At 50.1% G+C, this 56200-nt stretch carries 60 protein-coding genes, 2 tRNA genes and 2 pseudogenes (1 of these 64 running past the window's edge); 22 read left to right on the forward strand and 42 right to left on the reverse strand.

Annotation, left to right across the window (positions count from 1 at the left end; genetic code table 11):
• Positions 1-703, forward strand: the 3' end of a protein-coding gene (locus tag IPN95_10430) for a DUF814 domain-containing protein (protein ID MBK9449797.1). 905 nt of this gene lie to the left of the window's left edge; the window shows 703 of its 1608 coding nt (coding positions 906-1608); its start codon lies off the left edge, out of view; its stop codon occupies positions 701-703.
• A gap of 84 nt (positions 704-787) precedes the next feature.
• On the opposite strand, the gene IPN95_10435 is transcribed toward IPN95_10430, so the two are convergent.
• The 3 genes and pseudogenes from IPN95_10435 to IPN95_10445 form a co-directional block, all read right to left on the reverse strand.
• Positions 788-1165, reverse strand: coding sequence for a hypothetical protein (locus tag IPN95_10435; GenBank protein ID MBK9449798.1), 378 nt, complete (start codon positions 1163-1165; stop codon positions 788-790).
• Positions 1166-1266: 101 nt separating this feature from the next.
• Positions 1267-1869 carry a TIGR02594 family protein gene (locus tag IPN95_10440; GenBank protein ID MBK9449799.1) on the reverse strand — a complete coding sequence of 201 codons (603 nt, stop codon included), beginning with the start codon at positions 1867-1869 and terminating at the stop codon, positions 1267-1269.
• Positions 1870-3027: 1158 nt separating this feature from the next.
• A pseudogene (locus IPN95_10445) lies at positions 3028-3501 on the reverse strand (DUF4157 domain-containing protein).
• A 408-nt stretch (positions 3502-3909) separates the two neighbouring features.
• Between IPN95_10445 and IPN95_10450 the strand changes: the two are divergent.
• Together IPN95_10450 and IPN95_10455 are read left to right on the forward strand one after the other, a co-directional pair.
• Entirely contained in the window at positions 3910-4059 is a 150-nt protein-coding gene (locus IPN95_10450; protein ID MBK9449800.1) for a hypothetical protein, read from the forward strand.
• Between the two features lie 52 nt (positions 4060-4111).
• Positions 4112-4498 (forward strand): hypothetical protein, encoded by a 387-nt coding sequence (locus IPN95_10455; protein ID MBK9449801.1) that lies wholly within the window; start codon positions 4112-4114, stop codon positions 4496-4498.
• 61 nt (positions 4499-4559) lie between these two features.
• Here IPN95_10455 and IPN95_10460 read toward each other — a convergent pair.
• Together IPN95_10460 and IPN95_10465 are read right to left on the reverse strand one after the other, a co-directional pair.
• A tRNA-Leu gene (locus IPN95_10460) sits at positions 4560-4643 on the reverse strand.
• A gap of 6 nt (positions 4644-4649) precedes the next feature.
• Positions 4650-4725: transfer RNA gene (locus IPN95_10465), tRNA-Lys, on the reverse strand.
• Positions 4726-4875: 150 nt separating this feature from the next.
• On the opposite strand from IPN95_10465, the gene IPN95_10470 reads away from it, so the two are divergent.
• From IPN95_10470 to IPN95_10480, 3 genes are all read left to right on the forward strand, one after another.
• Entirely contained in the window at positions 4876-5535 is a 660-nt protein-coding gene (locus IPN95_10470) for a hypothetical protein (GenBank protein ID MBK9449802.1), read from the forward strand.
• 205 nt (positions 5536-5740) lie between these two features.
• Entirely contained in the window at positions 5741-6853 is a 1113-nt protein-coding gene (locus IPN95_10475) for a T9SS type A sorting domain-containing protein (GenBank protein ID MBK9449803.1), read from the forward strand.
• Positions 6854-6873: 20 nt separating this feature from the next.
• Positions 6874-7215 carry a hypothetical protein gene (locus tag IPN95_10480; protein ID MBK9449804.1) on the forward strand — a complete coding sequence of 114 codons (342 nt, stop codon included), beginning with the start codon at positions 6874-6876 and terminating at the stop codon, positions 7213-7215.
• A gap of 74 nt (positions 7216-7289) precedes the next feature.
• Here the strand turns inward: IPN95_10480 and IPN95_10485 are convergent, their stop codons facing one another.
• The gene (locus IPN95_10485) at positions 7290-7925 is read right to left on the reverse strand and encodes a hypothetical protein (GenBank protein ID MBK9449805.1); all 636 of its coding nucleotides are present in this window, start codon (positions 7923-7925) and stop codon (positions 7290-7292) included.
• A gap of 284 nt (positions 7926-8209) precedes the next feature.
• Here IPN95_10485 and IPN95_10490 point away from each other — a divergent pair, with 284 nt between their 5' ends.
• The gene (locus IPN95_10490) at positions 8210-8902 is read left to right on the forward strand and encodes a DUF4919 domain-containing protein (GenBank protein MBK9449806.1); all 693 of its coding nucleotides are present in this window, start codon (positions 8210-8212) and stop codon (positions 8900-8902) included.
• On the opposite strand, the gene IPN95_10495 is transcribed toward IPN95_10490, so the two are convergent.
• The 3 genes from IPN95_10495 to IPN95_10505 form a co-directional block, all read right to left on the reverse strand.
• Positions 8899-10890 carry a PD40 domain-containing protein gene (locus IPN95_10495; protein MBK9449807.1) on the reverse strand — a complete coding sequence of 664 codons (1992 nt, stop codon included), beginning with the start codon at positions 10888-10890 and terminating at the stop codon, positions 8899-8901. The two genes, IPN95_10490 and IPN95_10495, sit on opposite strands and share 4 nt — an antisense overlap.
• Positions 10874-11455 (reverse strand): radical SAM protein, encoded by a 582-nt coding sequence (locus IPN95_10500; GenBank protein ID MBK9449808.1) that lies wholly within the window; start codon positions 11453-11455, stop codon positions 10874-10876. The genes IPN95_10495 and IPN95_10500 overlap by 17 nt, the downstream gene beginning before the upstream one ends.
• Before the next feature lie 230 nt (positions 11456-11685).
• Positions 11686-12210 carry a hypothetical protein gene (locus tag IPN95_10505; protein ID MBK9449809.1) on the reverse strand — a complete coding sequence of 175 codons (525 nt, stop codon included), beginning with the start codon at positions 12208-12210 and terminating at the stop codon, positions 11686-11688.
• Positions 12211-12287: 77 nt separating this feature from the next.
• Here IPN95_10505 and IPN95_10510 point away from each other — a divergent pair, with 77 nt between their 5' ends.
• On the forward strand, positions 12288-12824 hold the full coding sequence (locus tag IPN95_10510) for a DUF4166 domain-containing protein (protein MBK9449810.1): 537 nt from the start codon (positions 12288-12290) through the stop codon (positions 12822-12824).
• A complete protein-coding gene (locus IPN95_10515; protein MBK9449811.1) occupies positions 12821-13321 on the forward strand; it encodes a hypothetical protein in 501 nt (166 codons plus the stop codon). The genes IPN95_10510 and IPN95_10515 overlap by 4 nt, the downstream gene beginning before the upstream one ends.
• Positions 13322-13330: 9 nt before the next feature.
• On the opposite strand, the gene IPN95_10520 is transcribed toward IPN95_10515, so the two are convergent.
• From IPN95_10520 to IPN95_10555, 8 genes are all read right to left on the reverse strand, one after another.
• Complete coding sequence (locus tag IPN95_10520) at positions 13331-13807, reverse strand: macro domain-containing protein (GenBank protein MBK9449812.1); 477 nt, start codon at positions 13805-13807, stop codon at positions 13331-13333.
• A gap of 5 nt (positions 13808-13812) precedes the next feature.
• A complete protein-coding gene (locus IPN95_10525) occupies positions 13813-14289 on the reverse strand; it encodes a hypothetical protein (protein ID MBK9449813.1) in 477 nt (158 codons plus the stop codon).
• Positions 14290-14364: 75 nt separating this feature from the next.
• Positions 14365-14685, reverse strand: a complete 321-nt coding sequence (locus tag IPN95_10530) for a hypothetical protein (GenBank protein MBK9449814.1) — start codon at positions 14683-14685, stop codon at positions 14365-14367.
• A 93-nt stretch (positions 14686-14778) separates the two neighbouring features.
• Complete coding sequence (locus IPN95_10535) at positions 14779-15120, reverse strand: hypothetical protein (GenBank protein MBK9449815.1); 342 nt, start codon at positions 15118-15120, stop codon at positions 14779-14781.
• 41 nt (positions 15121-15161) lie between these two features.
• The gene (locus tag IPN95_10540) at positions 15162-15452 is read right to left on the reverse strand and encodes a hypothetical protein (GenBank protein MBK9449816.1); all 291 of its coding nucleotides are present in this window, start codon (positions 15450-15452) and stop codon (positions 15162-15164) included.
• A 175-nt stretch (positions 15453-15627) separates the two neighbouring features.
• On the reverse strand, positions 15628-16317 hold the full coding sequence (locus IPN95_10545) for a hypothetical protein (GenBank protein ID MBK9449817.1): 690 nt from the start codon (positions 16315-16317) through the stop codon (positions 15628-15630).
• A 34-nt stretch (positions 16318-16351) separates the two neighbouring features.
• A complete protein-coding gene (locus tag IPN95_10550; protein ID MBK9449818.1) occupies positions 16352-17122 on the reverse strand; it encodes a N(G),N(G)-dimethylarginine dimethylaminohydrolase in 771 nt (256 codons plus the stop codon).
• Positions 17123-17286: 164 nt separating this feature from the next.
• Complete coding sequence (locus IPN95_10555) at positions 17287-18879, reverse strand: T9SS type A sorting domain-containing protein (protein ID MBK9449819.1); 1593 nt, start codon at positions 18877-18879, stop codon at positions 17287-17289.
• A gap of 160 nt (positions 18880-19039) precedes the next feature.
• On the opposite strand from IPN95_10555, the gene IPN95_10560 reads away from it, so the two are divergent.
• Both IPN95_10560 and IPN95_10565 read left to right on the forward strand, forming a co-directional pair.
• Positions 19040-19495 carry a hypothetical protein gene (locus IPN95_10560; GenBank protein MBK9449820.1) on the forward strand — a complete coding sequence of 152 codons (456 nt, stop codon included), beginning with the start codon at positions 19040-19042 and terminating at the stop codon, positions 19493-19495.
• Positions 19407-20474: a T9SS type A sorting domain-containing protein gene (locus IPN95_10565; GenBank protein ID MBK9449821.1), complete on the forward strand. Its 1068-nt coding sequence runs from the start codon at positions 19407-19409 to the stop codon at positions 20472-20474. The genes IPN95_10560 and IPN95_10565 overlap by 89 nt, the downstream gene beginning before the upstream one ends.
• A gap of 59 nt (positions 20475-20533) precedes the next feature.
• Here IPN95_10565 and IPN95_10570 read toward each other — a convergent pair whose 3' ends face one another.
• The 3 genes from IPN95_10570 to IPN95_10580 all read right to left on the reverse strand — a co-directional run bounded on the left by IPN95_10570 (position 20534) and on the right by IPN95_10580 (position 22857).
• The gene (locus IPN95_10570; GenBank protein ID MBK9449822.1) at positions 20534-21682 is read right to left on the reverse strand and encodes a hypothetical protein; all 1149 of its coding nucleotides are present in this window, start codon (positions 21680-21682) and stop codon (positions 20534-20536) included.
• A gap of 66 nt (positions 21683-21748) precedes the next feature.
• Positions 21749-22387 carry a hypothetical protein gene (locus tag IPN95_10575; protein ID MBK9449823.1) on the reverse strand — a complete coding sequence of 213 codons (639 nt, stop codon included), beginning with the start codon at positions 22385-22387 and terminating at the stop codon, positions 21749-21751.
• Positions 22339-22857 carry a hypothetical protein gene (locus IPN95_10580; GenBank protein MBK9449824.1) on the reverse strand — a complete coding sequence of 173 codons (519 nt, stop codon included), beginning with the start codon at positions 22855-22857 and terminating at the stop codon, positions 22339-22341. The genes IPN95_10575 and IPN95_10580 overlap by 49 nt, the downstream gene beginning before the upstream one ends.
• Before the next feature lie 288 nt (positions 22858-23145).
• On the opposite strand from IPN95_10580, the gene IPN95_10585 reads away from it, so the two are divergent.
• On the forward strand, positions 23146-23319 hold the full coding sequence (locus IPN95_10585; protein ID MBK9449825.1) for a hypothetical protein: 174 nt from the start codon (positions 23146-23148) through the stop codon (positions 23317-23319).
• Between the two features lie 3 nt (positions 23320-23322).
• Here the strand turns inward: IPN95_10585 and IPN95_10590 are convergent, their stop codons facing one another.
• Both IPN95_10590 and IPN95_10595 read right to left on the reverse strand, forming a co-directional pair.
• Positions 23323-23571 carry a hypothetical protein gene (locus IPN95_10590; protein MBK9449826.1) on the reverse strand — a complete coding sequence of 83 codons (249 nt, stop codon included), beginning with the start codon at positions 23569-23571 and terminating at the stop codon, positions 23323-23325.
• A 32-nt stretch (positions 23572-23603) separates the two neighbouring features.
• The gene (locus tag IPN95_10595) at positions 23604-24152 is read right to left on the reverse strand and encodes a hypothetical protein (protein ID MBK9449827.1); all 549 of its coding nucleotides are present in this window, start codon (positions 24150-24152) and stop codon (positions 23604-23606) included.
• Between the two features lie 57 nt (positions 24153-24209).
• Here IPN95_10595 and IPN95_10600 point away from each other — a divergent pair, with 57 nt between their 5' ends.
• Positions 24210-24959 (forward strand): hypothetical protein, encoded by a 750-nt coding sequence (locus IPN95_10600; GenBank protein MBK9449828.1) that lies wholly within the window; start codon positions 24210-24212, stop codon positions 24957-24959.
• Between the two features lie 18 nt (positions 24960-24977).
• On the opposite strand, the gene IPN95_10605 is transcribed toward IPN95_10600, so the two are convergent.
• Entirely contained in the window at positions 24978-26285 is a 1308-nt protein-coding gene (locus IPN95_10605) for a peptidoglycan DD-metalloendopeptidase family protein (protein MBK9449829.1), read from the reverse strand.
• A gap of 527 nt (positions 26286-26812) precedes the next feature.
• Between IPN95_10605 and carB the strand changes: the two genes are divergently transcribed.
• Positions 26813-29629 carry a carbamoyl-phosphate synthase large subunit gene (gene carB, locus IPN95_10610; protein ID MBK9449830.1) on the forward strand — a complete coding sequence of 939 codons (2817 nt, stop codon included), beginning with the start codon at positions 26813-26815 and terminating at the stop codon, positions 29627-29629.
• Between the two features lie 70 nt (positions 29630-29699).
• Here the strand turns inward: carB and IPN95_10615 are convergent, their stop codons facing one another.
• On the reverse strand, positions 29700-31397 hold the full coding sequence (locus IPN95_10615) for an aryl-sulfate sulfotransferase (GenBank protein ID MBK9449831.1): 1698 nt from the start codon (positions 31395-31397) through the stop codon (positions 29700-29702).
• Positions 31398-31572: 175 nt separating this feature from the next.
• Between IPN95_10615 and IPN95_10620 the strand changes: the two genes are divergently transcribed.
• The 3 genes from IPN95_10620 to IPN95_10630 all read left to right on the forward strand — a co-directional run bounded on the left by IPN95_10620 (position 31573) and on the right by IPN95_10630 (position 35038).
• Entirely contained in the window at positions 31573-32571 is a 999-nt protein-coding gene (locus tag IPN95_10620; protein ID MBK9449832.1) for a hypothetical protein, read from the forward strand.
• Between the two features lie 33 nt (positions 32572-32604).
• A complete protein-coding gene (locus tag IPN95_10625) occupies positions 32605-33729 on the forward strand; it encodes a leucine-rich repeat domain-containing protein (GenBank protein MBK9449833.1) in 1125 nt (374 codons plus the stop codon).
• A 205-nt stretch (positions 33730-33934) separates the two neighbouring features.
• Positions 33935-35038 carry a T9SS type A sorting domain-containing protein gene (locus IPN95_10630; GenBank protein ID MBK9449834.1) on the forward strand — a complete coding sequence of 368 codons (1104 nt, stop codon included), beginning with the start codon at positions 33935-33937 and terminating at the stop codon, positions 35036-35038.
• 56 nt (positions 35039-35094) lie between these two features.
• Here IPN95_10630 and IPN95_10635 read toward each other — a convergent pair whose 3' ends face one another.
• The 3 genes from IPN95_10635 to IPN95_10645 all read right to left on the reverse strand — a co-directional run bounded on the left by IPN95_10635 (position 35095) and on the right by IPN95_10645 (position 38968).
• A complete protein-coding gene (locus IPN95_10635; GenBank protein ID MBK9449835.1) occupies positions 35095-36282 on the reverse strand; it encodes a hypothetical protein in 1188 nt (395 codons plus the stop codon).
• Positions 36283-36309: 27 nt separating this feature from the next.
• A complete protein-coding gene (locus IPN95_10640; protein MBK9449836.1) occupies positions 36310-37320 on the reverse strand; it encodes a metal-dependent hydrolase in 1011 nt (336 codons plus the stop codon).
• A gap of 148 nt (positions 37321-37468) precedes the next feature.
• Entirely contained in the window at positions 37469-38968 is a 1500-nt protein-coding gene (locus IPN95_10645; protein MBK9449837.1) for a DUF4173 domain-containing protein, read from the reverse strand.
• A gap of 259 nt (positions 38969-39227) precedes the next feature.
• Here IPN95_10645 and IPN95_10650 point away from each other — a divergent pair, with 259 nt between their 5' ends.
• Positions 39228-40370: a hypothetical protein gene (locus tag IPN95_10650; GenBank protein ID MBK9449838.1), complete on the forward strand. Its 1143-nt coding sequence runs from the start codon at positions 39228-39230 to the stop codon at positions 40368-40370.
• Between the two features lie 47 nt (positions 40371-40417).
• Here IPN95_10650 and IPN95_10655 read toward each other — a convergent pair whose 3' ends face one another.
• From IPN95_10655 to IPN95_10675, 5 genes are read right to left on the reverse strand one after another with little or no spacing between them, the layout of a single operon-like run.
• Entirely contained in the window at positions 40418-40858 is a 441-nt protein-coding gene (locus tag IPN95_10655) for a hypothetical protein (GenBank protein ID MBK9449839.1), read from the reverse strand.
• Positions 40859-40908: 50 nt separating this feature from the next.
• On the reverse strand, positions 40909-41076 hold the full coding sequence (locus IPN95_10660; protein MBK9449840.1) for a hypothetical protein: 168 nt from the start codon (positions 41074-41076) through the stop codon (positions 40909-40911).
• Between the two features lie 46 nt (positions 41077-41122).
• Entirely contained in the window at positions 41123-42163 is a 1041-nt protein-coding gene (locus IPN95_10665; protein MBK9449841.1) for a hypothetical protein, read from the reverse strand.
• An 18-nt stretch (positions 42164-42181) separates the two neighbouring features.
• A complete protein-coding gene (locus IPN95_10670) occupies positions 42182-42520 on the reverse strand; it encodes a n-acetylglutamate synthase (protein MBK9449842.1) in 339 nt (112 codons plus the stop codon).
• 43 nt (positions 42521-42563) lie between these two features.
• Positions 42564-43526: a hypothetical protein gene (locus IPN95_10675; protein ID MBK9449843.1), complete on the reverse strand. Its 963-nt coding sequence runs from the start codon at positions 43524-43526 to the stop codon at positions 42564-42566.
• A gap of 30 nt (positions 43527-43556) precedes the next feature.
• Between IPN95_10675 and IPN95_10680 the strand changes: the two genes are divergently transcribed.
• Positions 43557-43736, forward strand: a complete 180-nt coding sequence (locus IPN95_10680; protein MBK9449844.1) for a hypothetical protein — start codon at positions 43557-43559, stop codon at positions 43734-43736.
• Between the two features lie 88 nt (positions 43737-43824).
• Here the strand turns inward: IPN95_10680 and IPN95_10685 are convergent, their stop codons facing one another.
• Complete coding sequence (locus tag IPN95_10685; protein ID MBK9449845.1) at positions 43825-44283, reverse strand: nuclear transport factor 2 family protein; 459 nt, start codon at positions 44281-44283, stop codon at positions 43825-43827.
• Between the two features lie 193 nt (positions 44284-44476).
• Here IPN95_10685 and IPN95_10690 point away from each other — a divergent pair, with 193 nt between their 5' ends.
• Together IPN95_10690 and IPN95_10695 are read left to right on the forward strand one after the other, a co-directional pair.
• Positions 44477-46783 carry a sensor histidine kinase gene (locus IPN95_10690; GenBank protein ID MBK9449846.1) on the forward strand — a complete coding sequence of 769 codons (2307 nt, stop codon included), beginning with the start codon at positions 44477-44479 and terminating at the stop codon, positions 46781-46783.
• Between the two features lie 4 nt (positions 46784-46787).
• Positions 46788-47867, forward strand: a complete 1080-nt coding sequence (locus IPN95_10695; protein ID MBK9449847.1) for a hypothetical protein — start codon at positions 46788-46790, stop codon at positions 47865-47867.
• Positions 47868-47901: 34 nt separating this feature from the next.
• On the opposite strand, the gene IPN95_10700 is transcribed toward IPN95_10695, so the two are convergent.
• Positions 47902-48774, reverse strand: a complete 873-nt coding sequence (locus IPN95_10700) for a hypothetical protein (GenBank protein MBK9449848.1) — start codon at positions 48772-48774, stop codon at positions 47902-47904.
• Positions 48775-49283: 509 nt separating this feature from the next.
• Between IPN95_10700 and IPN95_10705 the strand changes: the two genes are divergently transcribed.
• Positions 49284-50261, forward strand: a complete 978-nt coding sequence (locus IPN95_10705; protein ID MBK9449849.1) for an NAD(P)-dependent alcohol dehydrogenase — start codon at positions 49284-49286, stop codon at positions 50259-50261.
• Positions 50262-50499: 238 nt separating this feature from the next.
• Here the strand turns inward: IPN95_10705 and IPN95_10710 are convergent.
• The 8 genes and pseudogenes from IPN95_10710 to IPN95_10745 form a co-directional block, all read right to left on the reverse strand.
• A pseudogene (locus IPN95_10710) lies at positions 50500-51078 on the reverse strand (Crp/Fnr family transcriptional regulator).
• Positions 51068-51391: an antibiotic biosynthesis monooxygenase gene (locus IPN95_10715; protein MBK9449850.1), complete on the reverse strand. Its 324-nt coding sequence runs from the start codon at positions 51389-51391 to the stop codon at positions 51068-51070. Before IPN95_10715 ends, IPN95_10710 begins: the two are co-directional and overlap by 11 nt.
• Before the next feature lie 14 nt (positions 51392-51405).
• Positions 51406-52149 carry a hypothetical protein gene (locus IPN95_10720; GenBank protein MBK9449851.1) on the reverse strand — a complete coding sequence of 248 codons (744 nt, stop codon included), beginning with the start codon at positions 52147-52149 and terminating at the stop codon, positions 51406-51408.
• A 144-nt stretch (positions 52150-52293) separates the two neighbouring features.
• Positions 52294-53205 carry an NmrA family NAD(P)-binding protein gene (locus IPN95_10725; GenBank protein MBK9449852.1) on the reverse strand — a complete coding sequence of 304 codons (912 nt, stop codon included), beginning with the start codon at positions 53203-53205 and terminating at the stop codon, positions 52294-52296.
• A 119-nt stretch (positions 53206-53324) separates the two neighbouring features.
• Positions 53325-53981, reverse strand: coding sequence for a hypothetical protein (locus tag IPN95_10730; protein MBK9449853.1), 657 nt, complete (start codon positions 53979-53981; stop codon positions 53325-53327).
• A gap of 147 nt (positions 53982-54128) precedes the next feature.
• Positions 54129-54437, reverse strand: coding sequence for a hypothetical protein (locus IPN95_10735; protein MBK9449854.1), 309 nt, complete (start codon positions 54435-54437; stop codon positions 54129-54131).
• 464 nt (positions 54438-54901) lie between these two features.
• Complete coding sequence (locus tag IPN95_10740) at positions 54902-55354, reverse strand: hypothetical protein (protein ID MBK9449855.1); 453 nt, start codon at positions 55352-55354, stop codon at positions 54902-54904.
• Between the two features lie 177 nt (positions 55355-55531).
• On the reverse strand, positions 55532-56125 hold the full coding sequence (locus tag IPN95_10745; GenBank protein MBK9449856.1) for a hypothetical protein: 594 nt from the start codon (positions 56123-56125) through the stop codon (positions 55532-55534).
• Positions 56126-56200 lie beyond the last annotated feature (75 nt).

The following is a 56200-nucleotide window of genomic DNA, read 5'->3' on the forward strand; positions in this document are numbered from 1 at the left end:
CACGCAAGGTGAAAAGGAGGTCGAATTGGTGGACTTCTACCACGATCAACCCATCAAGATCAAACTCAAACCCGAACTGAATCCGCAGCAAAACGCGGAGCAGTATTACCAAAAACAGAAGAAGCACCGTTCCCGCGCCAAACATTTGGAGGAGCAAATCACCCGTTTGGAGCAAGAATTGGCCGTTTTCAATGAAGCCCGTGAGGGTTTTGCAAAATTTCCAGACCCCAAGGATCTGCGTTTGGGTGCCGACGGGATGGATTTGGAGCTTTTACGGCGAATGAATGCATTCGGCACTGAATTTTTGCCCTTGGTGGAAAGCGGAAAAGCTGAAAATGCGGCGCAAAAGCATGGCTTCCACGAATTCAAGAAAGAAGGCTACACGATTTTAGTCGGAAAAAATGCCAAGCAGAATGATTCGCTGACATTCGCCTACAGCCGCAAAGACGACCTATGGCTTCATGCGCGCGACACGCCCGGCTCGCATGTGATTATCCGCAACCCGACCGCGGGCGCGATCCCCAACCAAGTATTGGAATTCGCTGCATCCTTGGCTGCCAAACACTCCAAACGCAAGCATGAAAAGCTCGTCCCCGTCCAATACACCGAACGAAAGTACGTGCGCAAGGTCAAAAATGGCGCAGCAGGCCAGGTTTTGGTGGAGCGCGAAAAGGTGATTATGATCGAACCGTTTGAAGTTTGAGTTCGAGAATGAAGTTCGAGGGTGTTCGCGTCGTTGGTGCTACCGAGAACGCGGTGTGAGCGCCAAAGACGCTGATCCAATCACTCAACCTGCAATTTCGGGCATCAAGGGGCCTGGCGCATGAAAGGAGCAAGCATCGGTGCCGTATTCACCAGTGGCAAAGACCCAAACAAGGCTAGCCGTATCTTCGAGTTCGAGGTAAATGGAGACGGTGCCTTTTTCGTCCTTATAGGTGTAAACATCTGTTGGATAAGCATCCCCATTGTCATCGTCTTGAATGGGCGTTTCACCAGGGACCAATTGGGCGATGCCTTGCACGGTCACATAACAATCCGTTTGGCTGTCTTTGGTGAGCAAACGGAAGGCAAGTGTTGACTCATTTTGGGTGAACCAGACTTTCCATTCGCGGGAGCCAAGGGTGCGCACGCGCTTTTGGGAATAGTTAAAGGCTTCAAAACTCATATCCTGCCAATTTCAGGGTTTGACGGGAAGGAAACAAGGAGAAAGAAAAACTCCAGCCTTTTGAGCTGGAGTTTTTGAATTTTTTCAATGATTTGGGCAAATCAACGCGTATTGGCAACGCCACCGACGTCTTCAATTTTGTCCATTTTACCCATCGTGTAATTGGCTTGCGGGACTTCCCAATCGGAAGGAACCACAAATGCCTTTACAGAGCCAACGCCAAATGAGCTGACCTTGACCATATTGCCTTGGTTACCACCGAGGACCTGGATTTTAGATCCGTCGACACCGACCACAAAACCTACGTGACCTTTACCACCGCCGTAATCGAATACCGCGATTGAGCCGTAGGCTGGCTTAGCGATCTTCTTGCCATACTTGGCCCAGCTCAAAGCTGCTGCACTTCCCGTGATGGGTTGCCCAGCCTGCTTCATGACCCAGTTTGCAAACGATGCACACCAAGGTGTTTCATCATCCTTGAATTTGCCAGTGGTGGAGTGGTACTCGATCACGCGTGGATTGTGCTTCGAGCCTTCGATTTCTTTCACACCGTTTTCGCCTTCTGCGACGGAGATCCAGCTAGGCTTGACCAAATTACCACCTTTGGCGCCGTCCTTGCCGCCAGCAACGGGAGCTTGCGGAGCAGGACCATTGCCCTTGGTAACATATTTGCCCGAAACCCAGCGATCAGGACCGATTTTCATCCAGCCATTGTCTTCTGAAAGAATGGTGACTTTCGCGCCTGATTTGAGCGTATCAACCACTTTGCCGTCTGTGCTAGGTGTACTGCGCACGTTCAGTTGACTTGCCGTGACTGTGCCCGTTGCGACAGGCTTGGCGGCTTCGGCCGGTTTGTTTGCGGGGGAGTTTTCCGTGGCCTTGCCATTGAGTTTCACGAAGTCGGCCGAAACCCATTGGCCGTTGCCGATGCGCAGCCAACCGTCTTTTTTCTCATAAACCTGCACCTTGGCGCCGGTAGCCAGCGGATTGCCCACTTTGCCAAAGCTTGCACCTGCACCGGAACGCACGTTCAGTGAACTTGCAGTAACGGTGCCGCTGTCGATGGCCGTCATGGAATTGTTTCCGTTTCCAGTCGAAGGCGACGTTGTTTCCTTCTTTGGCTCATCCTTGGCCGGCGGAGCCTGCGTAGGTGTCTGAGCTGGGGTCTTGCCCGCAACAGCAGCATCCATGAATGCCTTCCTGCGCTCAAAACGATCCTTTGGAACACCAAATTCAGTCATCCAACGCTTGTTGCCGATGGCTGCCGCAAAACCCTTGAGGTCGTTTTTGACTGCAAAAGGCTGAATCCACTCACGTGTCGATGGCTTGTAGTCGCCGCGATAACGCAAGTCGACCAAGATTTCCATGATGGCATTGTGGAGATTGTCAAAATCGACATCGCCAAATTTGTCCTTGGCGGCTTTCTTTTCGCTGATGTCAATGACACTTTTCTTCATCTCGGCATAGACAATCTCAAACAGCAATTTTTGCTGATCGTGATTGATGGCGCCGACTTTTGCCTTGTTGTTTTTGACCCAAGTTCCAGCTGCATCTCCCTGAAGGCCAGCGCCTGTGCTCAGAAGTGTAGCTTGCGCGCCAGTAATGCCGGCGGCATTCAGGTGTGCAAGTACACCTTTGGCGGTGCGGCTGCCAAGGTCATAACCACGGCCAATTGTGACGCCAGATGCGCCTCCAGGCCAGTGGCAAACTTTTGTATCGTATTTTCCAGAGTCTTGACCTTCAGAGTCAAAAGTCACTTGACCTTCTTTGACCTTGAGGGGATCTTCTTTTTTCTGGACAGGACCTGAAGCGCTCGCACTGCTGCTGCCGCTGCTGCCTGCTTCAAATCCAGCGGCAGGCTTCATCTGGGCAGCCATCGCGCCCATTGAATCGGCCTCTTTCTCTAATCCGGCGTCGTTGTTGACAGACATACCGCCGACAGATGCATTGGCTTGTACACGTCCTTCGCTCTGCTGCTTCACGTGGGCAAGTTCATGACCGATCAATTCCTGACCTTTTTGGGAACCTGGATCGTATTGACCAGGTGCAAAGTGCACGTCATTTCCTTGAGCATAAGCCAAAGCTCCTGCTTCGGAGGCTTTGTCTGAATTTGCGTGGATGTTGACGTTTGAGAAGTCGCTGCCCATGGCAGAACTCATCTGTGCATTCAATTCGGGTGAAAGTCCGCTCCCGGATCCGCCGTTGCCACCGCCACCGCCGTTGCCGGACGCATCCAGCTTGAACTGTGGGGGGGACATCGTGTTGTCCATCTTCATCTGGATCTGCTCTCCAGAATCATGCGTTTGCGCTTTCTTCTCCAAGGAAGTCTTTTCCATGGCAATTTTCTTTTTTTCAGTTCAACATAGTTTCAAACTCACAGCCGACAGGCTGCGTTGGATGTCTGTAACGGTCAGGTGTATAGCAGACGCCCTCCATGGGAAGGCGGTATCGTACAAAAGATGATCAAAAAGCATTGGGGAGGTAGAATTAGAGTTTCCCCAAATCTGACGGCGAAAGATAGAACGATTTGATAGGATTTGCAAGCAAATTCGGCAAGCCTTTTTGATTGAATTGATTTACAGCAGTTACGTTTTTTCCACAGGTTAAAAAGTGTGAAAGGAGACGCGAGAAATCCTCCTTTTGAAGAAATTAGCGCCATTATACCTGTCAATCCGGTGCTTTTGAAGATGAAACTGGAAAATTTGCTTGAGATTTTTGAATCTTTGTAGGGTAAGCAATGAAAAATGGATTTTCTGAAGGACTTGTTCGGATTTTTGTGGCAGCGTAAGGCATGGTGGATTACCCCGATCGTGCTGGTATTGCTGCTGATCGGCGCTTTGCTGATTTTTGGCGGCGGAAGCTCGGTCGCACCATTCATCTACACGCTATTTTGACCTTTTGTGCTTTTCAGGATTGCGGAAGGGCATTCGAAGTGGAATTCAACAGATGAAAACCAAGAAAGACGATTTAGGGGTTTGGGAGGCTGTGCGGGACGAGTTGCGAAAGTTGCGTGGAAAGAATCGATTTCGCGGAAATGAGGAGCATCTTTTGCTGCGGCGCGAAGTTCGAATTCACCGTGAAAGTCGTGGAAATCAGTTGGAAAGCGGCGTTGTGATCATTCACTTGACGCAACGGTTGGAAGATCTCTGGGCAGATGGGTTGCTGCAAGTGCCTGCACGCGTAGCCGAGATGAAGGATGGGTCGGCGGATGAGAATTGGCGTCAATGGCTGGGTTGGATTGTCGACGAATGCCGCGGAGCAGCCTATTTGCATACCAGCAGTGCAAGCGCAGCTTACCGGAAGTCGGATACCGGCAAGGAAACCAATAATTGAACAGGAAAATGGAACAGGATTGGAGGAGAATGGACAATAAAAAAGGGCTGAATAGCCCTTGTGCCCAGCGGGAGACTCGAACTCCCATGCCCTTTCGAGCACCACCCCCTCAAGATGGCGTGTCTACCAATTTCACCAGCTGGGCGGGGATTGGTGATTCGGCTGGGGCTCGAACCCAGGACCCTTTGATTAAAAGTCAAATGCTCTACCGACTGAGCTACCGAATCAAGTTGTTAATGAACGTCCCTAAATTTGGGAATGCAAAGATAAACACTTTTTCTGGAATGCAACATCAATTTACGACAATTTTTCTGCTGATGCTTTTGATTTTCGGCGGATGGTCAACAAAACTGAATGCCCAAGCGTCTTCGGATGGGGTGTTAAATAATTTAGAATCAGGAGACAAGGCGTTTGAGGCGGGGCAGTTTACCCAGGCATTAAAACTTTACGAAGACGTCTATTCTCAAGGAAAATTTTCTGAAAAAATGTTGTACCGCCTCGCCTACATGCACGAAAACCTGCGTGCCTACCCGCAAGCGATCTACTATTTGAAGAAGGCCGCGCAGGAATTTGGCGACAAAGGAACGGAAGGAAAGATCCGACAGCTCATGCAGCGACAAGGCAGCAACCGTTTCTTTACCGGGGACGGATGGAACGATTATTTGAGCTTCTACCGCAATTGGTCTTGGTTATTTTTTGGTGTTTTTGGAGCTTGTATTCTCGGACTTGGGGTTCATTATTGGATGCCCAACAACAACATGGCGGCTTGGCGGCAGCTCGCAGTAGTCGGTGTTTGGGCCATCCTGTTTCTTTCAGGGGCGGTGATTTTTCACCGGAGCTTCTTGATGCCGCAACGTGCTGTTTTGATGGAGAATACCGCTTTTTATGCGGAACCCGGCTTCAGTTCCAATCATCGGCTCAATGCCTTCAGCCTTGGCGAGACGCTGGATATCGATGATAGAAATGACGTTTGGTTGCAAGTTTCTGCGGCAGGGAGACAATGGTGGGTGCCCAAGTGGGTCGTCAGGGAGCTGTAATCGGCCATTCCTCGGCAAATGTAGCTCAATAGGGAGTCCCCAAAGACTTTTCCACGATGTTAGGAGGATATCTTTTTTGTATCTATCTTCCGTCATCAATTGTAGGTAGGTCTATTGTTTGTCAATCATGAATGTTCGTCGGATCGCGTCCTGCATCGCAGGGATTGTTTTTCCTTTGTTTAGTTCCTGGCTTGTTGCACAGAATTTGGTGCCTAATGCCAGTTTCGAAACAGGTGCCTGGGCGCAAGCCAATACAGGAAGTGCGGATTGGCTTACTACTTCCAACGTATTCGGAGTGCAAACACCGCATTCCGGGATTCGGTACATGGGTGAGGCCTTTGGAAATCAAGGAGGTAGCAACTTCAGGGAATATATCAAGTGTACCTTGACCTCCCCCATGACGATTGGTTCTGCCTATTACCTTGAGATGTGGGTTTCCCTTTCCGACAATTATGGGACTTATGCATGTAATCGACACGGGATGGCACTCACCACTACAAGCCCGTTTTATAATTTCAGCACTGGGCCAATTCCTTTGACCCCACAGGTGCAATCGCTCACGCCGCTCACAAGTCAAACAACATGGATGCTCGTTTCCGGAACCGTTACAGCAACGGCCGCATTTCAGTATTTGACCATTGGCAACTTTTTCAATGATGCCAACACCACCTATCAATTTGTCGGTGGCAACGGCTTTACCTATGGTTATTACTTCATGGACGACATTGTGGTGCAGCCGGCCGTGATTTTGGGCGAATGCTGCACGAGTTTTGATGTCGCAGCGGTTGAAAACAAAAATGTGAAGCTCAATTGGACAGTCGATCGGGATACCGAGGGAAAGATTTTCGAAGTTCAAAGGAGCCTCGATGGTGAAGTTTTTACTCAAGTATCCGCCATCCGTCTGGACCCGCAGCATTTGGAAACCGGGTTTGAATATGTGGATGTCACCGCACCGTTCAATGAAGACCTTCATTATCGCATTCTCCAAAACGATGCCAACGGCAATATTCGTTACAGCGAGGTGAAAAGCGTCCGTTTGGACAACGAGGGACATGGACAACTCAATGCCATATATCCAACTTTGCTTGCAGCGGACCAAGGCTTTCAAATCGACTTTTTGCGCCGTAGTGCCGAGGGGCTTCTCAATGTACAGGTCACCGACGCCGTTGGAAGGGTTGTTTATGACCGCGACCATGCGACGGTCGGTGGACTCAACAACCTCTGGGTCCTTCCTGGCAATCTCCATTCCGGGACCTATGTCGTCACCATTACAGGCGACGGAACCCGTGAAAGCGGAAAAATTCAAGTGATTCAATAAATTGATTACGATACGATTCGATGAAAAAGATAGCCTTTCTCCTTCTCTTTGGTTTCCTCGCAACGACCGGCTTTGCACAACTCGAAGTTGCAGTTTCACATGACGGCCAAAACATGGATGTCCAATTTCCTGCGGGCAATCTCGTGGAATACAAGGTCGCACTTGTGGATCCCATCAACCCGGGCTCCGTGGAATTGCAGTCAGGTCGATTGGATGCCAACTCCGCAGAATTGAGTGTCAAATGGGCCGCCGACCTGCGCTACATCTATGAAGTGTCCTACCGCTACCAATTGGCCACAGGTGAAATCAGTGAATGGTACACGATTGATCCAAAAGCGCTTCTGAATTCCGAAGGAAAGTAAAGCATTGTTTTTGCGCCTGTTCAGCGGACCAATGCCGCACCACCGCTTCCAACAATCCTGCTGGATGTTGCCATTTATTTAAACACGAGCGAGATGCCTCCGTGCAACGTGGGGACGAATGAAAAATGGGCATTCGGGAAGGTGAGATCGGGGTTAAAACCTGATGTATTCACGCAGTTGTCATATTCCAAGACCCCATGTCGCAATTTTTTCACTTGGCTGATTCCCGCGCGGAATCCTGCACCGCCAAATAGTTCGAGTCCGAATCGCTTGCCCAGTGCAAAATATTGACCGAATTCTGCCCGAGGGCCAAAATTGATGCGAATGACATCAAAAATGCCGCAGGCGGAGCCTGTGCTTCCACCACCCCAGTAATACTCGCCCGTGCGGAAGGCTTTGCCACCCAATTGCAGACTGATGCGTCCGCCAGACTCGCCCCAGCCCTTTTTCATCCGCGTCAGACCACCATAGAATGTACCAGCGAATCCAAGCGAACTTTGCGAGATATGCGTGGAGCCAATCGTCCAGTGGTCCGTCGAAGTTATTCGGGCCCAAGGCAGTTGAACGGCCAATTGAAAATCGGGCTTCCAAACACCGGAAGAATTGATTCTGATTCCCAAATTGGGGGTAAATAGTCCCAATGCAAGCGGATTGACACGCCATTCGAGCCTCGGCTCAGGACGCTGTGCAAATCCGACAGTTTGGATCAACAAAAGAAAAAGGGCAAAAGCAATGATTTTACTTGGTCTCGGGAGGATCATCATTGGGGAAACTTGACACGATCCAATATCGCAAATTCAAAACACCCCGACAAATCGACGTAAGCTACGCGCGGTTTTGGTTGCCAAATCTGCATATCAATGGCGCCGAAAGCGGGAAAAAATCACGGCTGCGAATGCAATTTTTTCCATCGCCGTTCGTATCTTGAGTAAGAATTCTCGGGGTACTTGAACCCTCTCAGATGCCATTCGCAATTCAAATGTCTCCAAATTCAATGAAAAAGCTTGCCATCCTCTTGTTGCTTCAAGTCGGCCTTTTGACTTTCGCACAGTATCCCTTCGTGTCCGTGGACATGGCCGCTATCAGGGATTCCCTGACCAATCCCGCCCTTGGACCCGATTATCAGACGCTTTTCAAACGCTTCGAAGCGCTCGATACGACCCTCACCAACGCCGATTACCGCTTGATTTACTACGGATTCTCCTTGGACAAGGACTACAGCGGTTATACGCCCAACCGGTCCGGTGAAATCCGTGAATTCTGGGAAATGGGAAAGACCAAAAACTACAAAAAGGCGATGGCGATTTGCGACGAAGTGCTGAAAAAGGCGCCGGTGGACCTCGACGCGAACTTTAACAAGTTGATTACCATGAAGCATATTGACAAAGACGACCCGGAGATTGCCAAGTTCCGGTATCGTTACCGCCGGCTTGTCGATGCTGTGACGGGTTCCGGTGATGGACTGACCTGCGAAACGGGCTTCAAGGTAATGTACATCTCCGACGAATACCACATCATGTACAACTACTTGGAAATCGAGAAAATGTTGATGCAGTCCTTGGTTGGGGATTGTGACAAAATGACCACCAACCCTGGCGAGTACTTTCCCCAAAGCGAGATCTATTTTGACATCACGGTTCCCTTCGAAAGTCTCGGGAAGATGTTCAAATCCGAAACGGGCAATTAAATCCCGATGATCTTGCAAACCGTGCGGCGGTTCAATGCCCGTGCGGCATCGCTGTCCCCGGTCGCCATCGGCAGGCTTTCGCCATAACCCTTGGCTTCGATGCGCTCGGGTTTGATTCCCTTGGAAATCAAATACTTTCGCACTTCATTCGCGCGGTTTTCACTGAGAACCTGATTTTCCTTGTCGGTGCCGACGTTGTCCGTATGGCCGCCGATTTCTACCCGCAAGGTCTTGTTCAGCTGCAAAAACGACAGCAAATGCTCCAATTCGGGCTTCGAAATGTCGAGCAAGTCAAACTTGTTGGTTTCGTAGAAGATCGAACTCATCACCACTTCCAAGCCCACTGAAAGCGGCTCCAAGGCAATGTTCACATCGAAGTATGGCGTCGTTTTGGGATCGATGTTCTTCAGCGAAAAGAGATTGCTGCTGAACAAATAGCCCTTTTTGTCCACGAAGGCCGCATATTCTTGGTCCAAAGGCAGCGTCAACAAATACCGCCCGGTCGCCGCATTCGTTCCGACGGCGCGGATCGTATCACGGGTCGCCACATTGATAAAGGTGACTTTGGCATCCAGCACTTTGTTGGTCGCCTTGTCAGTCACAATGCCGCGCACATAAGTCGTGAAATTGGGGCGAATGCGCTCATCAAGCTTGAATTGGTAGATATCTGACTTGCCCAATCCGCCATCGCGTGACGAATTGATCAGCCCGATTTCGCCTTTGGTATCGACGAAAATGTTGCCTTCACTCGCCGAGGTATTCAGCGGGTAACCCAAGTTTTCGGGCTTCGTCCAGCCGTTTCCTGTGTTTTTGGCCATGAACAAATCCAACGCCCCGTAACCCGGATGCTCATCACTCGAAAAGTACAGCGTCTTGCCGTCGGCGTGAATGAACGGCGAAACTTCAATCCCTGCCGTGTTGATGGGTTCGCCAATGTTTTGGGGTGCTGTCCAAAATCCATTTACCAAGTTGGAAAACCAGATGTCTTCGCCACCTTTTCCTCCGGGCCTGCGGCTGCTGAAATACAGCGTTTTCCCGTCGTTGCTGATGCTCGGCTGCGAATCCCATTGCGGCGAATTGACGATCGGCCCGAGGTTTTGCGGCTTGCTCCAGGTCGTTCCAATGAGCTTGGAAACGTAGATGTCACAATCGCCGTAGCCGCCAGGGCGGCTGCAGGCAGCAAAAAATACATACTGCCCATCCGGCGAAAAGCTCGGCGCACCTTCGTTGAATTCAGTATTCACAGGCTCGCCCAGGTTTTTGCAGGGTTGCCATTTGCCGTCGACCATTTCGCTGTAATAGAAATCCTCGGTGAAGTCCCTGTATTCGGCTTGGAATCCACCGGTACAACCCGGTCTGCGGCTCGTGAAAAAGATCGTTTGGCCGTCTGCAGTAAGGTTGGGCAGGTATTCTTCGCCGATGCTGTTGACGTTTTCGCCCATGTTGATCGGCTCAAACTGAATCTTTTTGTTGGAATTGGCCGCGCCAAAATGCGCTGCTTTCCGATTGTGGTCCCACATGCGGTAGCTTGGGCCATTGACCGGCGGATTGAAGGAGAAAAATTTGTCGTAATGCTCTGCTGCGACCTTAAAGTCGTCTTTTTTGAAGGCGGCTTCGGCCATGTACAAATAAAGCAGGGGATTGGGGTCCTTGAGCAATTCGACAGCTTTTGCAGCGTAGGTGGAGGCTTGATCAAGGTTTCTGCCCGCATAGGCACTCGCAGCAGCTTGAAAATAGGCGTCACCAAACCCGGGTTCCAAGGAAATTGCAGCGTTATAGGCTTCGACCGCCTTGGTATAGTCGCGGTGGTGAGCTGCTTCAAGGCCGTCAAAATAGAGGTCGAGCGCCTTTTTGCTCTTGATGCCGTAGTCTGCTGGTTTTGGTTTGTCGCCGCCTTGCGCAGTTGCGGTGCAGCTACTCAGCAATGTGAGGGCGATCGTAAGGGTGAAAACCGCGCCGTGGCGCAGCCAATTATGGAATCTCGACATACTTATGTGTTTGAAGACTCAGCTTCCAATGCGGATGTGCCTTGATGTATTCGATGATCGGGTGGATGCGCTCGCGGCGCGACCATTCCGGTTGCAGGTAAAAGAGCGTCTTGGCCGGGTCGCATTTCGCAGCTTCAGCCTCAGCCCATTGCAAATCATGGGCATTGTACACGATCACTTTCAATTCCTGTGCCAACGCATAAAACTCCGGCAAAGCCGGCTTGAATTTCTTGGGGGAAAATGTGATCCAGTCAAATTCTCCCGAATAGGGATGAACGCCCGCCGTTTCAATATGGCAAAGCAAGCCCGCATCATGCATTGCCCGGGTCAATGGACCCAAGTCGTACATCGTCGGTTCGCCGCCGGTGATCACCACACGCTGCGTTCCTGACGCCTTCACGAGGGCAACCATGTCTGCAATAGGAACCCATTGCTCATCCGCCACCGTCCAGCTTTCCTTGACATCGCACCATACGCAGCCGACATCGCAGCCCGCCAAACGAATGAAATACGCCGGCGTTCCGGACCATTGGCCTTCCCCTTGCAGCGTGTAAAAATGTTCCATTACCGGGATCATGCCCAAAGCTAGAATATTGGAATTAGAAATGCGGAAAATTAGAAATGAGGAATTAGAAATTAGAAATGAGATTTGCGAAGTAACTGCGAAGCAAATCACGAATACCTTTGAAACAAGACCCCGATGAGTATTCGCGTCAGCAAACGAAAAATGGCAAATGAGCCGTTAAACTTGCCAACCGTTTACGGTAACGACAGCGATCCGCAACTTTTCACTTTTCACTTTTCACTTATCACTTCCCTGACCCATTGTGCGGAATTGGCAACCTCGTCGATTTTGGCTTCCAGGGCTTTCAGGCTCGAAGGTGCACCGGCGTAATCGTAAACCTGCTTCCTTTTGCCGTCAATACTGATGGATGTGATCGTCGTCGGCATATCGCTGATCGGCTCGGTAAACGTATCCTGCAACGCGAAATAATCGATCTTGAAAAATTCGTCGACGAGTGCTTGAACGGCTTTGGGTTCAATTTGGGAGGTTTGTGGGCCTCTGACCTGCACATAGGCACCTCCATTGTAGCTGACTTTTCCGTTCCCTTCGATTTGCAAAGTGTAGGCCGGACATTTTCCAAAACATACCGTCCGTTCCAAAGTGATCAGGGCCGAGGCATAGTCGTGCGCGGGTTTGACCGAATCCACCTTTGTTGAGTCCGTTCCTGCGATCGGTCCAGGCTTTGTGGGTGGGCAACCTGCAAGGAAGATCAAGGCAAAAGCCAAAATGGGGAAGAGCAAAATTGTCTTTTTCATGTGGAGCGAATTGATTTTCTATAAATTTAAGCGGCTTTGTTGACATCTCGCGTCAATCCCAGCCAATTCTTGTGTTGATGCCACCTTCGCCCTCGATCTATCAGCAATTGTTGGGTTCCGAATTTGAAAAATTGGGACCTATCCTGCGTTTGGTGCATGGATCGGACTCACTGGTAAAGGCCCGCGGACAAGTCAGCGTCGTCTATGGCAAGGGTGCAATCGTACGGTTGCTCAACCGGATCATGAAAGTCCCGCCTGCGAATCCATCTGTTCACTTGCGGCTTGAAATTCAGCGAAATGCGGACAAGGAGACTTGGATACGGGACTTTGGCGGCAAGCCGCTTGTCACACAACAATGGGCAGAAGGCGGACTCTTCATCGAAGCCGTCGGCGGTGTGAAAATGGCCATGCGGTTGCGTGTTGCGGATGGCTTTTTGCATTTTGATCCGGTGCACACCAAGGCAATGGGCATCCGGGTCCCCAAATGGATGCAAATTTCCGTGATCGCCCACGTCCGCGAACGGGAACATGGCTGGGAAATTTTCGTCGAAACAAGGTCCGCCATTTTGGGGTTGTTGTTTCGTTACAGTGGTTTGATCGAATTGGACGCATGATTACAGTTCTTGCAATCGCATTGGTGCAGGCGGCGATGGGCGCCTTTGACACCTTGTATTACCACGAATACAAACTGCAGCTTCCCAAATCACCCTTGGCCGGCCTGGAATTGAAGCTACATGCTGCCCGCGATTTTGCCTATGCGGTCATCTTTTTCAGCTTTGGATGGATCGAATGGCGTGGCGCTTTTGCGGCCGTTTTTGCTGCGATCATCGTTGCCGAAATTTTCATCACCCTCTGGGATTTTTTCGAGGAGGATCGCACGCGCAAGCTCCCCCGTGGCGAACGCGCGATGCACGCGCTCATGGGAATTGTGTACGGTGTGATGCTCGCCTTTTTTGCGCCGATTCTCTGGGAATGGTGGTTACAACCCTCCGGCTTCGCCCGTGCCGACTATGGCTGGATGTCCTGGCTAATGGCCGCCATGGCCTTGGGCGTTTTTGGTTCGGGATTGCGCGACTTGTGGGCGAGTCTGCGGCCGCGTCCGACGAATTGAACTGAAAAATCAGCCAAAATCATAAACATAGACCTTCACGCCCTCCGCGATCAGTTTTTCTTGGATCAACGGTTCGATGAGCTCCCATTTTCCGCCTGCGAGGCCCGTTCCAATGCGCGGCATGTGCACGCTCGCCCCCAATTCCTTGGCTGCGACAGCGAGTTTTTGCAGGCATTCACCGACAGCTTCATACCGAATGGGTGGGCCCTGCGAACCTGATGCCATCCCATGCTGCCCGATCATATTGGCCACGTGCACGAAGGATGCGACTTGAATGACCTGAATTGCGCCCAAGGCAAAATCGTTGCGCGCACGGTTGCGATGCCAAGCACGGTATTCCGATTCGGGCGAAGTCCAGCGTTTGGAAACGGCAAGGACAAAGCCCTTTCCCCAGCCGCCTTGGTCGTTGCAGATGTGGGCCACGATTTTGGGACCGGATGTTTGGGGCACGGTCGCATCCCCTTTGAGGTAATGGATTTCTGACATGGGATTTAAATCGATGTGTTCTGTATTTCGGATTTTTTGGCGGTCAATTGCTGACGCAAGTTGGCAAATGCTTGGGTATGGGCTTGGCGGAATACCTTGAGAAACATGCCCGTAATCAAGGGAATTCGGGAAACACGAACGGTTTCAAGCAATTCAAAACGGCCATTTTCGTCTGGATTTGTATAGCTGATGGCGATTTCGAGTTGCATAATGCCCATCACCCGTGCCTGGTAGTCGATGCGTTGTTGCAGAATGGGTTCGTGGACATGCACGGTATAGCGGGGTTTCATTTTCAACCATCCGCCGACTTTAGCCTCTTCCCGCACGTCGTAGGTTTTGACACCGGGTTGGGATTCCCCAACGAGGGTAACAGCCACCATCAGCGGATGCACCTGGCCAAAAAGCCTGAAATCCAGCATCGTTGCATGAATTTCAGGCTGATCTTTTGCTTCGAAGGGATGGCGGAGTGTGAGGGTTTTCATGGCTTTGTGCGATGGAAACACAAAGCTAGGAAATTTCAGGATGCGGAATTTGAATTCGTCTAAGGACAGCTTTCCCTAGCGAACCGATCCTTGGACAAACGGATCTTCGGCCGCGACGGATTGATCCACAGGTCTTGAGGTGGCAACGATGTAGACATGATAAACCGCAAGGAAAAACGCTCCGCCAAAGAAGTGGATCAAAGCGAGCGGATCTTCCGGCGTCATTCCGGCAACGGCGCCCATCACCCAAAGGATTAAGAAATAGAGAATTACACCTGCGCCATAAAACCCGAAATGTTTGAAGGTTTCAGGATTGCGGGTTGCGATGGCGTGGATAATGGCCCAAAGGACTTGAACGATGCCAAGGAAAAACATGAAAAGGAGGAGGAGTACCATGATTTTGAGATTTAAGGGTGGGTTGGTTCGAACGAGCCAACTTTGATGATTTAAACGTGTGTGAAAGAACAAGGTTTCAGAAAGTATTGAAAGTTATTCGGCGACTGTTTTTGGGTCGGGCGCCAATTCCTCGGGATCCTTGAAACCCAACCAAACGCTCATTCCAACGATGAAAGCATGATAAATGGCCAAGCCAAAGGCGCTTCCAAAAAAGTGGATTTCCACGAGGATGTGACTTTTGGGTGCCATTGGCAACAGAATTTCAAGCAGGATGAGCAAGATAAAGTAGGCACCCACACCGAGGAAGTAGTAAGCGAAGTGCCTTCTTACAATCGGCGATTTCGTGACGCCCATTTGAATCAAGGCCCAGATGACTTGAATCCATCCGAGGAGAAACATGAAGCTGCAGAGTTCCATTCGTGTTGTGTTCCACATAACGATATTGTTGAAGGGTGTAAAACGGGAAATCAAGGGAATCAAGGCATTTTGCGTCCGAAAATGCAAATGATGACATGGTAGGTGGCAAGCAATCCTGCGCCTCCGATATAGTACAATTGGTAGGTCGGAAAGTGGTAGATATCATGAAAGGGGCGGTTCATGATGCCTAATCCGATGAAGTAGGCGAGCACGCCACCGAGGTAGAAAAGCAGGTGTTTCCGGGTTTTGCGAAACTCCGTTCCGATCGCCCAAGTCAAGGCGACAAGCACTTGAATCGGGCCCAGAAACATCATCAAAAGCAAGCAGGATAAAACGTTGTCAGAATTCATAAGGCATTCGATTAAAAACTGAATCGTATGATGCCTCAAAGCTAGTAATCTTTTATTTCGAAGTTTCAAATAATAATGAAAGATAGGCTTGGAGATTGCCAATATCCTGAATGTCAATGATAAAAATTTCAATATATATTGAAAATATAATTTGTTGTGCTTGGAATTCCTCGAATCAGTCCGTTGCAGAGGCGCCAATCACGATGATCTCCTGCTTTTCTTCCAGCAGAATCGTCCAATAAAACGCGCCCCACCATTCCTTTCCAGCCTCAAAATAGTTGCTCCAATCGGTAGACCAAGCCATGACCAACGGAAGTGCCTCAAAGGATCCTGCGACGGCGTCGTAGCCCAACACCAGCTTCAAAAACCGATGCACGAGCTGCTTTTTCGCTGCCTCGTCTCCTCCATCCAACCGAATCCCGTAGGGCGGATCTAAAAGGGCATCCACCAAGGCATACGTGCAAGCGTCGCCCTCCTCAAGGCCGTTGCGCTCAAACCATCGCTCAACCGGTGCTGAAAAATCGGATTTCGCTCGGATTTCGCCCGTCTCAAGATCGAAAAATGGACCTAGGAAGTCTTCCCAGCTGATTCTTTTGCCCGTAGGTTCACCGGTCACTTCGATTTGAAAGCACTGCCTCGTCAAGTAATTGACTCCCAAAAATCGGTACCGTTCGAGTATCCTTTCTTGAAAAATGTCCATCCCTGCCTTTGCAGCCGCAGCTGAAAATTCAGCTGCAAGGAATTCGCGATTCGAAGGAGCTTCAAAAATGGCAATGTCCAACACCACGTGAATGGCATTCAATTCCGTCAAAAATGCAGCCCTTTCCGGAGACAGCACCTTTTCCTTCCAATTGCCGTTTTCCATATTCTTCGGATTCGTTGTTCTTTTTCGAATCACCTCAAAACCGCAACGACAAACAGCTCAAACCGCCATCGACTTTTTCAAATTCCGACATTTCCAGCACGATGGTCTTGTAGCCCAAGGCTTCAATTTTGGCCAAGGCCTTCGGGAATCCTGCCGGAACAAGCACGGTGTCGTTGATCCAAAGGCAATTGGCTGCGTAGGATTCGTCGGCATCCACTACAATGCGGTCAAATTTCGCGAACGTTGGATCGTCCACAAATTCGCCGCAGACGAGCAGCTGATTGTTTTCCAGGTAGGAAATCCCCGTTTTCAGGTGCAAAACATGCTGCAAGGGAACGGCCTGTCCCGACATTCCATGCTTTTCAAGTACCGCAATCAATTGCCTTGCACCCTCCGGATTTGTTCGCGCGCTCAAGCCGATGTAAAAATGGTCGCCGACCATCATGACATCTCCCGCATCGAGCGTCCCCGGCGTTACAATCTCCTCCAAATGCGGGTAAAATTGCCGCAAGGCCTCGCCAATGAGCGCGCGTTCCCCATTGCGCGAGGGCGCGCCCGGATTGGTCACAACTGCGCATTTACGCGTACACAAGGCGACATCCTCCACAAAGGTCGAGTCCGGAAACCCTTCGTCAGCGGGTAAAATCAGCACTTCCAAGCCGCAATTTTCCAAAGCCTTCACGTAGGCAGCATGTTGTCGAAGGGCGACAGCGTAGTCGGGCAAGCCCAAATTAGCCGTCGTGATGCCGTTGATCAGCGCGGCGCAGGGCGTGCGAACAATCGCCTTTGTAAAATGCGGTTTCATGGACGGAAGTTGCAACAAATGCGGGGTTTCTACAATCTTCAAATTCGTGGATTGGTCGCTGAATTCAAAGTTTCCAAGGACGCAGAGGGCCGCAAAGAAAAGGAATTGTCCTTCATTCTTTGCGGCCCGTAGCGACTTTGCAGTCGGAAATGGATTGAATGATCCTACTGCTTCACAAACGAAATCCGCTGCGAATTACCTGATCCCACTTGTAGAAAGTACATTCCGTTGGCGAGCTTGTCGACCTCGATCTTGGTTTCTGCGGCCAAAAGGGTCCCTCTAAGCATCAATTTGCCGGCAACATTGAAGACACGGTATTCCTTGTCCTCGATCAATGCATCCACCTGAACCATCAAGAATGGCCCGGCAGGGTTGGGATAAGCATGGATTTCGCCAGTGGCGACTTGGCCCGAGAGGCCAACGATGGTCACTTGCGTGCATTCCGACGTGTCGGTGCATCCGTTTTCAGTCACCACCAAGGCAAAAAGTCCCGAATTTGCCGGCGTAAAGCTCTGATTGGTCGCTCCGCTGATCGCGGCGTAAGCATTGTTGCAATCGACCCATTGGTAGGCGAGTCCATTTGCTACCGCTGTAAGCGTGTTGCCCACAAGGCTTACCGTCGGATCGGGAGTGCTGATCGTCAGGACGATCGTAATCACGCTATCGCAACCATTCGCATTGGGAATCACGTCGGTATAGGTGCCGGATGTGGTCAATACCGCGCCGCTTGGGGCAATATAGCTGTCACAATCGGTCACGGTGATGGTGCTGCTGCTGCTTTGGAGAACGACAATATTGGCCAAGATGATGCTGTCGCAGCCCGCCGAATTTGGAATGGTGTCGTAATAAACGCCCGGCATGGTCCAAACATGGTTCCCGCTCGGCGAAAGCAACGAATCACAATAAGTGCCGATCAAACTGCCGCCCGTCGAATTGTTGATGGTCAAGTTTACGGTGATGATGCTGTCACATCCCAAAGTATTGGGAATGGTGTCGTGATAGGTCCCGCTCGTGGTCCAGGTATTGCCTCCGCTAGGACTTTGGTAGCTGCCGCAAGCCGTCGCGCTGATCGTCGAAGTGCTTGGAATACAGTTGTTTTCGCCAGTAATGAGTAGATTGTCAATGAGCCATGTATCGGAGGTGGAACTTGACCTGCCGGTGATGCGCATGCGTACCTGCGTGACGCTGCCGGGGAAGACAATTTCGCAGTTGCTATAGCCAAGGGTGGTTTGCAAGCCTGTCGTCAATGGCTGGAAAACGGATTCGGTGGCGGGCGTGTAGAAGACTTTTGCGACACCCGTTGCGCTGTAAGCCCAAAAGCTATTGTTGGCGACCGCTCCGCGGATGCGCATGCGGTTGGTATAGGTGGTTCCGCCGTCAGTACTGTACGCTATCAATACATAGTCGAGGTCGTCAGGACCACCAACGGTGCCATTGAGATTCATTGCGGCCAAATTAAAGTGCACCCGCACGCTGTCATAGCCAGATGGAACGGTCACATTGGCAAATTCAAGGACAAGGCCGCCGCTGTTGCTCGTTGATTCCCAAGCCCTCGACCCACCGATGCCGATTGGGCTGTTGGCAGGTGCTGCTGTTCCTGAAGAAAATCCGCTGTTGTAAATGACGGGGCCCGTAAACGTCCACGTCGGACTTTGTGGGACCAATTCGAAGTCCTGAATCGCCAGCGTGTCGATGTTGAGTTGGGCGATTGAAAAATGGGTGAAGAGCAAAAAGAGTGGGAGTAGAATACGTTTCATACAAGGAAATCGATTTTGTAGCTTTTGAATCACAATCAGCTTTGAGACCCTGAAAGTAACAAATTGAGGCCCAAAATCCAATTTGAGGCCGTAGTTGCAAAGCAACCGACTTGTTTCCACTTCAAGAAAATTGTAAATTATCTTCACAATTGCAGTAAACATGAGACGGTGGCAGCTATTTTTCATTGGATTCCTGCTCAATCTTGGGATTAGAGCCCAATGTCCCCACAATTTCAGCCTGCAATTCGAAGGGGAATTTCGAAATCCGATTTTCATTTCAGCCTTGACGATGGTGGCGGATCAATTGGGGCGGCCTTATCTTTATGTGGCTTCGAATGAAAAGGGGCTGAATGTGCTGAATGTCAGTGGATCGAATCCGTTTTCGGTCGCTAGCCTGGACACCGTCGCCCTGTCGATGCGTGTGATGAGCGTGACACAGCGTGATTCCTTGTTGTATGTCGTGGTGGGCAGCACATTCGGCGGGCTCACGCAACCTACCGATCCTCCCGGGCCTGGTGATTGTGGACGTGAGCGATCCGCAACAGCCGTTTGTGCGGGACACTTGGATTCGTCCCGGTTCTGGAACAGGTGCTGCGATTGTGCGCATCGAGGGTGACATTGCCTACCTCGGTGCGGCCGGCGAAGGCCTTATTTTGCTGGACATCAGCAATCCAGACTCGATTCAGTACATTTCGCAGTTCATCCCGCAGATCGATTGGCCGCATGCCAACAACAATCCGCTGAAGGTCAATGCCCGCGGGATGGAAGTCAAAAATGGCATCGTTTACCTTTGTTATGACGCCGGCGGATTTCGGATTGTCAACTGCACCAATCCGCAGCAACCGCGTGAAACAGGCCGTTACGCCAATCCTGTGACGTTTTTTCCTTGGAATATGGCACGGGCTTACAACAATATTGTTTTGAAAGACACCTTGGCCTACATCGCTGTCGATTATTGTGGGATCGAGGTGCTGAGCATTGCCGACACGGCCAACATTCGCCTTTTGCAGCATTGGAATCCCTATAATTGCCCGTCGGGAAATTGGTTTACAGCGCCCATCCATACCAATGAGCTTCACTTGATTCCCGAATGCGATCTTTTGTTTGTGAGCACAGGCAAAAGCGAATTGATGGTCTTGGACGTCAGCAATCCAACCCAAATCGACACCTGCGAATGGTGGGGCAGCATTGTGGACACGACGGGTTCTTGGGGCGTGACCGTGACAGAAAACAAAATCTACTTGAGTTATACCTATGTGCCCTACGGATGGCCATTGGCACCTTTTTATTCGACATGGTCGGGCGTAAAGCAGTTTTCTTACACCCGACAATGCCAAACCGATTCCCCCGAACAGCAAAATCATTCCCTCAAGCTTTATCCCAATCCGGCGCACAATCAAGTTCGGTTAAATGGGCTCGAACCCGGGAACGGAACCTTTGAGATTTGGTCATTGGAGGGGAGGATGCTGCAACGGCTCGCCATCAGCAACTTGCAGGATGCGGTGATTCCGCTTCCGTCGCTGCCTGCGGGCTTGTATGTGGTGCGTGTAAACCAAGGCAATTTTCGGGCTTCGACTTTGCTGCGGGTGGAATGAGTGTTTTGGAATGACAATGCTGATGCTCAGTGCCTTCGAAGGGGCAATGAAAATCTCCCTCAATCCGCCGCCTTCATCATCGCCGTGTTCCGTACGCCCAAGATGAAATACGGCCGCGGGGAATCCTTCCGCTTCATAATCACCCAGTAGGGTTTGTTGAGTAGGAGTTTTTTGGGGAGGGGCTTTCCTTTTTCTCCATCTTTTGCCCCAATCCAAGCTTTGTTTTCTATTTCTACACCCTTTTCATCCATCGCAAATCGGATATGTTCTTGCATACTTTCCAAATCCCATCCTTTGGCATCGTTGGATTTCAAGTGAATCACGTGGCCGTTCAAAAAGTCTCTCTTAAAATCAAGTTTCAGATTGGGTGCCGAAAAATAATCGTGGTCATGCAGACCATTTCCATATTCACCTTTGTGAAAATGAATGTCATCCAATACCTCGGTAGGATCAGCCATGGAATATCCTTTTCCTACAAAAAGTTCATCTTCCTGCGTGTTAAGCGCTATCCGAAGGAGAAATTTGTCGTCGGAGATGTAGTGAATGATTCGAATATTTTTCTTTCGCTGCAAGTTTCCAGCATTGAAACCCTTCACCTCCTTCCCTTCAAAAGACATACTCGTCTTCCCGAACGGTTCAGGGTAGAGAAACTTTTTGTAGAGGTAAGCAAATACCACTATAGTTTCAGAATCCAGCGGCATATCGGACAATTGTGAGGAATTGTTAGGGAATTTCCGTTTCAATCCAGCTCGGAGATTGTCCATCGCTTGCGGGCCTTCACCGCTGAATAGATAATAGCTCGCTGCATCCAAATCGGAAGGGGAAAATTTGGAGCGATTGAAAGTCGAAGCGATGGAATCTCCCAGTGCATCATCATCTGAAACTTCCATCTCCCTTTTGACGACGTCAGCCTTTGCTTTTTTCCAAGCCAAATCCATCGCGGCAGCCCAGACATAGTTGCCTTTGAAGTCACCCGCAAGTCTTGGTTCTTGGTCAAAGCGGATGCGTTGATGTCCCTGGTCAGTGGTTTTTTTGACAATTTTCTTGCTGGTATTGGCCTCGTCAGTGATTGAATTTTTTGAGGGTTCATACGGCTTGGGCTTTGTTGGAACCGAAGGTGCAGTCGTCGCAGGTTGTGAGGACTCTCTGCAACCCCAGAACAACAGGCAAATCATGCCCAGCAAACAAGCCAATTTGAATTTTGTCATGGGATCAAATTACAATATTTCTGGAAGACTTTAGGCTGGGAATTCATTGGAAGAAGTAACACATCCTCAATCCGCCGCTTTCATCATCGCTGTGTTCCGCACGCCTAAAATAAAATACGGCCTTGGGGAGTCTTTGCGTTTCATGATCACCCAGTAGGGTTTGTTGAGGAGGAGGTTTTTGGGGACAGGAGGTGGCATTCCTGCTGAATCGGCACCAATTTCCATAGCCACCGAGGTGACCCTTGCGCCATATTGGTCCATTTGAAAGTCGATCGCTTCTTGCATCGCTACGATTTCATGTTGCTCGAACCCAGAGTTTTGGTAGGATGCATGTTCAAGCGCGTTGTACCTTCGCTCAAACTTGAATCTCAGGATTGGCGCCTCGAATTGGTCCTCAAACGTCGTGCGTCCCATGTTGGTAGGATCCTTGCGCGGAATGGCAGACAGCACCTGCGCAGGCGATTTCATCGAAAATCCCTTGGCCAGGTAAATCCGATCATCGAAATCATTGACATTCAATTGGAGGATGAACTTCTCGTCTGATTCATACAACAAAATCCGGATGGTCTCTGACATTGCCTCTTTGTCGCCGCCGAATCCTTTCACCTTTTTCCCATTGAATTTGACATCCATTGCAGAAAAGTGCTGCCAATACTTCATGTCCTTGCGGTAAACAGCATAGTTGATGAAATGCGTCTTTCCCAACTGGACTTGAAGCGCGGGGATTTTCCCTTCGGAAATTTTTCCAGAACTTCTTGATTGATTACTGCGACCGTTTCTTGGCCAAATCCACTCTTGACATAGTAGCTTTTGCTGTCCAAATCCTTGCCAGAAAATTTGGAGGCATTGAATTTTCGCAGCATTTCCTTGCCCTCGGCGGATTGGACATCGAGTTTGGCTGGACCATGCAAGATCTTTTCCATCATTTCATTCCAAGCCAAATTCATCGCCGCCGACCAGACATAATTCCCCTTGAAATCTCCTGAGATCCGGTCCTCATGGTCAACGGTGTCGGCTGGGTCAAAAACGGGTTTCACGATGGGAGCAGGCGTTTTGGGTTCAGATCGTTTCGGTTCTGCTTCAACGGTAGGGGGCTGTTGGGGCTGATTTTCGCTGCAGCCGACCGTCAGGAGGCATATCCATCCTAGCAACGAAGCCAATTTGAATTTTGTCATGGGATTAAATTACAATATTTCTCGTAAAGTTGGTGTGGCGGACTCGTTCGATCTATTTTCCATCCCCAATTAATCCGTAAATTCCTCCTCGAAAATGCCCTGGATGAAAACCTATTGGTTGCTAATTTTGCTTTGTTGCGCCTTTGCCGGTTGCAAAGAGACCAACGTTGTCACGAACCCCATCAACCAGAAAAACATGGAAGGAAAAATGATCACGATCCAAGGCAAGGCACTCAACAGCAAGGCCGGGGCGAGTCAGCAGGCGACTACCTTTGGCTCCTCAATGGTTTGGCACGGGCTTGGCCCACTGACATCCATTCCAAGACGGTCGAGGTTACCGGTATCCTCAAAATCCTCGAACATGCCGCCGAGGACCTCCGCAACCCCGACGGCTCTATCAACCAAGGGATGGAAGGAAAACAGTACATTTTGATGCAGCCGAAATGGCGCGTAATGGAGTAACACCTACCATTCCGTCCCAGGATGGCGTTCATGCCAATCCACGATGCCAGCGACGATCTTGTCCATTTTTTCCTTTGCGAACTTGTCTCGGTAGAGGCAACGGAACATTTCACCACGTAAGTGCGCGTCTGAAAAATCTGGATTCTCTTTTCTGAGACGATTTCTCAACACCAAACGCCCCATTTCAATCATTTCTATTGCCATTTTCCCCCGCTCTTGGGGTTGGAGGGCCATGATCATCGCATTTTGCATTTTGCGAATGTGGTCGGGAGTGTTGGTGAGGATCATAGCGGAAGATCAAAAGTCTTAAGCCGTAATTTTTGAATCCAAAACGTAAGATAAGCGAGATCTAGGTTTTTGCTTTGCAATAGATTGATAATGTCTCCGATTTGTCGGTCGCTTTGAATCGTTTGAATCCATTCCAACTTTGACAGAATTAGATCCTCGGTGGTGACGACCCACATTCCAAAACCATAGAGATCGGTACGTTGCCTACGTGCAAATTCCAATGTGCGGTACTCGGATTCTCGTTTTACAATGAAATCAATGGTGGTAAATGAAGCGTTGTCAATCAAATTAAACATCCCCCGACGGCCAACTTCGCGTTTGATCTCGTCGGCATCGCAGTAATATCCATCCTTGAATAGGTTGACAAATCGCTCCACATCCTCTTCCTTCAAAGAAATGACCAAGTCAATGTCACGGGTCATCCTCGGCGTGGTATAGGTATTCACAGCAAGACTCCCCGAAACCATGTATTCCAAGTTTTCGGATTCAAGCAATTCACATACCTTTTTCAGTGCCCCAAGCATGATCGAAGTGTTGTTCGCCAAAGATACAGAAATGCCATCAACCCCACGTATGTTACCTCAAATCATTACTTTTGCCACATGAATCACCGATTGATTTTTACCTTCGGAGCTGCGCTGATGCTCACCCTTGGTGCCGCTTGCAATGTCAATGTGAACGACGGCAATGGCACGGGATTGGGTCCGAATGGCCTTCCCCTCGACAGCGGCGCCACCATTACTACGCATTCCGAGACGCATTCGGAGTCCAATACCGACTTCGAACTCAAAGGCGGCATCCATTCCGAATCGCATTCGACAACACATACCACCACGACTTCGGGCAAGCAGCTCAGCCTTGCGCAGCAGGTCGATCAGTGGGCCACGGAAATTTTCGCCGATTACAAAGTCGTCGAAATGGATCCCATGGAGGCTTATCCCAAATACAAAGGCGCCCAAGACGAAGTGTTCAAGCGCCTGCGAATGAAAAATCCGATTACCAACAGCTACGGAAAAGGGGTTTATCCACGCGTTTTGATGAAGGGCTACCGTTTTATCGCCCCTTCGGCATTGACCAAGGATGTGGAAGAATGGCTCAACAGCTTGGGAAGTGCGACCAAGGGTATTCAACTTGGGCAGGCTGTGCAATCGGTGAAGTCACCGCCATTGCTTTGCGCGGTGGTCGGCAATGATTTTCTGGTCGTGCAGGGCGGTTGCGTTTATGAAGGCGCCGAATGGACCGCCTCCAAGAAGCTGTTTTTTGATACCATGCGCATCTATGGGGCTTCCTACGCCTTCCAAGTCAAATGCGATGGCGGCGAACTCACCTACGAGCTCGGCGGCAACAGCTAGAATTCTGCGAATGGGTTTTTAGATCGCCTCAACTTTCTCAGAGGAAGCAACTTGCTTCTTGACACGTGGCATGGGGATACCATTGAGCTTGGCCAAAATCTGATCCTTGTAAACCGTGTAGGCATCTTGGCAGTCCTTGCGAATCGGATCGCCCTTGGGCGAATCTTCCTTGGTTGCGTCGGTATGCACGCCGTTTTTGAGCATTTCGAAGTGGAGGTGGGGGCCCGTGGACAAACCTGTCGTACCCACATACCCGATCACTTGGCCTTGCGTCACATGCGCACCCGCTTTGATGCCCGCACCGAACTTTGACATGTGCAGGTACTTGGTCGTGTACGTGCCGTTGTGTTTGATTTCCACGAAGTTGCCCATGCCACGGTTGAAGGCGGCTTGCACGACCACGCCATTTCCAATCGACCAAATCGGCGTTCCGACTTCGGCTGCATAGTCCGTACCCAAATGCGGGCGACGAATCTTCAGGATCGGATGAAACCGTGCATGGTTGAAGTTGCTGCTGATGCGGCGGAAGGCCAAAGGAGCCTTAAGAAATGACTTTTTGAGGCTCAATGCGTTTTCGTCGAAGTAGTCAGGCAGCGAATCCTGATCGTATTTGATCGCATACATGTCCTTGCCAGCGTGGTTGAAGATGGCACCTTTGATTTCGCCGACGCCGATACGCTCGCCTTCGACGTACTTTTCATCAAACAACACCTTAAAGTAGTCGCCTTTTTGCAACCTGAAAAAGTCGATGCTCCAGGCATAAATCTCCGACATCGAGATCGCAAGCTGCGGATCCAAGTCATTCTCTTCCAAGGTTCTCCAAAGCGAGGAAGAAATCAAGCCGGATGCCTGACGCTCCAAAACATCCACCCGCTTGGAACCCGTCGTCACCTTTACGGAATCGCCGATTTCCCAGACGACATAGTTGATCGGATCCTGCTCATAGACAAAATACTTGACCTTGTCGAGGGAGTCATTGGTGCGGAGGAGACAGTAGGATTTGCCCGCCCGCATCTTGGTCACGTCGAGTACACCATTGGATTTTTCTACGAGCTCTTGCACGACTTCTTGCGGAATGCCGTTTTCGCCGAGAATCTCACCGAGGCTTTCGTTGGGTTTGATCTCGTTGGTGCAAACGTACAATTCGCCGATGTCGATCCCGTACTTCTCGATGGGTTCCTTTTCCTTGCTCCAAAAAATGCTCTTTTTGATATCAAAAAAGCCGTCCTTGAGCTGCTGCGGCAAGGGTTCTTTGCTGTTGAGGAAGACCATGCCGACAAGCACTGCCGCGATCAAACCTGCACCTATGAATGAGTATTTTTTCAAGCCTTTCATACGAATAGGAAGGCAGTTTACACAAAACAGCCCCTTCAAACAAGGCAGCGACCCTTCGTCCACACTGTACAGTGCCCTCCTGATGCAATCAAGGCCGATTGCGTGGATAAGTTTCGGCCCCGCTTAACAAAGGTTAACGTCGTTGGGGCAGCCCTGATCTGGAGCGAAGCGTCCCAGAGCGAAGCGAAGAGTCTACCATACCCCACCCGAGCGATCGCCTAGAGTTCCTTGCCCAATGACCGAAGCCCCCACCAGAGCGCGAAGCTACCATTACCCAACGCCGATCAGCGCGGTTTCAGCCGGTAGAACCCGCTTCCTCGCAGGCGGCGCACCACGTCCTTTTCACCACCACCGCTTTTAAAGCACCCAAACCCACTTTTCACTTTTCGTTTTCCACTTTTCACTTACCGCCGGTTTCGCAAGTAAAACCCACTTTTCACTTTTCGTTTTCCACTTTTCACTTAAATGTCTTGGCAATTGATCCCGCTGCTGTAATTTTGCGCAAATTATCCCCCGAGATGCCTCTCAACCCATCCATTAAGCACGTATTGATCATCGGAAGCGGACCTATCGTCATTGGTCAGGCCTGCGAATTTGACTATTCCGGTTCCCAAGCTTCCCGTTCCTTGCGGGAAGAAGGCATCAAAGTCTCCCTGATCAACAGCAATCCGGCGACGATCATGACCGACCCTTCCACGGCCGACCATGTCTATTTGTTGCCGCTCAACCGCAAGTCCATCATTCAGATTCTGAAGGAGCAACCTACCATCGATGCGGTTTTGCCGACGATGGGCGGTCAAACAGCCTTGAACCTCGCCATGGAATGCGACAAGGCCGGAATCTGGGACAAATACGGCGTGAAAACCATCGGCGTGGACTTCAAAGGCATCGAACGCGCCGAGGACCGTGAGATTTTCCGGCAGTTGATGATCGAAATCGGCGTGGATGTGCCCCGCGCACGCACGGCCAAAAGCTTTCTCCAAGGCAAGGAAATCGCGCAGGAAATCGGATTTCCGCTCGTTTTGCGCCCAAGTTATACCCTTGGCGGCACGGGCGGCGGATTTGTCCATGAACCCTCCAAATTTGACCAAGCACTCACCCACGCCCTCCATTCGAGCCCGATCCACGAGGTTTTGATCGAGGAAAGCATCTGGGGTTGGAAGGAATATGAACTCGAAGTGCTGCGTGACTATGCTGGCAATCATATCGTGATCTGCTCCATCGAGAACCTGGATCCGATGGGCATCCATACAGGTGACTCGATCACCGTCGCGCCTGCGATGACACTCCCGGACACGCAGATGCAGCACATGCGCAACGTGGCTTTCAAAGTCATGGATGCCATCGGCGAATTTTGTGGCGGTTGCAACGTGCAGTTTTCCATCGACCCCGACACGGGCCGCATGATCGTGATCGAAATCAACCCAAGGGTTTCCCGTTCTTCGGCATTGGCCTCCAAGGCGACCGGCTATCCGATCGCCAAGATTGCCGCCAAACTCGCTGTCGGCTACCGCCTCGACGAACTCAAAAATCAAATCACAGGCACCACTTCGGCCTTTTTTGAGCCGACATTGGACTATGTCATCGTCAAGATTCCGCGTTGGAACTTTGACAAGTTCAGGGGCAGCGATCGCACTTTGGGCCTGCAGATGAAGTCCGTGGGCGAAGTCATGGGCATTGGCCGGAGCTTCACCGAAGCCCTCCAAAAGGCTTGCCAAAGCCTTGAAAGCAAGCGCAATGGCCTCGGAGCAGACGGAAAGGAACTCACCGACCTCGACGAAATCATGCACAGCTTGGAAAATCCGTCAAGCGACCGGATTTTCCATGTCAAGGACGCCATGCAATTGGGTTTGCCCTTGCGGCGCATCCACAAGGCGACCAAAATCGACATGTGGTTCCTCGAGGAAATCTACCGATTGGTCAAAATCGACAAGGAAATTGCAACGCACACGATCGAGAGCTTGCCCAAGGCACTTCTGGTCGAAGCCAAACGCAACGGTTATGCCGACCGGCAAATCGCCCACTTGCTCAATTGCCTGGAATCGCAAGTGTATCAATTGCGCACCGACATGGGCGTGCAACGCCAATACAAAATGGTCGACACCTGCGCTGCCGAATTCGAAGCGCAGACGCCTTATTTCTACTCGACCTTTGACGGCGAAACCGAAAGCCACCGCAGCGACAAGAAAAAGGTCGTGATCTTCGGTTCGGGACCGAATCGCATCGGTCAAGGCATCGAATTTGACTATTGCTGTGTCCACGGCGTGATGGCGGCCCGCGAGGCAGGCTACGAAACCATCATGATCAATTGCAATCCCGAGACGGTAAGTACGGACTTCAACGTCAGCGACAAACTCTATTTTGAGCCGGTGTTTTGGGAGCATGTGTACGACATCATCAAACACGAAAACCCCGAACAGGTGATCGTGCAACTCGGCGGACAAACCGCTTTGAAATTGGCAGAAAAGCTGGACCGCTACGGGATTCGCATTGCGGGAACGTCGTATTTGTCGCTCGACATCGCGGAGGATCGCGGCCAATTTTCGACGCTGTTGAAGGAATTGGACATTCCCTACCCTGAATTTGGGGTCGCCGAGAATGCCAACGACGCTTTGCGTGTCATCAAAACCGTCGGTTATCCTGCGTTGGTGCGTCCAAGTTATGTTTTGGGTGGTCAAAGCATGCGCATCGTGATCAACGACGAGGAATTGGAAGAGCATGTCATCAATACCTTGAAGGACATTCCCGGAAACAAGGTGCTGATCGACCACTTTTTGGATGGCGCGATTGAGGCGGAGGTGGATGCGATTTGTGACGGGGAATCGGTGCAAGTCGTCGGGATGATGGAGCATATCGAGCCTGCGGGCATTCACTCCGGTGATTCGAATGCGGTTTTGCCGCCCTTTAGCTTGGGGCCATTGCAGCAGACGATGATGGAAAATTACACCAAGCGCATCGCATTGGCTTTGGGTGTCAAGGGCCTGATCAACGTGCAATTCGCCATCCAGAAAGACAGGGTGTATGTGATCGAAGCCAATCCAAGGGCCTCACGCACAGTGCCGTTCATCGCCAAGGCGCATGGCATTCCCTACGTGAACTACGCGACCAAGGTCATGCTCGGCACGCATAAACTCAGTGACTTCACCTTCGAGCCCAAACTCGTCGGATTCGCCATCAAGGAACCCGTTTTCTCCTTCAACAAGTTCCCCAACGTGAACAAGGAACTTGGGCCGGAAATGAAATCCACCGGGGAATCGATCTATTTCATCGAGGACCTGAACGACGAGCACTTCTTGCAGCTCTACCAAGAGCGGAACATGTACCTTTCCAGGTAGTGCCTAGATTTAGCGAAGGGGGCGCTCACACCATCCTGTGTGAGCGCCCCCTTCGCTATTCCCCTCCGCATCACTCAACAATCAATTTGCGCGCAAAAGCCTTCCCTAAACGCAGGATGTACATGCCTGCGGGCAAGTCGCCCACTTGGATTTCGGTTTCGATTCCTCTGAAAAATCCGGTTTTGACGACACGGCCCCAGCTGTCAAACAGCAACCATTCCACCTTTTGTGGCACGCTTCCACGGATATGCACCAAGTCCTGGGCGGGATTGGGATAGACTTCAAATAGGCTGTTCGCCATCGTTTCAAATGTTGGCACCGCTCCGACGGGAGTGATACAGGTACTGTCAGGCCAAGGCATATTTTCCAACGGCAGGCCGTGGGGAAGGGGTCTGCCCGCCAAACCTGGATAGGTCGGCATATATTTTCTTGCCTTGAAAACAGCATTGTTCCAACTCGTGCTATTTCCCGGGACGGGATTGCCTTGTGAAACAAAAGTGCTTAGCGCCATTGCCGGATTGATGTATTCCCAGGCCTTGGTGGCATTGCTGTCAAATTCGATAAATCGGCCGTGCACGGCCTGCGTAATGAAAAGGTTCCCATTCGCCAGCATCTGAGCACCCCCCATCAGTCCTGAATCAATCGTGTCGCCGGGCAATGTGCGGAAAATGCTTTGCGCGGTATCCGGGGAAAAGGCGCCACTTCCAAGCACATAGTTGCCGAGGCTATCCAATTCGGGACTGACAAAATCGACAGTAGAAAGGCCGCCCGGACGGGTGAAACCGTTGTTGAAAATCATGAATTCGCCGCCATGCGGCAGCGTATCGTCGACCCAATGGGCATCATGTGGCTGAAACAGCTGTTGGCTACCCGGGTTACCGCGTCGATAAGCCTCAGGATTACCCCAACGGTAAAGAATATCACCTCCCTTGCCACGAATGCCACCGGAATGTCCTGCTGCTGTAGCGGTATTGGTGCTGTGGTCGATCACGATGAATTCGCTGGTTTCCCTGAAAGTCACCGCCACCTCGTCGCGGTCGGGATTGTAGGACACGGTATTGGCATGCAGCCAATCCGCATCTCCTTGAGAAATGCCGAGATAATTGATGTCCATCAGTTCAGGATGGTCACCGACACTGCCGTAGTTGTTGCGGGCCGGGTTAAAATCTTGCACCAAATGGTCCCAAATATGCCATTCCCAAACGATTTTGGCCGAATCCGGGAAAATCGGTTGGAGTTCATAAAGTGCCTCGCTCCAGATTTCGCCATCAGGCATCGTCGTGGTGTCGCGTCCAGCCAATTTGGCTTCGCTGAAGTCAAATTTCTCCCATGCCAAGACCATTACATTGCCATTTGGAAGTGCAGCGAAGTCATGATGGGCCAAATGACGGCTGTCACTGACCTTGTACAACCATAGCTGTTGGCTCCACCAGTCAAGGATTTCGAAGTAGCCCCCGTTGCCACCATTGCTGGCAAAGCTGCCATTGGACCAATCGCGCCCCGAGCGCAGCAAGGTCCCATCCGGACGAAGGTAGGCCATCATTCCTGGCTGAAATGCGCTGTTCCATTCATGCACACGCAAGCCGCAGTTTTCGACGAGATAGGTTTTGAAGCTTTGATTGGGGGTAAATAGCGTGTAGGCCAAGGTGGCCAGGCTATCGTCGTAATAGATTTTACCGACCGTGCGCGTCTGGGCGATGAGCGATCCCGATCCAGCGGCAAAAATTACAAGGAACAAAAACAATTGAATGCAACGAATGATTTTCATATAAAGCCTCCTTGTCCAAAAGTAGCGTAAACATCAGCTATTTGCAATGTCTGACCGCAGCAGTAACTTGTCGGGGAATTTCAAATTTTTGGGCGAAGGAATGCGGTTTCAAAAGGGATCGCTGCGCCAAGGCCAAGAAGTAGGGAAATAGTTTTCGGATTGCTTTCAAAGCACATTGTACAATGCAAAAACACATCTCTTTTCAACGATTGGGGATCTTGACCGGCAGCCTGTTGCTGTTGGGGTTCTTTTGCCGATCAGCCTCGATTTCAGTGGAGGTGTAATCTACTTCCCCAACATTCAATTTCTCGGGCAAGATTTGTTCCCGTTTTCAGTGAGGCTGTACCTGTTGCTGCCGCTGTTGGGTGGTGTAGCCTGTTTGATTGCCTTGGTTCCTTCGAATGCCTACGTGCGTGCAGGACTGTACTTTTTTGCCGGATTTACGCCTTGGGTGATGGAATATGTGATGACCTCCGAATTGCTGTCCTACCTAGCAGGACTCAATAGTAGGGGCTTTGACGGCGCAAGTTTCTCCATCACGTCCTTGATCTCTGGATTTTTGTTGCGATTTGGGCTTTTGGGCATGTTTGCAGCCGCGTTTGCCGGCCGTGCCAATCCCAAAGCCAAATTGGCGCACTATTTTGCCATGGTGGGGAGTGTGATGGTGATCATGGCCTTAATGTTTCCAACGCAATCCGGGGGCGATAGTTGGCGAATCCTCATTCTGATGCCTTTTGAAGCATTGGGCTCTGATGCAGTGGCCGGCTCCGTTTTGATGGTCTTGTTGGCCTTGTTATTGGCAGCGACCGTTTTGGGGATTCTCTGGGGTATCGGCTACAAAAAGGGAACGAACAACGCCAAAAGCATGAAATGGCTGCTGTTGATCGCGCTTTTATTCTCGGTGATCACCTTGTTTTGCGTCCTCTACGTTCGGTTTCCACCCATTGACAGGGTCAGGATTGGCATCCTCGAATTGCTGGTGGGCTACATCAAAGTTTTGGGCATATTTCTCGCGCCGTTGTTTGCACAATGCCTTGGGGCGATGGAGTTGTTGGCGATGACGAAGGAGGGGGAGGAGAACCAAGCGCCCGAAGTTAAATCAAGTCCCGGTATTGATGCAGCAGAGGCAAGTTCAGTAGCCGAATTGCCTTTTGATGGACGTGATTCTGAATAGCAAGATTGGGAAATTGCATCATTCAATGAACTTATGAGCTCCAAGGATCCGAAACAAATTGCACGAAAGCAAGCCCTTTTCCGGCTGATCGACAGCTTCAAGCGCAAAAACATCGACCTTGCTTTGCAGTTGGTCAAGTCAGACCGCAGCCTTTACCAAGCGGCCAAGGATCGGTATTATCCCATGTTGCGGACGCTCGATCCACAATTGGGGCAGGGACTGAACCTCCTGTACCGGATTGTCAATGACATCGACTGGAATGACAATGGCTGGCGCAGCAGTTATACCGCGCAATATGCCAACGTCGAAGATTGGGAGATGGTGCAGTGGGCAATCGATCGCTACCCGCATTCGGTGAGGATGGTGGTCAGTGTGAAGTTGTTGTCGTACATGCTTTCCCGGGAATTGCCGGAGAAGGCGTTTGTATGGGATGTTGTTGTGGCGAATGACAAGACCCCGGTGGTGGTTCCCGATCCTGCACCCGGCGCCATTCGGTTCAGGTCCATGCAGCGGCTTGAGGTTGCTACCGGACAACAATTGGAGGCCATCATTTCGATTTTGCCGGAACGGAGTGATTTGCAAACCGTGGTTGCCAAGGGCTGTCAGTTGGCTTCGCTTCCCCAAGGATTGGTGCGCCCGATCAACCTCAACCACCTCGAACTTTCCCAAAACCAATTGGAAGAGATTCCTGAAGTGCTGCGGCTTGCTTCAAGGTTGCAGACCCTGACCCTGCGTGACAATCGCCTCCAACAGTTGCCGGAATGGCTGCCCAGGTTGCAGGAATTGACCCTGCTCGATCTGACGGGCAATGCGTTGAAGGCGTTGCCGCCAGGCTTTTTGGCCAATTCCAAGATCAAAAAACTGGATTTACAGGGCAATCGCATTCGAGACTTCGGGCTTCAGGCAGGGGAGGAGAATGCCTTTTTGGAGGAATTGAACTTGGCCTTTAACCCTTTGGAGAAGTTCCCTTTGGAATTGTTGGCATTGAAGTCCCTGAAAAAATTGTCCTTGCGCAACTGCGGATTGACAAGCCTTCCTCCTGAATTGGCAGAATTTCATTGGCTGGAAAGGTTGGATGTAAAGGACAATCCTCTGATGGAATCTCCTTCCAAGTTGGTGAAGCTGGCGCGTTCATTGCCCATGATGTTGAACTATTGAGACGGCGTTGCTGTTGGGCAGAGCTGTCCAACGTTGCATTTGCCAGCGGGGGCCCTTTCCGCCCCCCACCTTTGGGCTCAAGCGTCTGTTGTCCCGTTCCACCCCCAATTTTTGCAGTTGGCTTTTGAAGCATGGAAGTTTGAAACTCCGTGCTTAAATTCGGATGTTGGTAATAATGTATTTGCGCACCCTATTTGTGAAGCCTATGAAGTCAATTGCTACCCTGTTGATCGTTTTGTTGTTTTCAGGGATCTGTCTCGGACAAAATTTGATCCCAAGTCCATTTGCCTACGCTTCCTGCATTTCCTTTGCTTCGCCCACCGGATGGGTCAATTGCACGGGTTCGCCTGATTGTGCGGCAAGTCGTTGTACCGTTCCCGGCGGATGTACAGGGCAGGCAGTGATGTGTTTTGGCGAATCGTTTTATTATATGCTTGCCGCGCCCCTCACCATTGGTCAGAGTTACACGATTTCGATGAATGTCTCGACCGGACAATTGGGCGCGAATTCGATCATTGCCGGCAACCATACGTTCAGGATCATCGGCCTCACAACGCCTCCTCCCAATTGCGGCGCTGCCAATTACGGGAGCGTTTGCAGTACCCCAGGCGCCACGACCTTGCTCACAGGCACTGTCAACACCATCGGATGGGTGCCATTCACCAATACGTTTACGGCTGCAGCTGCCATTCGCTACATCGTCATCGGCAATTGTGACGGGACAGGAAACGGCGGCAACCTCTTCTGCAATGCCTCGCTTGTGCCCACGGTTGTGTTTCCCGTTGCTTTGCAATCCTTTGAGGCATCCGCCAATGACTGCGAAGTCGATCTTTCCTGGAAAATCGACAATTCTGCCAGCGTTTTGGACCATTTTGAATTGCTGCGCTCCTCCGAAGGAAACACCAACGAACGCGTAGCCACGGTGGATGCATTGCAAAATACTTCCGAATATTCCTTCTCGGACCTCGTGATGGCAGCGGAAAACGACTATCAATTGACCATCCACTACAAGGACGGAACCATTGCGCAATCCGAAGTGGTGCATGTGGAAAGCAACTGCGAAGGTGCAAGTTTTGCGATCGAAGGCAATCCTGTCCAAGGAACCGAGGCAGTCTTGCGCTATGAAGCCACGGGCTTGCCGATGACGCTGAGCATCAGCAATGTAGAAGGCCGTATCGTCTACGAAAAGCACCTGAAATCGACGGATGCAGGATGGCAGCGCTTGCGTCTCGATGTCTCCAGCTTGCAGCCGGGCATCTATTTTGTCTCCATGGGAGACGGGCAGGTGGCCAAGTTGCGGAAGATTTGAGGTATCCTTCAGCCTTATTCTCATCTGGAATTCACGTGGGATATTTATCCAACACCTCAACCCAGGCGCCCAGCCCGAGGCTTCGGGCTCCAAAACCGTTTGTAGGCCGTGAACGTCAACAGCGAAAATCCCGTCACCACGAGGTGGTAACAGGTCCAGTTAAGCAGGCGCTGAAACCACTTTTGCCTGGGTTGTAAATTGGTTGTGGTGATTTCGATGCATTCCGCAATGGCTTGCTCAAAAGCCTCCGCGGCGACGGCGGCAAAGTTTTTCGATTCCACCGCGACATTCATTTCGATGCTGCCGTAAGCGCTCAGGGCGTTGAGATTGAAGGAACCAATGGTCGTCCATTTGCGGTCGACGACGGCCGCCTTGCCGTGCAAGACCGAATGCGGCCATTCGTAGAGTTTCAGTCCATTGCGCAACAGTCTGTCATACAGGTAATTGGTTGCCCGCCGCACGATGGGTACGTCCGAAGTGCCATTCAGAATCAGCTTGATTTCCACACCACGTTGTGCCGCCTTTCGCATGGAATAACTTAACCTTCTACCCGGCAAAAAGTAGGTTCCCACAATGGTCATTTCGCTTTTGGCACTGCGAATGGCTTTCCAATACGAAACTTGAATCTCGTTTTTGCCAAGGAGCCAATCATTCAGCAGAATGTCAACATGCTTTTCGGCGTTTCCGTCGGAGATGTGCTTGCGGCGGTATTCGTAGCGTTTTTCAAAATGCGCATCACACAACCGATTGAGCTGGGCGCCGATTTCGGTACTTTCGATTTTGACCGCATAATCCAGCCAAGCTCTTTGCGTTGCGGAGCCATGGTATTTGTCGGCAATGTTGATGCCACCGATCAGGGAAAACTTGCCATCTGCGACGACGACCTTGTGGTGCAGTCGGCGGCCGAGGTGCAGGCTCTGCCAGGAAAGCCAAGGTCCAAAGAGGCGGATTCGCACGCCCGCTGCTTGCAGCGTCTCGATCATACTTTTCGGGAGGCTCCCCGAACCGTAGGCATCCACAAGCAGGGTCACGCGCACGTTCCGCTTCGCGGCAGCGACCAAGGCCTCCACAACGGCCTTGCCCGTCGCATCCGGATCAAAAATATAGGTTTGCACGTGCAATTCCGTCTGCGCCTCGGCAATCATCCGGTGCAACTGCTCAAAATAATCCGTTCCACCATGCACCAAGGTCAGCCTTGGTTCGGCTTTTGCGGATGAATTTTGGCTGCGGACTTTCCTTTTCATGGTCGCGATGCTGCGAATGACATTCGGTTATTTCCCCAATATGCGATCAACCAATCTCCAGAAAACAACGCCCTTCGATTCCGTAAACCGCATGCGGTTCAGTGGCCGTGCATTGTCTGCCCCTGCCGCAAAGTCGTAGCGCAAGGCGAATTCGGAGTCGAGACTGTCCCAACTGCTGACCTGTCCAAAGCGCAAATCATTGAAATAAATGTGTTCGCCTTGTTGCGTAAGGGCATAATTCCCCTTCGAAAGCCGTTTCAAAACTGCCAAGGTAGGATCAGATTCGAAGGCGGCCAACAAAGAATCGTTGCGCTCCAAACGGTGAAATTGCACGTCGGTATCTGCGTCGAGCAATGAATAATAACCGATCCAAGCGCCCGTTTTATCCTGCGAATAACCCATCCACAAAAGGCTGTTCATGGGCGTCGGCGTCACCGTGAAGGAAGTGAAACTTTTTCCTTGTGCTGTCAGGGAATTTGTCATGATCCGCTGAACCGAAAGATGGCCGACAAATGTGAAGAGGAGATACAATCCGCTCAGGAATAGGCCGGTAAGGTTCCATTTTCGTCGGGTTGCTTCATTGGAATAGGTGCGCAGGACGCCAATCGTGCAAATCAGAAGCGGCAAGGTGTAAAACGGATCCGCGACAAAAATGGTGTCGAATGCGATCCTCGCGGAATGAAACGGCTCAAAAAGGCCCGTGCCATAACACGTCAATACATCGAGCAGCAAATGACTGAGCAAGGCGAGTCCAAACAGCAATGTCCATTGTACAAAGGGAACGGTGGCATTCGTTTTGTTTCGCCGAATCAGCCAAGCCAAAATCAGGGGCAAAATGGCCGCTACCAACAAAGAATGCGTGATGCCGCGGTGAAAAGCCAATTGCTGCGCATGGGGCAAGAAAAAATGACCAAGGACGTCCAAGTCGGGCAACAATGCTGTCACAGCACCCATTGCCATGCCACGCCGCCCAATCCGCCGCCCAACAGTAGCTTCGCCAATCGCGGCACCCAACAAGGCATGTGAAAGCAAGTCCATTGTTCCTTTACTTCAATTCTCACCCGAATTTAGGGAGAATTGCCCAAAGAGTGGGGGTTTGCTGGAGGGGTTGTTTGGCCACCAAGACACCAAGGCACCAAGTCAAACGTGCTACACTTGGTGTCTTGGTGCCTTGGTGGCGAAATAATCAGAACGCCCGATAGGCCAAATATTCCGGAAGATTCCAAGCGAGCCAACTTTTGGATTCCCAATGCGTTTTGAAGGCTTGTTTCCGGTATTGGATCAGGTCAAAATAGTCGTTGGCGCTCATGTAAATTTGTTCGGCAGGGAATTTTACCCGTTGAATTTCGTCGATTTTGAGCAATTCAGGCAAAGGTTTATCGAGGTAGGGGAGGGCTTTGTCGCTCAAGCCCGCGAGATATTCCAGGTGCAAAAATGCTTGGTCGGCATGGCGGAAATTGTACCGCGCAATCACGCTGTCCCAATTCACAAGCGATGCCAAACTCAACACGATGAATACCGTCAGTGTGTTCATCCTCAGGATGTAAAATCCGCTGCGTTGTTTGCTGACTTTCCGGAAAACGGTCCACAATCCATAGAATGTGAGCAGCAGGAAGATGATCACCCCGATGCGTTTATAGGCCAATGAAAAATGCGAGATATAATAAAAATTGCGCATGGCCACGGACAAGGTCAGGATGGCATTTTGCGCAATCCAAGCATAACTCAGGTATTTGAGCAGCTTGTTGTTGGCGTAAAAATTGAGATTCCCCCGGAAGAAATACAGCACAAGTGCTCCCGAAATCAAAATGGACAAGATCAACAAATAGGTTCCTTCGTGGACGAAATGCTTGAGCGTGAATCCATTCCATTGGAAATTGAACCAAACCCCGTTGACGTCGATGATATTGAGCGTCAGGAGCAAGGCATTCAGGATAATGAGGAGAAAGATGCCTGCACGGAGCTCGTTTTTCAGGGAATTGGGCGAAAATTGGAGGGTTCTGCGTTTGCGTTGTCGCAAAAGTTGGTCGACGGCCTCGGTATCCGCTTGCACGACCCCCTCGGAGCGTACGCGCAAATAAATGAGGTTGCTGAAATAGAGACCCAATAGAAAGGTGAATACAATCGTGCCGTCAAAATCCTGGAAAACGGAAGTCCAACCTTGCCCAATGTTGTTCCTGATGTTGCTGACCAATTCGCCAAATACGGGATTTGCAAGGCCATATATCAGGATGAAAACGGCGATGACCAACATTGGAATCGTAAATATTCTTGATCTCCAGATGAGGTTGAAGACCTTTCTTGCCTTGAATTCCCGTTGGTTGAGTTCGGTAAAGAAGCGGATTTGAGATTCGAAGAGGTTCATGAAGGCGGCCCCGATTGCGCTCATCAGCGATTTGAATGCAGGGTAGGTCAGCACACCGGTGAAAATGAAGACCGAAATGAAATGCAACACATAGGAAAATAACGAATGCGTCAGAACTGTCCCTAGGCCAGTTGCCAAAAAAGCAACGCCGGAAGTGGTGGCAGTCAGCCCTTTGAATTTGAATTCGCCAGAGAAGAACAACCACGCAAAAATCGGCCATTCAAGGAGAAGAAGGTTGATTCCGATGCCTTTCCAATGAAAGAGGAGTGTAAATAGGATGGCAGTCGCAAAGGCAAGCAGAACGGGTAGTTTCTTTTTCATTCGTGGAATTGATAGTAAAGTTTACATGAGGCTGAACATACGGCGAAGATTCACTGCGGGTTGTTGGAGAAAGGTGTCATTCTGAATGCATGGTGGAATTATTGGTGCTTATTTTTGCCACCAAGGCACCAAGGCACGAAGCCCCCCAACTTTGTGCCTTCGCGCCTTCGTGGCTAAATTCTCGGCACAAAAGCCAGAAAGTCCGCCGATTCAACCAATTGATCAAACCTTTCCCGTACAAATTCAGTAAATTCACCTTATGCGGTACTACTTGATCCTTGTTTTCTGCTTCCTGTCACTGTTTGCACCTGCGCAAACGGGTCGCACGTACGCGAGTGTGGCCCAGCGACGGGCGTTTTACGATCAGCTTGCCGCGAAATACAACAGTCCGGCGATCCGCGAAATATTGGCGAGCGACAAAAAAAATACGTTTGACCAATACGTGGACGGGCATTCAGAAGAGCAGCTGATCAAGGACTACGGTACGGTCATCCACGAATTGCTCCACGGCTACGACGACAGCGAATTTGAGGCGCACCATTATTTTATCGCGCCCGGTTCCAAGGTCAAGGTACCGGTTGGCAAATATTACAATTCGAAGGAGCTCAATACGCTTGTGCGCAAGGGCGCGCAGGACAGTATCTTTCGGTATGGGCTCTATATCGGCGGACGGAGTGACCTCCAAGGTCTACAAGTGGACCTCAACAAAAGCCCTGATTCGGAGGTGATGTCAGTAAAAATGGGCATCTATGGAATTGTCGAGGAATACAATGCCTATTACCATGACAACCAATCGATTTATGAACTCTACGAATATTATGTCAAAACCTTTGGCGCCAACAATTCGGAGGCCATGACGGAGTACATCGGCATGGCGGAAAAGGCGACTGTTGCATTCTACGAATTTCGGCTGTTTGTTGGGTGGTACTTGGTGCATGCCCAAAAGAAACATCCTGAAATTTATCAGAATACCCTCTCCAACAAAGCATTGCGGGCGGTGTTTACGCTCATTGATGAGAAGTATTTCGCGCTGACACAGCTGATTGCGAAACGTAAAGAAAGTTTGAAGGGCCAATTGGAAGTCGATCCTTTCACCATGCTGGACTTCAGCGGATCGGATGCAGACCTGTACAAATTTATTGAGCTTTCGAGCGAGGACGATTTGGGCGACCCCAAAAAACTCGATCCGATGATTTTACACGAGTACCGCAAAGTTTATGCGCAATTCATCCAAGAACTTGAAACCATGGATCCCGATAATAACCTGCGCAAATTTGCCAATATCCCGCAACAGATCGCCTATTTGAAGCGCCTGATGACCCCTGAAATGCGTGCAGCATTGGAGGTTTTTCGTGTGCCGAGCCTCAACGAAGGCAATTGGCGTGCGTATGTGGGGAATTAGGTTGATTGGGTCATGCAAATGACGGATTTCTCATCAGCATTTTGCGACTACAATTCCATTCCAAGGTGCGCAATAATCCCGGGAATTCCTTGCAACGGAACAAACCAACCGGGCATGCCAAAGTTGATCTGCATCCCGTGAATGCCGTTTGCCTTGAGTTTTTCCAAGTAAGGCAAAGCTTGCGGCACCGTCATCGACAGGTACAGGATTTCCCCCGCCGGATTCAAGAATCCGCCGTCAACTTGGTCGTGGTTGGCTTTGCCAAATTGCATGGCCAATTCGCTGTCCGTGAAGACAAACACCCACTGCACCCCGTCAATGACCGAAATAAATGGACGCACGGCATCCAGATTTTCGGTGTAGGGGGAAATGAAAATCCATTCGTCGAGACCGAGAAAGGCCCGGAAAAGGGCGCCCTTGTCGTCCATCGTTGCTTCAGGCGCCATGGCGCGCGTGCTCAAGGCAATAAAATCATGCGGATGTGCCATTTCTTTCTTTTGAGGAAAGATAGCGACATCTGCCGCATTTTTCCAAAAGCCTACCAAACGCTGTTGTACAGCTTTTTCTCCTTTTCGGTCAAATCCTCTTTTTGAAAGATCACGAGCACTTTGGCTGCGACGACACGAATGTACGAATACAAATGGGGGTTGTATGGCCGCCAAGGCACCAAGACACCAAGTGAAACGGGTATTGTTGGTGGCGTCATAGCACCTCCAGCTTGGTGTCTTGGTGCCTTGGTGGCAAATCACCCATCAAACATCTGGTTCAAATATCTCGAGCACTTTGGCAGCGACGCCTTCATCTGCAAGCAATTGCTGAAAAACAGCTGCCTCGACCATTTTTGCCGAATCCTTGGCGATCGCGGGAACATCTAAATTTGTGCGTGTCGCGTTGACCCAGTCAAACTTTGATCCTTTTACGGCCGCCACAACCGTCAATTGATTCCTGATTTTTCGGTTGTCGATGGCGATTCCTTTGAGCGTGGCATATTTTCCGAGCGCTTTCAACAGGCCTTTGCGAATGCCATTGATCAAGGAGCCGCCGTAGATGAGTTCGTCAAAATTGGCGTAGGTGACAATCTCCGTTTTGCTCAGCCAACAATCCAAATAGGCAATGCAAATTTTGTAGGAATAAGCGCCAATTGTCTCCTCCAAATCCAGCCGAAAGAGGGTTTTTCCATGCAGTTGTTCGCTGAGTTTGCGGTCCATCAACTGGGACAAGCCTGAAGGATAATCCATCTGAATGGCCTGAGGTTCAGTAGTCGTAAGGTCATGGAGTACAATCTTGAGCCGTGTTTCGATGTAGGCATAATTCTGAAGAAAACTGCCGTACATTTCCCGACCAAGCTGAACGTTTTGGAAGATGTCGGGGTCGATGTTGAAGGAGATCGCAAGCTTTCCGACACCCTGCATCGTTTCTGCTGCGGACAATTCATAAACGCCTTTTCGGGAAACCAATTCTGCTTTGTGATTCGGCGTCGAAATCACCATTTGAACTTGTTCTGAAAGGGCAATCAGCACTGGAATTCCCAAATTTTGGAAGTAACGCTTCGGATCGCCCATATTTTTCCAACATTCCAAAACCGGGGAAACCAAGATGTCGTCGGCCACAATTTGGACCTGTTGGTCGGGGAGGAACGTGATCCGAACCGTAATTTTCTCCGTGGAGAATTGCAGCAGGTCATCGAGCAAATAGCCCAACAGATTCTTCAATCCGCGGTGGGACAATTCTCCGACATACATTCCCGGTCGTCTGCGAATGGCCTCGAAGGGTGTCATTTCTATTGGTTCCATGGATTTTTTTGGGTTGAATTAAACCTCCTCCAAAACCGAATTCCCCTTTGAACAATCCCCCGAAGTCCATTCCCAGGTTTCATGCAGCCTGATTTTTCCATTCGGCAGAATCTCCGGAACGGAGGTGCAAATGCCTGTCATCAATTCGCCGTGAATATTGACTTGGTGGTAGCGCATGTCGATCTTGCCATCGGCATCGACGAGACCGATCAAGTGGCCTTGAATGATTTTCCCACCGGTATATTCAGCGGTGAGAATGTTGCCCGACTGTTGATAATGAAATTGCGTTTCGCTGCTTGTCTCGCCATTGGCTGTGTTGGCAACCGGGCGGAAGACTTTGTTGTGGTAATGGATCATTTTGAAATTGGATTCGAAGAGAATTACAATGCAATGGCCGGATTCACAAGTCCGCAATCAACTGCTCCAAGGCCTGCTTGACGCTCGGGAAGTGCGTGCCCACACGCGGGTCCATGATGTTGCCTCCAAAACCCGTGTATTCCTCCGATGCCTCTGGGGCCAACTTCTTCAGTCTGTTTTTGAGTTCCTTGGGTTTGAAAACACGCAAGGTCCAAATGCAGATGACTTTGGTGAAATCGTCCTCCTCCTTGCTGCCGATCTTCTCCAACAACAATTCCTTGGTTTCCTCCGAATCGTTAGCGATCATCGCCCGTGCTGCCGAAATACGGTTGTGACGGTTGTTGCTGTCTTGAAAGAAGGGGAGAACCTGCTTCTCGTATCCTGTCAACCGCAAATGGAAAATCGTTTCCAAGGCGACGTGCTGCATGAAAAAGTCATTGATTTCACCGTCCTCAAAGCCGGCCGGCTTCTTCGCCAATTGTTCATCGATCCACGCACGGATGGGGGCTTCGTCGAATTTCAAGCGATGCGCCTTGTTGAAAATCGCCTGCATCGTCATCTCAAAGATGTCGACAGAGATTTTGGTTTGATGGTAGGAATGCCGGTAGGTCGCAAAAACATCGCCTGAATCGCGGTAGGCAAAACCCGTGGTGGGCGTCGGGATGCAATACTCACCCTTCTTGTTTTTCTTGAGGAAAAAGTAGCATTCGCTGCTGTCGGGCAGGTGGAATTCAGGACCATGGCCTGCCGAATTGCTCGTCATTTCCAAAAAATAGAAATTGGTAATTTCCAGGTCCTCCGGCAAATTTCCTCCCCCAAATTGCTGCCGGATATGAATCTTGGCGCCCTTGTGTTCGTCCACGGAAATCACATCCGCCAAGACAAAATAGTCGGCCTCGCGGATCACGGCATCCATCCACGGTTCGTCCCAAGTCGTTGCCTGAACTTGCGTCGCAGCGGTAATCATGAGTAGGATGCCCAAGAATGTCCATTGAAAGTAGCGCATCTGTTTTTGCATTTAAGGGTTGCCAATGCCGTGAGAACCAAACTGTGGGCGCACAACCAAGCGCGTGCGCAAGTCCAATCCACCACGATTTTTGTCCAATTTCTGCAAAATTTGCGGAGCTTGCAAGCGGTCAAATCAGGCATCACAGGGAGAGTTGCGATTGCGATGTTGGAGGAACGGAACGATGCAGATATTCAGCGCTGCTGTTGAGGATTTCGCATCTTTTCCTTTGGGTGATTCAGCTCGGCGATACCCTGGCAACGCACGCGAAATGGAGTTTTAGATAGGTTTTGCGGACTTACTTCCCTTCGGCCGCAGCTTTGGGTATTTCCCGCCAAGTATAGCTTTTCTGTACGATTTTCCAGCTTCCTTCATACTTCAACAGGAGAAAATAGTCCGTAAAAACGCGCCAATTCGGGATGACAATCTCGGCTTTGGCGATGGCGGCATCCTTTTCATAGTCGATCGAAATGATGCGTCCGATGCGGTTGGCTTTTTCGCCTAGCTTGATGTTAGCGATATACGTTTCCCCCGAACGAATGCGCAGACTGTCCTGATCGGTGACCGTGTACAGGTTGAAATCCGGATGAAATGCCCGTATCAAGCGGTCCGGTTCGCCATTGGCTGTCCCCTCGATATAGTCCATCAACGTAGCGGTGATCAGGGCAAACTCGGATTTGCTGTCCGCGGTTTGGGAGAATGCGATTTGCCCAGTGAAAAGCAACAACCCGAGTGTCAAAACCTTGGGGAATTTCATCTTTCTTCCTGTTGTAAAGCCCATTTTAGTCAATTGCACCATGATCATGGCACCTGTCAAGGCAAATGAACTGAAATTTCCCGATAGCCGACTTACTTTTTGCAGCATGCTGAAACCTTTGCATGAATGACAATTCTCCGAAATCCATTATCTTGCTGCATCGAAGATTTGTCACAAGATTAAAATTCCCAAGATGGCATTGCAGGTGCCCAAAAATAGCTTCTTGGCGCAGTTTTGCAAGATTGCAGGCTTGTTGCTCCTGATGGCTTTGCAATTGGGTATATGGAGCCGCGTCGATGCTGCTGCACCAATTTGTATCAAAGGCGTTGCAGACCTCAGAGGCATTGATTTTGAACATACAGGAGCAATTCGGCTCGATGGCGAATGGGAATTTTTTTGGGATCAATTGTTGCCAACCGTTGATGGGCCCACCCAGGACAGCTTCACCAATGTCCCTGGAATGTGGACGGCATCCGGGCGCAAAGGGCAGGGGTTTGCATCTTACCGGTTGAAAGTCTTATTGCCAAAAGGGCTTGCAAGCATTGGCCTCAAAATGCCCGAATTTTCGACGGCTTACGAACTCTGGGTGAATGGCATTTCCAAGGCCAAAAATGGAACGGTGAGCAAGGTTCCCGATCAAGGCGAGGCAGCCTATGAACCATTGCTTTTCTTTTTAACCTCTCCGGAGGACACGCTTGACTTCGTGCTCCATGTCTCCAATTATCATTTTTACACCGGAGGTGTCCCGCAATCGATCATCATTGGAAACTACGAAGTACTGGCATCGCTCCGCGAATCACAGGTAGCCTACGGCGCGATGCTTTTTGGCATCCTCCTCATTATCGGCATGTTCCATTTGGGGATCTACTTCTTCCGCCCCAAGGAAAAGTACAATCTTTATTACAGTCTGTATTGCCTGCTTTTGGCTGCCAATACACTATTTGTCACCGAACGCTGGATCTTTGCTTTAGCCGGACCGTCGGTATGGCCCTTGCTCTACAAGGTCTATATTTCGATGGTCTACTTGGTTTTGCTGATGCTCATTTTGTTTTACAGTGCGTTTTTCCAGCCGGTGATTGCGCAGTGGGTCAAGCGGGCCATGGGTGCAATTTTTGTACTTCAGGCATTGTTGGTATTGGTACTGCCCACCCAAATCGGGTCTTGGTTGGAACCGATTGCGGGGATTAACCTGATGACTGCAGGGTTCATCGCGATTTTCATTTTTGCAAAGGCAATTTGGCAAAAAAAGGAGGGCGCCATCGTGATTGCCATCTGCAACGTGATCTTCTTGGCTTGTTTTGTGCTCGACGGTCAGCTTTCCGCCAACCAAATTTCCGGCATCCATCTTTCCCACTATGTCACGGTGCTGTATGTGATTGCGATCTCCCTGATCCTTTCGCGCCGTATCGCCAACGCCTTCAACAAGGTAGAGACGCTCTCCGTGGACCTCCAATCGGCAAACGATGGCCTCCTTGACCTCAACAAAAATCTGGAAGCCGAGGTCAAAGCGCGCACCCGGCAGGTGCTCCAACAAGAAAAAATGGCTGCCCTCGGGCAACTGACGGCCAACATCGCCCACGAAATCAATACGCCGATGGGCGCCATCAAAGCATCCATCGAGATGCTCGACGTTTCCTACCGCAATGCTTTGAAACTGTTTCCCAAGGCGTTGGAAGCGTTGAACGTGCAAGAACGTGAGACCTTGTTGGGGATGCTTTCGGAAATGCTTTCCAGAAAAGAGCCACTCTCTTCCCGCGAAGAACGCCAAAAGCGCCAAGCCGTCAGCCAAGCCTTGGAAGCCGCTGGCGTTCCCGATGCAGCGATTCTGGCGTCTAAATTCTCCCATGCTGGAATTTTTGATTTTGATGCAGACCGGCTTGCCTTGCTGTCAAAGTCAGGAATCGGCAATGCATTGGCCTATTTGTTTGAGAATTTCGAACAAATCTCCGCTGCGCAAAATATCCAGATTGCCTTGGAGCGGGTAAACAAGATCATGTTTGCCATCAAACTTTATTCCAGGGGTGGTTCTGCGACGACGAAGTCCGAAGTGAATTTGGAGCATGCCATTCAAAGCGTCACTTCACTTTATGGCAGTTGGTTCAAAAAGGGCATTGTGCTTCAAACCGATTTTGGGGTGATGCCGCCGCTCCTTTGTTTTGCCGATGAGCTGCTGCAAGTTTGGACGAATCTGATTTTGAACGCAGTCCAAGCGATGGGAAGCTCTGGCACCTTGGAAATTGCCACGCGACAAGACGGCAACAATGCGGTCATCACCATTGCAGACACTGGTCCAGGAATCCCCCCGGAAAACTTGGAAAAGATTTTCGACCCGTTTTTTACCACAAAAGTTTCTGGCGAAGGCAGCGGACTTGGGCTGGACATTGTGCGTACCATTGTGACGCGCCATGAGGGTACCATTGCTGTCAAAAGTGAACCGGGCAAAACCGTTTTCACCGTGACGATTCCCAACCCTCCTCCACGTATTTCCCAACCCACCTAAGAATATGAAAACGTCAAAATCAACCACAGAAAGAGCCTGGTTGGCATCTTCGGATGCAGAATACAAGGCATTGAAGCTCCAAAAAGGGACCGTCGAACCCTGGGAAGACGGCATGCGCACCACAGGAGGAAGCGGAACCTATGAATGGTGGTATTTTGATGGCAAGTTGGCGGATGGTTCCACACTTGTTATCGGTTTTTACACCAAACTGCTCACGAATTTGCAGGCAGGGATTCAACCCGTAATTATGGTCAATCTTGACTACGAAGACGGCACCAAAATTGAAAAGCGGATTGAATATTCTGAAAGTGAGTGGACCGCACACACTGACCAATGTAATGTCTCCATCGGTGCCAACTATTTTCGCGGCGACCTGGAGAAATACGAGATTCATTTTGAAGACGATGAGCTCACTTTGGATATTCAGCTGCACCGCGAAACGATGAGTTGGCGCCCGGAGACCGGGTATATGATGTTTGGCGAAGAAGGTGATTATTTTGCGTGGGTGGTGGCAGTGCCGCAAGGCGAGGCTACGGTTTCCTATACCTACAATGGCCAAGAAGTCACCACCACGGGTTCTTGCTACCATGACCACAATTGGGGTAACAAGAGTCTTGCTGAACTGATCAATCATTGGTATTGGGCGCGTGCTGAGATGGGCCCCTATTCCGTGATCGCCTCGGAAATCATTGCCGAAAAGGCTTATGCTTATGATTCATTGGTGGTTTTCAACCTTTCCAAGGATGGTAAGCTCTTGCAAGACAATGGCCTGAATGTAAAATTGTTGCGTGTGTTTCCTTTGCCCGAGGAAAGCACAGGCAAACTTGTGAGCAAGGAGGTTCATTTTGTTTACGAAGACGATCAAAATCGTTACGAATTGAAACTTGTGATCGAGAAAACCTTGCTGGGCACGTATCTCGCAGAGGGTCCGATGCGGATGTTGTCCTTGCTGCTCACAGGCAATGAGGCCGCTTACATGCGGTTCACAGGTGCGGCAACCCTGAGGGTTTATGAAAACGGAAATCTTCAAGCAACGTACGAAAATGATGCGGCTGTTTGGGAACTGATGTACTTTGGAAAGTAGGGTGGGGGAGGAGGTCTGAAAGACCTGTTTGCCCTCAGTCCTCCACAAAATACATGTCGATTTCCCCTTTGTTTTTGGCCAAAACCTTTCCGCGATGCACACAACGGAAATGGTCCTTGACCAAGGCATAAGTTGCGCCAGAAATATTGACTTTACCGATTTCTCCGCTGCTTTCCATCCGGGAGGCAAGGTTTACGGCATCGCCCCAAACGTCGTAGGCAAACTTCCTTTTGCCAATGACGCCGGCAATCAAGTCGCCGGTATTTACGCCAATGCGTAATTCCCAAGCTTTCAGGCCGTTGGATTGCCGAATGGAATTCCATTCTCGGACCCATTGCCGAATCTCCAAGGCTGCGCGTACCGCGTCCACAGCATTGGTGGTGTTTTTCACAGGCAGCCCGCCGGCGCACATATAGGCATCGCCGATCGTCTTGATTTTTTCGAGGTCGTGCCGGCCAATGATTTCGTCAAATGCCGTGAAGCATTCATTCAAGGTTTGTACAAGTTCTTGCGGACTGATCGCTGAAGACGAGGTGGTAAATGACTGGAAATCAGTAAATAAAACGGATACCATTTCGTAATAGCGTGGCGTGGCCTCGCCCTTTTGTTTCAATTCGGCGGCGATTTCCTCGGGCAGAATATTCAACAACAATTCCTCGCTTTTTTCTTTTTCGCGCTGAAGCTCCTGGGTTCGCTCCGCAATAAGGAGTTCTAATTCGTGGTTATGCCGTTCCAACAACCGATGCTGCGCATCCAATTGCCGCTCCTGAAAGAACCCCTTGATGGCTTCCCGCACGGTCAAAATCAAGTCGTGGCCTTCCCAAGGTTTGGCGATATAGCGGTAAAGGTTGGCATGATTGACCGCCTCGGTCACCGCCTCAAGATCCGCTTGGCCCGTAAGCAGCACAGTATAGGTCGCAGGCGTCACTTGGTGAATGCGTTGGAGCAGTTCATGCCCCTTGATTCCGGGCATGATTTGATCTGCAATCACAATCGGAATCGTATCTCCGGCATCGAGGAGTTCGGCAATCAATTCCAAGGCTTCCTCTCCGCTTTCGGCCAACTCAATCACATATTGATTTCCGAAATCTCGCCCCAACTGCGACTTGAGTCCGTTGAGCACGACCCTTTCATCGTCCACACATAAAATGATCCCGTTTCCCATAACTCAATTCCTCATCAGCGCTGCGTTGCGATTCCTGTCAGCCGTTTTCAGAGCGCTTTGCAGTCCACGATTCTGCGTCAACGCCCCAATTCCCGGCGGATGAAATTAAACAAAATTGAGGGAAGTCCAATGCTGCGGCGGGATGAATTTGGGATCTTTCAGCCCCCCGACACGATCTTAACCCAAGTCAATGAACCCCGTTCTGCAGCACCCTAACTTTGCCTCATTGTTCAATTACACACTGAAAATCAATGAATATGAAAGCTGTTTCCTGCACAAAATACGGCGCGCCTGATGTGCTGCAACGCGTAGAATTGCCCGTTCCAACGCCCAAGTCCGGCGAAGTGCTTGTGCGCATTTTGAATACGACCGTGACGGCAGCGGACTTGATGATGCGCACAGGGTTGCCGGTAATCGGAAGGCTGTATCTGGGCATCAGAAGGCCGAATAAACCCGTGTTTGGTTTTGATTTTGCAGGCGAAGTCATAGGTCTCGGGCCGGATGTCACCGCCTTCAAAGTCGGTCAACGGGTCTTTGGTGGCACCACCGAACTCGGTTGCTATGCCGAATATGCCTGCATCAAGGCCGATGACGTCATCCTGGAAATTCCCGAAGGTATTTCCTACGAACAAGCCGCGCCGGTCGCTGCATCCGCCATTACCGTTTGGAACTTCCTTAAAGGGCAAGCAAATCTTCAAGCAGGGCAGAAGGTGCTGATTTACGGGGCATCCGGTGGATTGGGAACTTATGCCGTGCAAATCGCCAAGGCGCTCGGTGCCGAAGTCACGGCGGTCTGCAGCACTGCCAATGTCGCGTGGGTCAAGGCCCTCGGGGCGGATTTTGTGGTCGATTATACCCGGGAAAATTTTGCGAACCGCGAAGCGCAATATGACTTGATCTTCGACACCGTAGGCAAGTGCACGTATGGGCAATGCAAGACGATCCTTTGCAAAAACGGTGTCTATTTGGCTGCCGTCCTGACTTTGCCCTTGCTGTTGAGGATGCTTTTCGGAGGATTATTGGGTAGCAAGAAGGTCAAAGTTTCGGCCACCGGCATGCTCAAGCCCAACATTCGGCTGGGATACTTCAAGGAAATTGCAAAGCTGATGGCCGACGGGAAAGTCCATTCCGTAATCGACCGGACAGTCCCGTTGGCCGAGATTGCGAATGCCCACGCCTACATCGCCCAAGGACGGAAAAAGGGAAATTTGGTGGTGTCGGTGCAATGACCCGTAGGTGGAAAAGGAGGGATTTCGTCATCCAGAGCGTCTTTATTGTCACTCGGAGCGTCCCCGTTGTCACTCGGAGCGAAGCGAAGAGTCTACCTCGCGGAAACACCGAATGCTGATCAGTTGCAATTGCTATGAGAACCGTAGATGCATCGCTTCGCGCTGCATGACCGTGAAACTCTCCACTCTCCACTCTCCACTCTCCACAATCTCAGCACAATACCGAGAACTCTAAACTCTAATCTCCCTTCGCCATACGTTTCCGAATGCGGCTCAGTGACTCTGGTTTGACCCCGATATAGCTTGCAATCTGATATTGCGGCGTGCGTTGCAGCAGTTCCGGGCGGGTTTGTTGGAGTTTGATGTAACGCTGCTCGGGGCTGTCGGTCATGTAGGAATTGAGGCGCCGCTGTTGCTCCGCAAAGGCGGCCTCCACCACTGCCCTTGAGATCGTTTCGAATCGTGGAAATTGCCGGAAAAGCACCTGCGCCTGCGCTTCATTGCCCATCGAAACCGTGGTGTCTTCGTTGCAAACCCAATAAAAAGTAGCGGGTTCCTTGCGGGTGAAGCTGTTCAGAGAAATCGCCCATTGGTCCTCCGTGAAAAATTCGGTGGTTTTTTCCTCGCCGTCAACGATGCTGTATTGCCGGATGCAGCCTTCCATCACGAAATAGGAATCGGCCGCCACCTGCCCTTCGCGGACGAGGAATGTGCCTTTGGGGAAGGTTTTGAGCACCATATTTTATGCAATCGCTTGCGCCTCCTCAGCTGACAGCGGAGAAATCCTTGAAAAATGCGCGATGAATTTATTGTGCAGCATGGAAATTCGGATGAATCAGCAAATCGTCCAACATTTCCAATTGATGCAGCGTCTCAATCGATGCGCAGGATTCCCGCAAAACCTTCCGCACAGTCTGGGCATGTTCCGGCAACTTCTCCCCCGAATTTTCAAAGGTTTGCCGGTCCGGCCATTGGGCGTAGGCGATGAAAACGCATTCGGATTCCTGGTGCAAACGGGAGCCCAAACTGCCTTCGTATTCGCGGATGAGCAAGGTCATTTCCCGCCACGATTGCTGGAATTGTGCGACTTGGTCAGGTTTTGCGGTGAAGCGATAGATGAGGATATACATCAGGAGCTACCAATTTATTTCGTGTTCTGCCCATGTTTCCCGAGCAAGAAACGCTTCTGCTGCAGAAAAGCATTGTAAGAGAGGACATTCAGCAGGCCAAACAATGCGAGGAAGATTCCCAAAACAATCACGGCATACGTCGGCAGCGCCTCGGAACCCGTGCTTACCAAATACATTTTTGCCGCGATCAATACCCCGATCAATGAGAGAACCAGGATGAAATAGGGCTTGGTCACCTGACTGAATTTGCCGGTTTTTTTGTCCATGATCAGCGTCACTTCATTTTCCTTGCGCAGCAAGGCGATGTCCATGCCGATTTTGAGCCATTCGCCTTCGGCTTCCGAAACTCGAAACTGCTGTTCCCCCATCAAAATCGTAAACGAAACGCGCGATTGGTTCACGATGGAGCGGGTCTGATCAAAATAGCCATCCGTTGATTTGCGCTTTTCGGTCACCGTGCCTTCCACGAAATCGTAGGCATCCATGGGATCCGTTTGGCTTTTCAGGGCTTTCCAATTTTCGCCCCAATGATCGCCCGTTTTCACACAATAGCCTGCCGCGAGTTCAAATTCCGAACCTTCCTTCAGCGAGAGCACCACTTCCATCCCATCATACAAACGAAATTCCTTGGGCAGCTTTCCTGTATATTCCGTGCGATCAAGGGTGATCCAACCCTGCTGATATTCGTTGCCGTCGTGATCCCATGCCTTTTTCAGACTGCATTTTCGAATGGTACCTCGGATGATTTTGGTGGACATATTCTGATCTTGGTGAAAGTTGGAGCCAAAGCAAAGTGATCCCTGACGTTTTGCAGTAAGCAGATCATCGTCACGGCCTTACAAGGATAACGAGGCGAAGGATCAATTGCAAATTCCTTCCGCATTCACAGTCACCAACAACGACTACTTCCCGCCCCCACTCGCCAAAAACGGACCCACAATCTCCGCCACGCTCGTCCAACGCAAACCGGGATATCGGTTGTTGTCGGTTTGCTGCATGCGGGCATGCCCTTCGACCATGTCGCGCATGTATTGCATGCCTTGCCAAGCGGGATAAAGCTCCTTTTTGCCGGGCGCTAACGTGCGGGCGATGCCGATGATCGTACTCAACAATCCGACGCCACCAGCTCTGAAAAGGCGGTGTTCCTGTCCCGTGACTTCGCGCATGATGCCCGCAAGCGTGCGCGGACTCTCCTGAATGCCTGCGATGCGCAGGTAGCGCGGGGTGGATGCGTCAAGGGCCGCGGCGGCTGTATAGGCTGCGGTATCGGCTACGGTCGTCATGTCCATTTGTTGGTCGGCGTCGCCCCAATACAGGATGCGTTTGCGTTTGAAGAGGATCAGCGGCATCTCGCCCGTGAGCATGTCGGCAAATGCGCCATTAAAAATTGTGGTTGCTTGGATCGGCTGTTGATCGAGGTACACGTGGAATTCGCGGCGCAAATCGAGGTTGCGGTTGCGGCCTCCCTGCGTTTTGGTGAAGTCCAATGAAAAATCCGAGGGAATGAAACGCGGAACTTTGGCTGCAACGGCGGCATTGAGCAGCAATTTTTGCGTGTCGAAAATCACCTCGCGTAGGCCTGCGAGTGCGGATACCACGCAATCGATGCCTTCACAAGCTTGCGCGAGTGCTGCGGGGTCGGTCATCTCGCATTGGATGATTTCCATGCCGAGCTGCTGCAAGGCCACAATTTTGGCAGGGTCGCTGCTCGGGCGCACGAGGACACGTACGTGGGCACCGCGTTGGCTGAGCGCGTGAGCGATGTTTCCGCCGAGGTTGCCGGTGGCACCGGCTAGGAAGATTTTTTGAGACATGACTGGGGAACCGCTGTGGCGGGGGATTGTTTTGGGTGGATGCAGCCTAACGGTTTGCGGGCGAGCTCATGCGGCGTTAACAAATAGGGTGATTCTCACCGATGCAGGCTTGCGCGCTGTTAGCGGTTGCTTTCTTTTTCTATTTTGTCTTTAAGTTTTAAGTTTCTGGGTGCAAAGAGTTGAATCTCTTTGTTTCGTTTGCGCAAATAGGTAGATTCCTTTTTATACCATTGAGTATATTCGTCTGAAGCGTGAGGTATTAGATCTAAGTCCAAGAATTCGATAAAATCAAAATTGATTTTTTGAAAGGGTGTACCAATATATTCAATGTCATCAAGTTTCATTAACTCCTCTCTTATTGCAAGGTCTTCGATTCTTTTACCGAAGCAAGAGGCAATGCATTCCCGGTCTTCATAGTAACGCCCAAGTTCATCTATTTCAAAAGTCATAGGGTAATCGTCACTTGTTGCGCAATCAAAGAAATAGCTATTTTCAGCTTCCCCTTGCTCAAATTCGATAAACGCCATTCTATTGCTAAAGGGCAAGCCTCCTTCACCTTGGATTAGTCGAAACGAAATAGATGCTGCCCCAGCATTGAAAATATATCCACTATACTTCTCCTGAAAGTTAACCACGGGTTCAAATACTGGAATCTTATTTGCGTTGAAAAACTCAATGATATCTTCTTTCTTGCAAGTCGTTTCGCCTCTATCTTGTCGGGATAGAAAGTCTCTCGCTATGTCTGAAAGTTCGTGCATAAAAATTAACGCTAACATTGGGCTTGCGGAAGGCGAACAATTTACTAACTGCGTTTTGTCCCACACGCCAAGATAAATAGAGAACTATAAACTTCAATGACGCACAGTCCCGCCCGCTTGCCGCAAGCTATTGTTGGCAGCTGCACGCTTGCCGTGCTGTCCGATTTATGTAGTCCGAGTCGTAACAAAATTGTCGAAATGTTTAATGTCGTTTTTCTCGATATTTTTTATCTCAATCCAAATTGTCTCAGGTTCATACGCGTCAACCGTCGCATTTATTGTAATCCGGGATTTTAATAAACTGGGTTTGGAGTCGAATATTTCATATTTCTTCTCGGTCACTTGGTCAGCTTGTGAGTCGCCAAGTATTTTCTCAATCAATTTGTCATCGATCTTAATTGAAAAATGTCGCTCGACTTCTTTCAAGTAGTCCCGAAGCTCCGAGCCAATATCTATCAGTTTCTTAAAATCCATTCTTCAATCCTCAATCTTTGGTCGCTAAGGTCTTGGTCGGCAGTGCATTGCTGCCTAGCCTCCAGATAAACGAAAATATCTTCTCCTGCTAAGTTTGCAAACATTCCCGAGAATCACAAAACCTTCGTTTACCAAGCTAAAATCGTTTGATAAACGAAGGTTCTGCAGAGAGATGATCCACCGAGGAAGCAGGTTTCCTGTTTCTTCCTGCATGCGTGTACACCACGGGCAATCAGCGCGTGAGCGATATCACTGCCGAGGTTGCCGGTAGCACCGGCTCGGAGGATTTTTTGGGACATGGAAGGGGAACCGCTGTGGCGGGAGATTGTTTTGGGTGGATGGGGCCTAACGGTTTGTAGCTACTTGCAGTTTTTTGCCATGTGAAGTTACGCATTTGATCACTACTCGCAAAAAATTGCAAGTAGTTGCTGTTACCTGCTTTATGTCGCACCCAGTTGGGGCGTCTAACAGGTTAAGCTCGAGTTTTTTGAATTAGGAATTGGTGTCTTGTTGTTCAAATACCAGTCAATGATTCTGTCCCTTAGTCTGTCGTATAGATCGTCCTCAGTATAGGGTTGGTCCTCGATTGAAATCATATCAAGGTCCTGGTTTATTTGCTTAATTGTGGTTTTGTCGAATAGTTTGTCATCATTGAGATGTTTTCTAATGAATGAAATCAGTATCACGTGGCAGTGGTCATTAAAATTGATATTTCCGTTTCGTTGAGCTTCATCAGCCAATTTTTCTATTGCTCTTAAGAGTTCACCTTGAACTGTTTCTGCTTGTCCGGATTTTGGAACATAGGTTTTCCAAATAAATTTTCCTGTTTCAAGATACTCCTCTGCCGTCATTTTTTCCTGTCCGTTGTCGCAACCATAAAGTAGAAGCGGAATTATTAAATAAAGTACTTTTCTCATTGTCCTGTCGTAATAGCATTTTACAAGCAACGATTGGTAGATTTGCAATGGGCGGGTTCCCATGCACAAATGCTCATTCGAAGATACAAAGTTTATTGAAACCGAATACATCTTTGGGGCACGAAAGCCCGCCTATTGCAAATTTGCTGTTAGCAGTAGTTGTTCTTCTTTCGTTAGTCATAATCCGTCTTCGCGTTCCGATAGCCATGGTTTATACTTCTCCTTGTAGTTGTCTCTCGTATGTTTGTCTTTAAGTATAAAGTCCACGCCTCCGTCATACGGTGCAACAATTATGTTTTTGTCAAATGAAACGAAAAATGCTCGAATTTTGTCATTCGAAATTTCTCTTAAAATTTTGTTGTGATAGTTTGGTATCCAAACAGTCTGTGCAAATGCTGGTCTATAAATGTCGGTCTCGTCATATTGTTCAGCGTCAATTTTGTTCAATTCAATATTGTCAAGTAGTACAAATGAAAATGGTTTGAATATTTCTTCTTCGTCTGTTACGTGATTTTGTCTGTTATCGCCCCAATTATATTCACCTGTCACAATTACAATTGGTGTTTCAAGTCCGAACAAGTCAGTAATTATTTCGTTTTGTCTTGAAAGTAGAATTTCCCATTCGTTTTCATTGTCTGCATAACGTTTTGATTCTGGTAAACTGTGAATTCTAAACCACCTGTCGGAATATTCGTGTTTGAACAGATACGAAATCAACACTGTATCCGGGTAGTTCAAAGTCCATAAATTTTGAAAATCTTTTTTTGTCATCGTGACTCTATACAATTACTGCTAACACCCTGATAACCGAAACTTTCTTTTCTTTCCAAGTTCGCAAATGTTCCC

Source organism: Bacteroidota bacterium, from assembly GCA_016718825.1.
Taxonomy (GTDB): domain Bacteria; phylum Bacteroidota; class Bacteroidia; order J057; family JADKCL01; genus JADKCL01.

What these genes read in the sequence shown, in the direction of transcription:
- IPN95_10435 (MBK9449798.1), bottom strand. Translation starts at nt 1,165, where the DNA reads ATGAGTTTTGAAGCCTTTAACTATTCCCAAAAGCGCGTGCGCACCCTT.
- IPN95_10440 (MBK9449799.1), bottom strand. Translation starts at nt 1,869, where the DNA reads ATGAAAATCGGTCCTGATCGCTGGGTTTCGGGCAAATATGTTACCAAG.
- IPN95_10450 (MBK9449800.1), top strand. Translation starts at nt 3,910, where the DNA reads ATGGATTTTCTGAAGGACTTGTTCGGATTTTTGTGGCAGCGTAAGGCA.
- IPN95_10455 (MBK9449801.1), top strand. Translation starts at nt 4,112, where the DNA reads ATGAAAACCAAGAAAGACGATTTAGGGGTTTGGGAGGCTGTGCGGGAC.
- IPN95_10480 (MBK9449804.1), top strand. Translation starts at nt 6,874, where the DNA reads ATGAAAAAGATAGCCTTTCTCCTTCTCTTTGGTTTCCTCGCAACGACC.
- IPN95_10490 (MBK9449806.1), top strand. Translation starts at nt 8,210, where the DNA reads ATGAAAAAGCTTGCCATCCTCTTGTTGCTTCAAGTCGGCCTTTTGACT.
- IPN95_10495 (MBK9449807.1), bottom strand. Translation starts at nt 10,890, where the DNA reads ATGTCGAGATTCCATAATTGGCTGCGCCACGGCGCGGTTTTCACCCTT.
- IPN95_10500 (MBK9449808.1), bottom strand. Translation starts at nt 11,455, where the DNA reads ATGGAACATTTTTACACGCTGCAAGGGGAAGGCCAATGGTCCGGAACG.
- IPN95_10505 (MBK9449809.1), bottom strand. Translation starts at nt 12,210, where the DNA reads ATGAAAAAGACAATTTTGCTCTTCCCCATTTTGGCTTTTGCCTTGATC.
- IPN95_10510 (MBK9449810.1), top strand. Translation starts at nt 12,288, where the DNA reads ATGCCACCTTCGCCCTCGATCTATCAGCAATTGTTGGGTTCCGAATTT.
- IPN95_10515 (MBK9449811.1), top strand. Translation starts at nt 12,821, where the DNA reads ATGATTACAGTTCTTGCAATCGCATTGGTGCAGGCGGCGATGGGCGCC.
- IPN95_10520 (MBK9449812.1), bottom strand. Translation starts at nt 13,807, where the DNA reads ATGTCAGAAATCCATTACCTCAAAGGGGATGCGACCGTGCCCCAAACA.
- IPN95_10525 (MBK9449813.1), bottom strand. Translation starts at nt 14,289, where the DNA reads ATGAAAACCCTCACACTCCGCCATCCCTTCGAAGCAAAAGATCAGCCT.
- IPN95_10530 (MBK9449814.1), bottom strand. Translation starts at nt 14,685, where the DNA reads ATGGTACTCCTCCTCCTTTTCATGTTTTTCCTTGGCATCGTTCAAGTC.
- IPN95_10535 (MBK9449815.1), bottom strand. Translation starts at nt 15,120, where the DNA reads ATGTGGAACACAACACGAATGGAACTCTGCAGCTTCATGTTTCTCCTC.
- IPN95_10540 (MBK9449816.1), bottom strand. Translation starts at nt 15,452, where the DNA reads ATGAATTCTGACAACGTTTTATCCTGCTTGCTTTTGATGATGTTTCTG.
- IPN95_10545 (MBK9449817.1), bottom strand. Translation starts at nt 16,317, where the DNA reads ATGGAAAACGGCAATTGGAAGGAAAAGGTGCTGTCTCCGGAAAGGGCT.
- IPN95_10550 (MBK9449818.1), bottom strand. Translation starts at nt 17,122, where the DNA reads ATGAAACCGCATTTTACAAAGGCGATTGTTCGCACGCCCTGCGCCGCG.
- IPN95_10555 (MBK9449819.1), bottom strand. Translation starts at nt 18,879, where the DNA reads ATGAAACGTATTCTACTCCCACTCTTTTTGCTCTTCACCCATTTTTCA.
- IPN95_10560 (MBK9449820.1), top strand. Translation starts at nt 19,040, where the DNA reads ATGAGACGGTGGCAGCTATTTTTCATTGGATTCCTGCTCAATCTTGGG.
- IPN95_10570 (MBK9449822.1), bottom strand. Translation starts at nt 21,682, where the DNA reads ATGACAAAATTCAAATTGGCTTGTTTGCTGGGCATGATTTGCCTGTTG.
- IPN95_10580 (MBK9449824.1), bottom strand. Translation starts at nt 22,857, where the DNA reads ATGACAAAATTCAAATTGGCTTCGTTGCTAGGATGGATATGCCTCCTG.
- IPN95_10590 (MBK9449826.1), bottom strand. Translation starts at nt 23,571, where the DNA reads ATGCAAAATGCGATGATCATGGCCCTCCAACCCCAAGAGCGGGGGAAA.
- IPN95_10600 (MBK9449828.1), top strand. Translation starts at nt 24,210, where the DNA reads ATGAATCACCGATTGATTTTTACCTTCGGAGCTGCGCTGATGCTCACC.
- carB (MBK9449830.1), top strand. Translation starts at nt 26,813, where the DNA reads ATGCCTCTCAACCCATCCATTAAGCACGTATTGATCATCGGAAGCGGA.
- IPN95_10615 (MBK9449831.1), bottom strand. Translation starts at nt 31,397, where the DNA reads ATGAAAATCATTCGTTGCATTCAATTGTTTTTGTTCCTTGTAATTTTT.
- IPN95_10625 (MBK9449833.1), top strand. Translation starts at nt 32,605, where the DNA reads ATGAGCTCCAAGGATCCGAAACAAATTGCACGAAAGCAAGCCCTTTTC.
- IPN95_10630 (MBK9449834.1), top strand. Translation starts at nt 33,935, where the DNA reads ATGAAGTCAATTGCTACCCTGTTGATCGTTTTGTTGTTTTCAGGGATC.
- IPN95_10635 (MBK9449835.1), bottom strand. Translation starts at nt 36,282, where the DNA reads ATGAAAAGGAAAGTCCGCAGCCAAAATTCATCCGCAAAAGCCGAACCA.
- IPN95_10640 (MBK9449836.1), bottom strand. Translation starts at nt 37,320, where the DNA reads ATGGACTTGCTTTCACATGCCTTGTTGGGTGCCGCGATTGGCGAAGCT.
- IPN95_10645 (MBK9449837.1), bottom strand. Translation starts at nt 38,968, where the DNA reads ATGAAAAAGAAACTACCCGTTCTGCTTGCCTTTGCGACTGCCATCCTA.
- IPN95_10650 (MBK9449838.1), top strand. Translation starts at nt 39,228, where the DNA reads ATGCGGTACTACTTGATCCTTGTTTTCTGCTTCCTGTCACTGTTTGCA.
- IPN95_10655 (MBK9449839.1), bottom strand. Translation starts at nt 40,858, where the DNA reads ATGGCACATCCGCATGATTTTATTGCCTTGAGCACGCGCGCCATGGCG.
- IPN95_10660 (MBK9449840.1), bottom strand. Translation starts at nt 41,076, where the DNA reads ATGACGCCACCAACAATACCCGTTTCACTTGGTGTCTTGGTGCCTTGG.
- IPN95_10665 (MBK9449841.1), bottom strand. Translation starts at nt 42,163, where the DNA reads ATGGAACCAATAGAAATGACACCCTTCGAGGCCATTCGCAGACGACCG.
- IPN95_10670 (MBK9449842.1), bottom strand. Translation starts at nt 42,520, where the DNA reads ATGATCCATTACCACAACAAAGTCTTCCGCCCGGTTGCCAACACAGCC.
- IPN95_10675 (MBK9449843.1), bottom strand. Translation starts at nt 43,526, where the DNA reads ATGCGCTACTTTCAATGGACATTCTTGGGCATCCTACTCATGATTACC.
- IPN95_10685 (MBK9449845.1), bottom strand. Translation starts at nt 44,283, where the DNA reads ATGAAATTCCCCAAGGTTTTGACACTCGGGTTGTTGCTTTTCACTGGG.
- IPN95_10690 (MBK9449846.1), top strand. Translation starts at nt 44,477, where the DNA reads ATGGCATTGCAGGTGCCCAAAAATAGCTTCTTGGCGCAGTTTTGCAAG.
- IPN95_10695 (MBK9449847.1), top strand. Translation starts at nt 46,788, where the DNA reads ATGAAAACGTCAAAATCAACCACAGAAAGAGCCTGGTTGGCATCTTCG.
- IPN95_10705 (MBK9449849.1), top strand. Translation starts at nt 49,284, where the DNA reads ATGAATATGAAAGCTGTTTCCTGCACAAAATACGGCGCGCCTGATGTG.
- IPN95_10715 (MBK9449850.1), bottom strand. Translation starts at nt 51,391, where the DNA reads ATGTATATCCTCATCTATCGCTTCACCGCAAAACCTGACCAAGTCGCA.
- IPN95_10720 (MBK9449851.1), bottom strand. Translation starts at nt 52,149, where the DNA reads ATGTCCACCAAAATCATCCGAGGTACCATTCGAAAATGCAGTCTGAAA.
- IPN95_10725 (MBK9449852.1), bottom strand. Translation starts at nt 53,205, where the DNA reads ATGTCTCAAAAAATCTTCCTAGCCGGTGCCACCGGCAACCTCGGCGGA.
- IPN95_10730 (MBK9449853.1), bottom strand. Translation starts at nt 53,981, where the DNA reads ATGTTAGCGTTAATTTTTATGCACGAACTTTCAGACATAGCGAGAGAC.
- IPN95_10735 (MBK9449854.1), bottom strand. Translation starts at nt 54,437, where the DNA reads ATGGATTTTAAGAAACTGATAGATATTGGCTCGGAGCTTCGGGACTAC.
- IPN95_10740 (MBK9449855.1), bottom strand. Translation starts at nt 55,354, where the DNA reads ATGAGAAAAGTACTTTATTTAATAATTCCGCTTCTACTTTATGGTTGC.
- IPN95_10745 (MBK9449856.1), bottom strand. Translation starts at nt 56,125, where the DNA reads ATGACAAAAAAAGATTTTCAAAATTTATGGACTTTGAACTACCCGGAT.